Origin of the sequence: Streptomyces sp. NPDC097981, assembly GCF_040302565.1 — a bacterium.
Taxonomy (GTDB): Bacteria; Actinomycetota; Actinomycetes; order Streptomycetales; family Streptomycetaceae; genus Streptomyces.
This window is the reverse complement of record NZ_JBEORW010000016.1, coordinates 115344-158181: the sequence shown is the minus strand read 5'-3', so window position 1 is coordinate 158181 and position 42838 is coordinate 115344. Positions and strand designations below refer to the sequence as shown.

Genomic DNA, 42838 nt, shown 5'->3' with positions numbered 1-42838 from the left:
ACGCCCGGTTACATTCCGAACCCGGAAGCTAAGCCTTTCAGCGCCGATGGTACTGCAGGGGGGACCCTGTGGGAGAGTAGGACGCCGCCGAACAACCCGCCCTTTTAGCTCAGTCGGTAGAGCGTCTCCATGGTAAGGAGAAGGTCAACGGTTCGATTCCGTTAAAGGGCTCCAAAGAAAAGGCCCCCGCCTCATGGCGGGGGCCTTTTTTGTTTTCCGTCCCAAGGCCGGCACGGCCCGCCAGGGGCAGTACCGGCCCGGCCGGGCCGCAGGCTCAGTCGCCCTCGCGCTGGTGGGGGACGCGGAAGGCCAGGATGGCCATGTCGTCCGAGGCGGGTTCGGCCGCGAAGCGCTCCACCGCGCGCAGGACGCGCGAGGCAACGGCGCCGGCGGTGAGGCCCGTGCACGTGGTGAGGACCTCCGCCAGACCGTCGTCCCCCAGCATCCGGGAGCCCTCGCGGCGTTCCGTCACGCCGTCCGTCACACAGAGGAGCACGTCGCCCGGGTCCAGGGTGAGGGTCTGCTCGTACAGGTCGAGGTCGTCGATCACGCCGAGCAGCGGCTGCGGGTCCGCGGCCGGGGTGACCTGGCCGTCCGGGCGCAGGCGCAGCGGCAGCGGATGGCCGGCGCAGACGACCTTCATCAGGGCGCCGCCGTCCGGCTGCGGGCGCAGTTCGCCGTACAGGAGGGTGAGGAAGCGGCTGCGGGCGCCCTCGTCGAGGATGGCCGCATTGAGCCGTTCCAGAACCGCCGGCCCGCCGAGGCCCTCGCGGGCCAGGAGGCGCAGGGCGTGCCGGGCGAGGCCGGTGACGGCAGCCGCCTCGGGGCCCGTACCGCAGACGTCGCCGATGGCGAAGCCGTACGCGCCGTCGCGGATCGGGAAGACGTCGTAGAAATCGCCGCCCACCTCGTTGCCCTCGCCTGCCGCGCGGTAGATGACCTCGACCTCCATGCCGGGGATGGCGGGCGAGCCGGGCGGGAGCAGGCTGCGCTGGAGGGAGCGGCTGATGGCGGTGCGCTCGGAGTAGAGGCGGGCGTTGTCCAGGGCGAGGGCGGCCCGGCGGGAGAGGTCCTCGGCGAGTTCGAGGATCTCCTGGCGGAAGTGCTCCTCGGACGGCCTGCCCAGGGTGAGCATGCCGATCACCCGGTTGCGGGCCAGGAGCGGGAGGACGACGGTCTCCCCGCCGACCGCAGCGGCCGTCGCCGGCCAGGGGCGGGCGCCGGCCTCGCGGACCGGTTCGGGTGGGCTGACGCGGGAGAGCAGGGCCTTGAGGCCGTCGATGCGCTCCTCGTCCTCGTGCAGGACGTACGAGAGGTACGGATCGGAGGACTGGTCGGCGATCGTGTAGACGGCGCACCAGGTCGCCAGGGTCGGTACGGTCATCTGGGCCATGAGGGCCAGGGTCTGGTCCCGGTCGAGGGTGCCCGCTAGCAGGTCGGAGGCCTCGACGAGGAAGGACAGGGAGCCGCGGCGCAGGCGTTCCAGCTCGCCGAGGCGGGCGGACTCGACGGCGAGGGCGATGCGGTCGGCGGCGAACTGGAGGCGCAGGGCCTCGGCGTTGGAATAGCGGCCGGGGCTCTCGGCGGCGACGCCGAGCGAACCGGTGAGCCGGCCCTCCACCTTCAGGGGGACGGTGATCACCGAGCGCATGCCGGTGGCCTCCAGGAGGGGGACGGCTCCGGGGACGGCCGCGAGGTCGTCGTGGACGGCGGGCATGCGGGCCGAGCCGTACCGGTTGGTGCCGGCCTCGACGGGGACGCGGGCGAAGCGCTGGCGGGTGGACGGCAGCCCGGTCGTGGCGCGGACCTCCAGCTCCGTCTCGTCATCGGTGGCCAGCAGCAGGAAGGCGGAGTCGGCGTCGAGCATGTCGCGGGCGCGTTCGACGGTGCGCTGGAGGAGTCCGTCGAGGTCGTCGGGGGCGGGGGAGCCGATGAAGACCTCGAAGGGGTCCGCGGGGCGGGGCTCGGTGAGCTGGAGGCTGTCGGAGGAGGCCGCCCGTACAGGGGTCTGGAGCAGGGCCCGCTCGTCGTCGTGGACCAGCAGGCACACGATCGAGGGCTCCCCGTGGGCGTCGCGGACCCGCAGATGAGAGGCGTACACGGGGATCACGCGGCCGTCGGCGCCGCGGATGCCGTAGCTGCCCTCCCAGCGGGACAGGCGCAGGGCCTCGGCGATGCCGGTGCCGGTGCCGGGGGTCTGGGGCCAGGCGGCGAGTTCGGCGAGGGGGCGGCCGACGGCCTTCTCGGCGGAGTAGCCGAAGACGTGCTCGGCGTCCTCGTTCCAGGCGGAGACGGAGTCCGAGGCGTCGATCTGGAGGACGGCGACGCGGACCCGGCTGTCGGCGAGGGGCAGGAGCCGGTCCGGGACGACGGGGCCCGCGGAGCGGGTACCGACCGGACGGTCCGGAAGGTCGAGCCGGAACCACACGTGCTTGTGCGTGGCGGTGTACTCGACTCCCCAGCGCGTGGCGAGTGCGGCGCAGAGCATCAGCCCGCGGCCGCTCTCACGGTCGGGGTCGGCGTACGGGCGCTCGCCGGGGTGCTGGAGCGGGAGCTCGCGCTCGGGATACCGGTCGGCGATCTCGACCCGTACCCCGTCCCCGGAACGCAGGCACAAGACCTCGGCCTTGGTGCCGGCGTGGACCACGGCGTTGGTGACGAGCTCGCTGGTGAGCACCACGGCGTCGTCGACGATGTCCGCGAATCCCCAGCCCTGGAGGGTGTCGCGGACGAACGCGCGGGCAGCTGCGACCGAGCGCCCGAGGGGGTCGAAGCTGGCAGCCGCCCGAGCCGTGATCACAAGTCTCCTTCGACGCGGTTGGACATCGGATGCCAGGTTACTTACCTTCGCGGTCGGCTTGGTGCCGTCGTCAGGGATTCCACCCGCAGGGTGCGGCCGGTGTGCGATGGTGCCGAAGTGTTATGGCCGGGTTCGGCCGGGGTGAAACACTGGGCAGGATCGGACAGCCGGGCGTGCGACTCGCCGGGTGTCGGTGGAACAGCGGTCGACCCTTTCGGGAGGGACACGGTGGAGTCTGGCGCAGCGGTGCGGCGTACGGGAACGCGCCCGAAGGGCGGGAGGTCCCGCCGGAACGGCACGACGGAAGTCGATACCGCCGCCCTGAACCGGCTGCTCACGGCCCTGGTGTCGATGCGGGACGGGAATTTCCGCAAGCGGCTGACGGTGTCCGGCGAGGGCGTGATGGCGGAGATCGCCGCCGTCTACAACGAGGTCGCCGACCGCAACCTTCATCTGACGGGAGAACTGTCCCGGGTGCGGCGGATGGTGGGCCGCGAGGGCAAGCTGAGCGAACGGCTGGAAACAGGCGCTTGCGAGGGCTCCTGGGCGGCTGCGATCGATGCCTCGAACCAGCTGGTCGACGATCTCGCCCGGCCGGTGTCCGAGGTGGGCCGGGTGCTGTCGGCGGTCGCCGAGGGCGACCTGGACCAGCGGATGGACCTGCGGACGCAGGCCCCGGACGGGGTCGGGCATCCGCTGCGCGGCGAGTTCCTGAAGGTCGGGCGTACGGTCAACAACCTGGTCGACCAGCTGTCCGCGTTCACCGACGAGGTGACGCGCGTGGCGCTGGAGGTGGGTACCGAGGGCAAGCTCGGCGGTCAGGCCCAAGTGCGCGGAATGTCGGGTTCTTGGAAGGATCTGACCGACTCCGTCAACACGATGGCGTACCGGCTCACCGCTCAGGTGCGTGATATCGCTCTCGTCACGACGGCGGTGGCGAAGGGCGACCTGTCGCGCAAGGTCACGGTGCACGTGGCCGGCGAGATGCTCCAGCTGAAGAACACCGTCAACACGATGGTGGACCAGCTGTCGTCGTTCTCCTCCGAGGTGACGCGGGTCGCCCGTGAGGTGGGTACGGAGGGCGAGCTCGGCGGCCAGGCGAAGGTGCCCGGGGTCGCGGGCGTGTGGAAGGACCTGACCGACTCCGTCAACACGATGGCGGGCAACCTGACCGCGCAGGTGCGCGGGATCGCGCAGGTCACGACGGCTGTCGCCAACGGTGATCTGTCGCAGAAGGTACGGGTCAGCGCGCGGGGCGAGGTGGCGCAGCTGGCCGAAACGATCAATCAGATGACCGAGACGCTGCGGACGTTCGCGGACGAGGTCACCCGGGTGGCCAGCGAGGTCGGGGCGAAGGGCCTGCTGGGCGGTCAGGCGCAGGTGCCGGGTGCGGCGGGTACGTGGAAGGACCTCACCGACTCGGTGAACACGGTCTTCCGCAACCTCACCACGCAGGTGCGGGACATCGCGCAGGTGACGACGGCGGTGGCCAACGGTGACCTGTCGCAGAAGGTCACGGTCGACGTGGCCGGCGAGATGCTGGAGTTGAAGAACACCGTCAACACGATGGTGGACCAGCTCCAGTCCTTCGGCGCGGAAGTGACGCGCGTGGCCCGTGAGGTGGGCGTCGAGGGTGAGCTGGGCGGTCAGGCGCAGGTGCCGGGTGCGGCGGGTACGTGGAAGGACCTCACCGACTCGGTGAACACCGCCTTCCGCAACCTCACAGGCCAGGTCCGCAACATCGCGCAGGTAACGACGGCGGTGGCCAACGGCGACCTGTCGCAGAAGGTCACCGTGGACGTCTCGGGCGAGATGCTCCAGCTGAAGAACACCGTGAACACGATGGTGGACCAGCTCTCCAGCTTCGCCGACCAGGTCACGCGGATGGCGCGGGACGTGGGTACGGAGGGCCGGCTCGGCGGCCAGGCCCGGGTGGAGGGGGTGTCCGGGACGTGGAAGGAGCTCACCGACTCCGTCAACTTCATGGCCGGCAACCTGACCTCCCAGGTGCGGCAGATCGCCCAGGTGACCACCGCGGTGGCCCGTGGTGACCTGTCGCAGAAGATCGACGTGGATGCGCGCGGCGAGATCCTGGAGCTGAAGAACACCATCAACACGATGGTCGACCAGCTCTCGGCCTTCGCCGAGCAGGTGACGCGGGTCGCGCGGGACGTGGGTACCGAGGGCCGCCTCGGCGGCCAGGCGCAGGTGCCCGGGGTGGCCGGCGTGTGGCGCGACCTCACGGACTCGGTGAACGGCATGGCCGGGAACCTGACCTCCCAGGTCCGCAACATCGCGCAGGTCGCGACGGCGGTGGCCCGTGGTGACCTGTCGCAGAAGATCGACGTGGATGCGCGCGGGGAGATCCTGGAGCTGAAGAACACCCTCAACACGATGGTGGACCAGCTCTCGAACTTCGCGGAGCAGGTGACCCGGGTGGCCCGCGAGGTGGGTACGGAGGGCATCCTGGGCGGCCAGGCGGAGGTGAAGGGGGTCTCCGGCACCTGGAAGGACCTCACGCAGTCCGTCAACTTCATGGCGAACAACCTGACGTCGCAGGTGCGCAACATTGCCGAGGTGACGACGGCGGTCGCCATGGGCGATCTCTCCAAGAAGATCACCGTCGACGCCAAGGGCGAGATCCTCGAACTGGTCACGACCGTCAACACGATGGTGGACCAGCTGTCCTCGTTCGCGGAGCAGGTGACGCGGGTGGCCCGCGAGGTGGGTTCCGAGGGCATCCTCGGCGGCCAGGCCCGGGTGCGCGGGGTCACGGGCATCTGGAAGGACCTGACCGACAACGTCAACCTGATGGCCAACAACCTGACCTCGCAGGTGCGCAACATCTCGCAGGTCTCGGCGGCGGTCGCCAACGGTGATCTGACGAAGAAGGTCACGGTCGAGGCGCGCGGCGAGGTCGCGCAGCTCGCCGACACGGTCAACACGATGGTGAAGACCCTGTCCTCGTTCGCGGACGAGGTCACGCGCGTGGCGCGTGAGGTGGGTACGGAGGGCCGGCTCGGCGGCCAGGCGCACGTGCCGGGGGTCTCCGGAACGTGGAAGGACCTCACCGATTCGGTGAACTTCATGGCCTCCAACCTCACCGGTCAGGTGCGGCAGATCGCCATGGTCACGACCGCCATCGCCAAGGGCGACATGACCAAGAAGATCGACATCGACGCGCGCGGCGAGATCCTGGAGCTCAAGACCACCATCAACACGATGGTCGACCAGCTGTCCTCGTTCGCCGACCAGGTGACCCGGGTGGCTCGCGAGGTGGGCACGGAGGGCATCCTGGGCGGGCAGGCCCGGGTCCGGGACGTGGACGGCACCTGGCGCGACCTCACGGAGTCCGTGAACGAGATGGCCGGGAACCTGACCCGGCAGGTGCGCGCGATCGCGGCCGTGGCCACCGCGGTGACCCGCGGCGACCTCAACCTGAAGATCGACGTGGACGCGGCGGGCGAGATCCAGGTCCTCCAGGACAACATCAACACGATGATCGCGAACCTGCGCGACACCACCTTGGCCAACAAGGAGCAGGACTGGCTGAAGGGCAACCTCGCCCGGATCTCGGCCCTGATGCAGGGCCGCCGCGAGCTGGACGACGTGGCCTCGCTGATCATGAGCGAGCTGACCCCGGTGGTCTCGGCGCAGCACGGGGCGTTCTTCCTGGCGCTACCGTCGGGCGGCACCACCGAGATCGGGACCGAGGGTGGTCCCGACGGTGCGTACGAGCTGCGGATGCGCGGGAGTTACGCGTACGCGGGCGGCCAGGTGCCGACCTCTTTCCGGCCGGGGGAGGGGCTGATCGGGGCCGTTGCCGAGGAGAAGCGGACGATCCTCGTCGAGAACACCCCGCCCGGCTACCTGAAGATCTCCTCGGGACTCGGGGAGGCGCCGCCGGCGCATGTGATCGTGCTGCCGGTGCTGTTCGAGGGGAAGGTGCTCGGCGTCATCGAGCTGGCGTCCTTCCAGCCGTTCACGCAGATCCAGAAGGACTTCCTGAGCCAGATCGCCGAGATGATCGGTACGAGCGTCAACACGATCAGCGTCAACTCCAAGACGGAGATGCTGCTCAAGCAGTCGCAGGAGATGACCGAGCAACTGCGCGAGCGCTCCGACGAGCTGGAGAACCGGCAGAAGGCGCTCCAGGCCGCGAACGCGGAACTGGAGGAGAAGGCGGAGCTGCTGGCCCAGCAGAACCGGGACATCGAGGTGAAGAACACCGAGATCGAGGAGGCCCGGCAGGTCCTGGAGGAGCGCGCCGAGCAGCTCGCGGTCTCGATGCGCTACAAGTCCGAGTTCCTGGCGAACATGTCGCACGAGCTGCGCACCCCGCTCAACTCGCTGCTGATCCTGGCCAAGCTGCTCGCCGACAACGCGGACGAGAACCTGTCGCCGAAGCAGGTGGAGTTCGCGGAGACCATCCACGGTGCGGGCTCGGACCTGCTCCAGCTGATCAACGACATCCTCGACCTGTCGAAGGTCGAGGCCGGGAAGATGGACGTCTCGCCGACCCGGATCGCGCTGGTGCAGCTCGTGGACTACGTGGAGGCCACCTTCCGGCCGCTGACCGCGGAGAAGGGCCTGGACTTCTCGGTGCGGGTCTCCCCGGAGCTGCCCGCGACGCTGCACACGGACGAGCAGCGGCTGCTCCAGGTGCTGCGCAACCTGCTGTCGAACGCGGTGAAGTTCACCGACACGGGGGCCGTGGAGCTGGTGATCCGGCCCGCTGGGTCGGACGTGCCGGCGGCGATCCGGGAGCAGCTGCTGGAGGCGGGTTCGCTGCGGGAGGCGGATGCGGACCTGATCGCCTTCTCGGTGACGGACACCGGGATCGGGATCGCGGCGAGCAAGATGCTGGTGATCTTCGAGGCGTTCAAGCAGGCCGACGGGACCACCAGCAGGAAGTACGGGGGCACGGGCCTGGGGCTGTCCATCAGCCGGGAGATCGCCCGGCTGCTGGGCGGGGAGATCCACGCGGCGAGCGAGCCCGGCCGCGGGTCCACGTTCACGCTGTACCTGCCGCTGCACCCGAGCGAACTGCCGCCGCAGGGGTACGCGCCGCCCACGCCCGGCGGCGGCCGCGGCGAGGTGTACCGCAGGCAGGCCGACGGGGCGCGGTCCGCGCTGCCGGCGCCCCCGGCGGCTGCCGCCGCAGCGCCCGCGCAGCCGCAGTACGCGCGGCCCGCGCTGCCGGCCGCGGGGCCGGTCGGGCAGGGGCAGGGCGGCGCCGCGCTGTTCCGGCGCAGGCGCAAGGCGCTGAGCGACCTGGAGCCGCGTACGGCGGTGCCGGGGCAGCCGAACGTGCAGGGGCCCGAGGGCGCCTGGGTCAACCCGGAGGAGGAGCTTCCGGTCCTGCCCCGGACGTACGACTTCCACGGCGAGAAGGTGCTCATCGTGGACGACGACGTCCGAAACGTGTTCGCGCTGACCAGCGTGCTGGAGCAGCACGGGCTCGCGGTGCTGTACGCGGAGAACGGCCGGGAGGGCATCGAAGTCCTGGAGCAGCACGACGATGTGACGGTCGTGCTGATGGACATCATGATGCCCGAGATGGACGGCTATGCGACGACCTCGGCGATCCGGCGGATGCCGCAGTTCGCCGGGCTGCCGATCATCGCGCTGACGGCGAAGGCGATGAAGGGGGACCGGGAGAAGGCGATCGATTCCGGTGCTTCCGACTATGTCACCAAGCCGGTCGACCCTGACTACCTGCTGACGGTGATGGAGCAGTGGATGCGCGGCAAGTGACCGGCCGGCGCGCACTCTGATACGAATTGCTGACTGACTGTGGCGAAAACGGTGTGGAAGGGCGGAAGGCGGGGAACCTTCTGCTCTCCCACACCGTTTCTGCTTCGTGCACAGTGACATCTTGGTGACAGGGTGTGGCGATCTCGGGACTGGGGCTACGATGACCGGCACAAGGACGGGCGGCGCAAGGATGCCGTCCTCTGGGGCGGGGCCCGGCGTACAGGCCGGCGCCCGGAGCCGGGGAGGCCCCATGCCGGGGCGAGGAGGACAGGGCATGGTGCAGAAGGCCAAGATCCTCCTGGTCGACGACCGGCCGGAGAATCTGCTGGCGCTGGAGGCCATCCTCTCCGCGCTCGATCAGACACTGGTCCGGGCGTCGTCGGGGGAGGAAGCGCTCAAGGCGCTGTTGACGGACGATTTCGCGGTCATCCTGCTGGATGTGCAGATGCCCGGGATGGATGGATTCGAGACGGCCGCGCACATCAAGCGGCGCGAGCGGACCCGGGACATCCCGATCATCTTCCTCACCGCGATCAACCACGGTCCGCACCACACGTTCCGCGGCTACGCCGCCGGCGCGGTGGACTACATCTCCAAGCCCTTCGACCCGTGGGTGCTGCGGGCCAAGGTCTCGGTGTTCGTGGAGCTGTACACGAAGAACTGCCAGCTGAGGGAGCAGGCGGCGCTGCTGCGGCTGCAGCTGGAGGGCGGTTCCAACGGCGACGGCAGCAAGGAGACGGCCGGCCTGCTGGCCGAGCTCTCCGCGCGGCTCGCGGCGGTCGAGGAGCAGGCCGAGGCGCTGAGCAAGCAGCTCGGCGAGGAATCGGCCGATGCGGCGGTCGTGGCGACCGCGGCCCACCTGGAGCGCAAGCTCACCGGACTGCGGCGGGCGCTCGACGCGCTGGAGCCCGGGGCCGGCGGGGGAGCGCCGGTGCTGCCCGCGCAGAGCTGAGTGCTCCGCGGGCAGGTGCACGGGACCCGGAACCGCCCTCCCGCAGGCCCGTTCGGACGCCGGCCCCATCTGGCGGTGTGTCAAAACGCTGATGCGGCGCGCGACACGAACGGGTGAAGCAGTGGGCACGCGTGTCCACCGCCGCGCGCACCGGTAACCTCGGGCCCATGGCCTCACGTACGTCCGGCAAGGGTTCCCAGAGCACAGCGGGCACCGCAAAGGGCCGCACCGGCCGGACGGCGGCGCCGGCGAAGAAGACGGCTCCCGCGCGGGGGAACGCCGCGAAGAAGGCCGCGGCGGGTCGGCGCGCCCCCGTCAAGAAGGCGGCGCCCAAGCCCGCGCCGTCCCCGACCGGGGGCGTGGTGCGGCTGGTGCGCGCCGTGTGGCTGGGCTGCGCGCACGCGGTCGGCGCGGTCTTCCGCGGGGTCGGCCAGGGGGCCAAGAACCTCGACCCCGCCCACCGCAAGGACGGCATCGCGCTGCTGCTGCTCGCCCTCGCGCTGATCGTCGCCGCCGGTACCTGGTCGAACCTGAGCGGTCCCGTCGGGGATCTGGTCACCATGCTGGTCACCGGTGCCTTCGGGCGACTGGATCTGCTCGTGCCGATCCTGCTCGCCGTCATGGCGGTGCGTTTCATCCGCCACCCCGAGCAGCCCGACGCCAACGGCCGGATCGGCGTCGGCCTCTCCGCGCTCGCCATCGGGGTCCTCGGCCTCGTGCACATCGCCTGCGGGGCGCCGGGCCGCGACGAGGGCACCACCGCGATGCAGAACGCGGGCGGACTGATCGGCTGGGGCGCATCCAAGCCGCTGATCTTCACCATGGGTGCGCCGCTGGCCGTGCCGATGCTGGTGCTGCTCACGATCTTCGGGCTGCTCGTGGTCACCGCGACGCCGGTGAACGCGATCCCGCAGCGGCTGCGACGGCTCGGCATCCGGCTCGGGATCATCGCCCCGAACGAATACGACGAGGGCTTCGGGGACGGCGCCGCCGGCCGGCACGACCCCGAGCAGTGGCGGGCCCGCTCGGGCTCCGCCGCTGCCGGCGATGCCGCCGGAACCGCCGACGCCGCCGAGGAGCAGGCCCTCGCCCGCCGGCGCCCGCGGCGGACCCCGGTCCGCCCCGCCCACGAGCGGGAGATGGACGCCGTCGACGTGGCCGCGGCGGCCGCCGCCGCGCTGGACGGCGTGGTGCTGGGCGGGATGCCGCCCTCCCCGCTGGTCGCCGGTCTCACGCAGGGCATCTCCGCCGAGCGCGAGGTCGCGGAGATCACCGCTCCCGTGCCGCCCGCTCGTGCGGAGCGGCCCAGGGCCGCCGCCCCGGACCCGGCCGAGCCGCCGCACGACACCACCGCCGCCGCTTCCGGGACCTTGTCGGTGCCGGACCTCACCAAGACGCCCCCGCCGTCCCAGCCGCTGCCGCCCCGCGCCGAGCAGCTCCAGCTGCGGGGGGACATCACGTACGCACTGCCCTCGCTCGACCTGCTGGAGAAGGGCGGGCCGGGCAAGACCCGCAGCGCCGCCAACGACGCGGTCGTCGCCTCGCTGACGAACGTGTTCACCGAGTTCAAGGTCGACGCGCAGGTCACCGGCTTCACCCGGGGGCCGACGGTCACCCGCTACGAGGTCACCCTCGGCGCGGCCGTCAAGGTCGAGCGGATCACGGCACTCGCGAAGAACATCGCATACGCCGTGGCCTCGCCGGACGTCCGGATCATCAGCCCGATCCCGGGCAAGTCGGCGGTCGGCATCGAGATCCCGAACACGGACCGCGAGATGGTCAACCTGGGCGACGTGCTGCGCCTGGCCGATGCGGCCGAGGACGACCATCCGATGCTGGTGGCCCTCGGCAAGGACGTCGAGGGCGGCTACGTCATGGCCAATCTCGCGAAGATGCCGCACGTGCTGGTGGCCGGCGCCACCGGTTCCGGAAAGTCCTCCTGCATCAACTGCCTGATCACCTCGATCATGGTCCGGGCCACCCCCGAAGACGTCCGGATGGTGCTCGTGGACCCCAAGCGGGTGGAGCTGACGGCGTACGAGGGCATCCCGCACCTGATCACGCCGATCATCACCAACCCCAAGCGGGCCGCCGAGGCGCTCCAGTGGGTCGTGCGCGAGATGGACCTGCGCTATGACGACCTGGCCGCCTTCGGCTACCGGCACATCGACGACTTCAACCAGGCCATCCGGGACGGCAAGATCAAGCTGCCGCCGGGCAGCGAGCGGGAGCTCAGCCCGTACCCGTACCTGCTGGTGATCGTCGACGAGCTCGCCGACCTGATGATGGTGGCCCCGCGCGACGTCGAGGACTCGATCGTCCGGATCACGCAGCTGGCCCGTGCGGCCGGCATCCACCTGGTGCTCGCCACTCAGCGGCCCTCGGTGGACGTGGTCACCGGCCTGATCAAGGCGAACGTGCCCTCGCGGCTGGCCTTCGCCACCTCCTCGCTCGCCGACAGCCGGGTCATCCTCGACCAGCCGGGTGCCGAGAAGCTGATCGGCAAGGGCGACGGGCTGTTCCTGCCGATGGGCGCGAACAAACCCGTCCGCCTCCAGGGCGCCTTCGTCACCGAGGACGAGATCGCCGGGATCGTGCAGCACTGCAAGGACCAGATGGCGCCCGTCTTCCGGGACGACGTCACCGTCGGGCAGAAGCAGAAGAAGGAGATCGACGAGGAGATCGGCGACGACCTGGACTTGCTGTGCCAGGCGGCCGAGCTGGTGGTGTCCACCCAGTTCGGGTCGACCTCGATGCTCCAGCGCAAGCTCCGGGTGGGCTTCGCCAAGGCCGGCCGGCTCATGGACCTGATGGAATCGCGGGGGGTCGTCGGCCCGAGCGAGGGTTCGAAGGCGCGCGACGTCCTGGTGAAGGCGGACGAGCTGGACGGGGTCCTCGCCGTCATCCGCGGGGAGGAGCAACCCTAAGGAGCCGGCGGGCAAACCAACGGCAAATCGGCGGGCAACCGTTTCCCATGGGCGCGCGTCTAGTTGAGGGAGACGGCGGCTCGCGTGCTGCGCCGGGCCGCTGCACCGCCCGGACGACCGGTCGCCATTCGGATGGCGTAGGAAGTCCACCCTCCGGTTGCTCCACCCTTTCGTCACCCCCCTAGACTGGACATCCAGCAGGTGGCTACACGCTCGAAAGGCGCCCTCGTGTCCATCGGCAACTCCAACTCCCCCGAAGATGAGCGGCCTTCGACCGGCGACCGGTCCGAGGACCACGTCATCGAACGCACAGACGAAGGGTCGTCCATCGGGACGGCTCTGAAGACGGCCCGGATCGCCGCCGGGCTCACTGTCGACGAGGTCAGTTCCACCACCCGCGTGCGCATCCCGATCGTGCACGCGATCGAAGCTGACGATTTCACGCGGTGCGGCGGCGACGTCTACGCCCGCGGTCACATCCGTACGCTCGCCCGCGCCGTCCACCTCGATCCGGAACCCCTGGTCGACGCGTACGACGCGGCCCACGGCGGCCGGCCGGCCCCCACGCCCGCCGCGCCGATGTTCGATGCCGAGCGGATCCGTCCCGAGCGGCAGCGGCCCAACTGGACCGCGGCCATGGTCGCCGCGATCGTCGCCGTGATCGGCTTCGTGGGCTTCACCGCCTTCGGCGGGGGCGACGCAAAGGACAAGCGGCCGGTGGCGGAAGGTTCCGCCTCCCCGCAGGCCGCGCCCAAGCAGTCGGCCGGGAAGCCGGCCGCCCAGCCCCAGGCAACCCCGAAGGCGCCCAAGCCGGAACCCTCGGACAGTGCCATCGCCGCCGCGCCCAAGGACCTCGTCACGGTCGTCCTGACGGCCAACGAGGGCGAGAGCTGGATCTCCGCGAAGGACCACAGCGGCCGGCTGCTGTTCGACGGGACGCTGGCCCCGGGCGAGTCCAAGACCTTCACGGACAAGGAATCCATCGACCTCATTCTCGGCGACGCCGGGGTCGTGAAGCTCTTCGTGAACGGCAAGGAGATCAAGGACGATTTCCAGCCGGGTCAGGTGGAACGCCTCACATACACGAAGGACGACCCCCGCCAGGGAGCGGCACAGGCGGGCTGATATGGCGCTGAATCCGTGATTCCGGGTCCCCGGGGTGCTGCGCCGCACCCTGGGGATCTTGGTTTACCGGGACTTGGGGCGGGGGTCGGCCTTTGGACAAAGTAGTCTTGAGTCCATGCCCGAACGCCGTACCGTCGCCCTTGTCACTCTTGGCTGCGCCCGTAACGAGGTGGACTCGGAGGAGCTCGCAGGCCGCTTGGCGGCGGATGGCTGGGAGCTCGTCGAGGACGCCGCCGATGCGGACGTAGCCGTCGTCAACACCTGCGGCTTCGTCGAAGCCGCCAAAAAGGACTCCGTAGACGCCCTGCTCGAAGCCAACGATCTCAAGGATCACGGCAAGACCCAGGCCGTCGTCGCCGTCGGCTGCATGGCCGAGCGCTACGGCAAGGAGCTCGCCGAGGCGCTCCCCGAGGCCGACGGCGTGCTCGGCTTCGACGACTACGCCGACATCTCAGACCGCCTCCAGACCATCCTCAACGGCGGCATCCACGCCTCCCACACCCCACGGGACCGGCGCAAGCTGCTGCCGATCAGCCCCGCGGCCCGCCAGGACGCCGAGGTGGCGCTTCCCGGCCACGCACAGTCGACGCCCGTCGAGGAGCCGGCCGAGGCCCCCGCAGACCTGCCGGACGGGCTCGCGCCCGCCTCCGGGCCGCGCGCGCCGCTGCGCCGCCGCCTGGACAAGAGCCCGGTCGCCTCGGTCAAGCTCGCCTCCGGCTGCGACCGCCGCTGCTCCTTCTGCGCCATCCCGTCCTTCCGCGGCTCCTTCATCTCCCGTCGCCCCAGCGACGTGCTGGGCGAGACGCGCTGGCTCGCCGAGCAGGGCGTCAAGGAGGTCATGCTGGTCTCCGAGAACAACACCTCGTACGGCAAGGACCTCGGCGACATCCGCCTGCTGGAGACCCTGCTGCCCGAGCTGGCCGAGGTGGACGGCATCGAGCGCGTCCGCGTCAGCTACCTCCAGCCCGCCGAGATGCGCCCCGGCCTGATCGACGTGCTGACCTCGACCCCCAAGGTCGTGCCGTACTTCGACCTGTCCTTCCAGCACTCGGCCCCCGACGTGCTCCGCGCCATGCGCCGCTTCGGTGACACCGACCGGTTCCTGGAGCTGCTGGACACCATCCGCACCAAGGCTCCGCTGGCCGGCGTCCGGTCCAACTTCATCGTCGGCTTCCCCGGCGAGAGTGAGTCGGACTTCAAGGAGCTGGAGCGTTTCCTCACCCACGCGCGGCTCGATGCGATCGGCGTCTTCGGCTACTCGGACGAGGACGGCACCGAGGCCGTCACGTACGAGAACAAGCTGGACGAGGACACGATCGCCGAGCGGCTCGCGCACATGCAGCGGCTCGCCGAGGAGCTGACCTCGCAGCGCGCGGAGGAGCGGATCGGAGAGACCCTGGAGGTGCTCGTCGAGACCGTGGAGACGTTCGGCGGAGCTGAAGACGAGGCGGACGGCGAGGGCGCCTTCGGGCGTGCCGCGCACCAAGCGCCCGAGACCGACGGCCAGGTCGTCTTCACGGACAGCACGGGCCTGGTCCCCGGCCGTATGGTGACCGCGAAGGTGGTCGGCACGCTGGGCGTGGACCTGGTGGCCGAGCCCCTGCACCTTGAGGAGGCGGCCGGATGACCGGAGTCCCGGCATCTGCGGCGGGCGGGACCGGCCGCAGGCCTGCGCCCGGCGCGAAGCTGGGGGCTGCGGCGGTCAATCAGGCCAGCCTGTGGAACATCGCCAACATCCTGACGATGATCCGGCTCGTCCTGGTGCCGGGATTCGTGCTCCTCCTCCTCGCCGATGGCGGGTACGACCCGGTGTGGCGGGCGCTGGCCTGGGCCGCGTTCGCCGTCGCCATGATCACGGACATCTTCGACGGGCACCTGGCCCGTACGTACAACCTGGTCACGGACTTCGGCAAGATCGCCGACCCCATCGCCGACAAGGCGATCATGGGGTCGGCGTTGGTCTGTCTCTCCTGGCTGGGCGACCTGCCCTGGTGGGTGACCGGGGTGATCCTCGGGCGGGAACTCGGGATCACGCTCATGCGTTTCTGGGTCATCAGGTACGGAGTGATTCCCGCCAGCCGAGGCGGCAAGCTGAAGACCCTGGCCCAGGGCACGGCGGTGGGCATGTACGTGCTCGCACTGACGGGGCCGCTGGCGACCCTGCGCTTCTGGGTGATGGCGGTCGCCGTCGTGCTGACCGTGGTCACCGGTTTGGACTACATCCGCCAGGCCGTGGTGCTGCGGCGCAAGGGCCTGGCCGCGGAGCGGGCCGCAAGGTGACAGACGCGGTGGGGGAATCTCCGGTGGCCGGTGGGGCGTCTTCGGACGCTCCGGAGGCGGCCGCGGAGACCGGGGACACCGCAACGATCGCCGCGGAGGTGCTGCGCCTCCTTGCGGAGAGTGACCAGACGCTCGCGGTGGCCGAGTCGCTGACGGGCGGGATGGTCGCGGCGGAGCTCACGGGTATCGCCGGGGCGTCCCGGTCCTTCCGCGGTTCGGTCACGGCGTACGCCACGGAGGTGAAGCACCGGCTCCTGGGAGTGGACGCCGGACTGCTTGCCGCCGAAGGGGCGGTGAACGCGCAGGTCGCGGCCGAGATGGCGGCCGGAGTGCGGCGCGTGCTGGGGGCTTCGTGGGGGATCGCGACCACCGGGGTGGCCGGTCCGGACCCGCAGGACGGGCAGCCGGTGGGCACCGTTTTCATCGCCGTGGCGGGTCCGGCGGGCAGGAAAACCGTCCCGCTGAGGTTGAACGGCTCCCGCGCGGAAATCCGTAGGGAGAGTGCACGGACAGTGCTCGAACTGCTCTCGAGCGAACTCCGCGAGAATGCGCGGGGGCAGGATACGGAACAGAACGGGGGGATTTGATGTTTGCAGCCCTGAGTGAACACGACATAGCTCCCCGCACGGCCGCGGCGCGAGGCGGTACGGTGGGGCGTGAAGGATGCGGCTACACGGTCAGAGGAGGGAGCCACCGATGATTTTGCTCCGTCGCCTGCTGGGTGACGTGCTGCGTCGGCAGCGCCAGCGCCAGGGCCGTACTCTGCGCGAAGTCTCCTCGTCCGCCCGAGTTTCTCTCGGCTATCTTTCCGAGGTGGAGCGGGGGCAGAAGGAGGCATCCTCCGAGCTGCTCTCCGCGATCTGCGACGCGTTGGACGTACGGATGTCCGAGCTGATGCGCGAGGTGAGCGACGAACTGTCGCTGGCCGAGCTCGCGCAGTCGGCCGCGGCAAGCGAACCGGTGACGGTACCGGTACGCCCGATGCTCAATTCGGTCTCCGTGGCTTCGGTCGCGGGTGGGCCCGAGCGGGTGACCATCAAGTCGCCTGCGGAAGCGGTGAATGTCGTAGCCGCGTGAGCTCGGGTCGTGAGCTGTGAAGAAATGAGCGTGGCCGGAGCCCCGGCCGGTGCGTGATGCACCGGCCGGGGCTCCGCGCCGTTCTGGGTGCGCGGCCGAGGGGCGTACGGGAGGATGGGACGAGTCCGGATCGCGGCCCTGACCCCCGGGAGGCAGCCGTGCGGCGGTTACTGCACATACCTCCGGTCGTCGCCCTCGCGCTGGCGGTGGGCCTGCTGTGGTGGTGGGCGGTGCTGCGGCTGGCGCTGGCGCCGGCCGAGTCGGGGCCCATCGAGGGCGCGGTCGCCGTGGGCGGCTGGGGGCTGGGTCTGCTCCCGGTGCACTGCGCGCCGGGGCCCGTGCGCAGGGCCCGGCGGGCTGCGACCGACGGGGCCGCTACCAGGGCATCGACACTCCGCCGTTCGGGCGCAGGATCTGGCCCGTCATGAAGGACGAGGCGTCCGAGGCGAGGTAGAGCACGGCCTGGGCGATGTCCTCGGGCTCGCCGACCCGGCGCAATGGGGACCTCCGGACCATCGCGGCCTCGGTCTGCTCCCGGACCTCGGGTCCGTGCCGGCCGGTCATCGGCGTGCGGATCCAGCCCGGGGCGATGGCATTGACGCGGATGCCGTGGGGGCCGGCCTCGGTGGCGAGGGTCTTGGTGAGCTGGACGACGGCGGCCTTGGCGGCGCTGTAGCAGAGCAGACCCGGCTGGGCGGCGTCCACGGCGCCCGATGCCATCGTGATGATCGAACCGGGGCGGCCGGCCGCGATCATGGCGTGCGCGGCCTCCTGGCAGGTGCGCAGGATTCCCTTGAAGTTGATGTCCAGGACCCGGTCGAGGTCCTCGTCGGTCGTCTCCAGGACGCTGCTGGTGTGCATGATCCCGGCGATGGCGGCGGTGATGTCGAGCGGCCCGGCGGCGGCGACGGCGGCGCGCAGGGCGGCGCGGTCGGTGACGTCCAGGGGGTGGAGGGTGGCGGTTGCGCCGGCCTTGGCGACGAGGTCCGCCGTCTCGGCGAGGCCCGGCTCGTCGCGGTCCGCACAGTGCACGGCGGCACCCGCCCCGGCGAGGAGGACGGCGGTGGCGCGGCCTATGCCGCTCGCGGCGCCGGTGATCAGGGCGGTCCGGCCGGTGAGGTCGTACGGGGCTCTGGGTGTGGGCATGCCGGGACCGTACGACCAGATCTGACGGAGCGTCAACTAGGGTGTGGGGCCGGATTGGCAGCGGGGGCACCAGTACGTGGGGCGGTCGTCCTGCGGTGCCTGGCGGACGGGGGTGCCGCAGCGCAGGCAGGGGCGGCGGGTGCGGCCGTAGACGAACAGCTCCCGGCCGGGGCGGTGGCTGCCGGTGGTGCTGCGGATCCCGCGGTCGCCGATGTTGGCGCGCAGGAGGCGGTGGGCGGCGCCGGCCAGGCGGACGGCGGTGGCCTCGGCGTCGGGCAGGTCGCCGACCGGGGTCCAGGGCGTGACCCGGGCCATGAAGCACAGCTCGGCCTTGTAGATGTTGCCGATGCCGGCCAGGTTGCGCTGATCGAGCAGGGCCTCGCCGAGGGGGCGGGCGGGGTCGGTGAGGAGGTTGGCGGCGGCCCGGGCCGGGTCCCAGTCGGTGCCGAGGAGGTCTGGGCCGAGGTGGCCGACAGCCTGGTGCTCGTCGGCGGTGCGCAGCAGTTCGAGCACCGGGAGCCGGTAGCCGACGGCGGTGGCGTCGGCGGTGGCCAGGACGGCCCGGATCTCGTGGGCGGGGCCGCCGCGCCACTTCTCGGTGGGGGCGAAGAGGCGCCAGGCGCCGTCCATGCCGAGGTGGCTGTGGAGGGTGAGGCCGCCTTCGAGGCGGGCGAGGAGGTGCTTGCCGCGCGGGGTGACGTCGAGGACGGTGCGGCCGGTGAGGTCGGCAGTGGCGAAGCGGGGGACGCGGAGGTCGGCGCGGGTGAGCGGCCGGCCCGCGAGCGCGGCGTGCAGGCGGGCGGCGACGCGGTGGACGGTGTCTCCTTCGGGCATGGGGCCATTGTCGCGCCGGGACCGGGACCGGGACCGGGAACGGGCGAACCCCCTGGGCGGGGTCACCGCCGCAGGGGGTTCGGGGATCAGGAGGCGTGAGGGCCCGATCGGCCGCTCATCACTTCCAGGTGAGGCCCTTCTGGGCAGGGGTGTTCAGGTTGTTGTACGGGTCGCCCCAGTACTCGGCGCCGGTGACCTTGGTCCCGGTCGGCGCGAGGGCGATGGCGCAGCCGGTCTGGGTCTGGCCGTTGGTGAAGCCCTTCGGCAGCGTGTCGCTCTGGCACTTGTCGAACTTGCCGCCGGTCAGCAGGACGCCGGACTCGCTGCCGCCGTCGAGCAGCCCCTTCATGTGGCTGACGGAGCCGAAGGACAGGTCCGTCGTACCGGTGTTCTTGATCGTGTAGCGGATGTAGAAGGGGGTCTGGCCCTTCACCTTGTCGCCGACGTTCAGCGTCGACAGGTCGGCCGGGCTGCCCGCCTCGATGCCGGTGACCGTGAGGGCGATCTGGCCGCCCTTGTTGCTGCCGACGCTGAACGGGACCGTCGCGGCCTCGCCGATCTTGAAGGCCTGGCCGGACTTGGCCACCGCGCCGCCCGCGGCACCGCCGGCGGCGCCGTCGTAGCCGCCCGCCGAGGCGCCCGGGGCTGCCGAGGAGGCGCCGCCCGCCGGGGGCGTGGCGTAGCCGCCGGCCGGGGCGGACGCGGCGCCGGAGGGAGCGTCCGAAGCCGCCGGGGCCTCTTCGTTGCCGCTCTTACAGCCGGTCAGGGTCAGGGTGCCGGCAACCGCCAGACCGATGACGCCCGTTGCTGCTCGTCGCATACTGTTGCTGCTCACTTTTCTGCTCCCCCATGACTGTGCACTTTTGACGTGGCATCGTCACTGTCGATGCCTGCGTGGATCTTGATAGTCGAGAACGGGCCCGGTCTGCCAGTCGAGCGGTGCTTCGTGACATGCTCAATACATAAGCGGGACATAAGCGCAATGCTCGCCACCTGAATGCGGCATTCAGGACCGCAGGCGCAGACCTCGTGGAGTGGCGTGGAATCCGGCCGCCTCCAGGGCCGGGCCCAGCGGTGAGGTCAACGCCGGGGCGGCGTTGATGCGTTCCACCGTGAGCGTCGGCAGGGTGCCGGTCCGGGAAGCCGCCGACAGGGCCGCGGTGGCCGCCTCAAGACGGGGGTCCTGCGCCGGGGGCCAGGCCAGCAGCGTCTTGCCGCCCCGCTCCAGGTACAGGGTGAGTTCGCCGTCGACCAGGACCACCAGTGAGCCCGCCTTGCGGCCCGGCTTGTGGGTGGCCCCGGCCGGGGGCTCCGGCCAGGGCAGGGCGGCCCCGTACGCGTTCGCCGGGTCGGCCGCCGCCAGGACCACGGCCGCCAGCGGGGGCGGGGTCCGCTCGGCCGACCGCAGCCGGTCCACCGCGCCGTCCATCGCGAACTGGGCCGCGCCCAGTCCCTCCACGACGTAACCCCGGCGGGCCTGGCCGCTGTCCTCGAAGGCCGACAGCACGCGGTACACCGCGCTGAAGCCGCCCTCCACGCCCTCGGCGGCCACCGCCCCCCGCGTGACCACGCCGTGCCGGTCCAGCAGCGTGCGGGCCAGGGCGTGGGCCCGGTGGGTGGGGTCGGGGGCCTGGGAGGGCAGCAGTGACCAGCGGCCGGAGACCGTGGGCGGGCCCGGGCGGGAGACCTGCGCGCCGAGCGTCCCGTACCGGCCGCGCGGGACGGTGCGCCTGGCCCGGTGGGCGGTGGCGCCCGCCGTACGGCCCGACCCGAGCAGGGAGCGCAGCGGGGACAGCGTGTCGTTCGTCAGCCGGCCCGACCAGGCCAGGTCCCAGACGGCCTCGGACAGTTCGAGGTCCGTGGCCTCCGACCACTTGGCCCGCACCGATTCGGCGAGCTGCCGGAAGAACAGCCCGTACCCGCCGGACAGGGTGTCCAGGATCGACCGGTGAAGGGGCGTCAGCTCCAGCGGGTGCGGCGGGGGCAGCAGCATCGGGGCCGCGTCCGCGAGGTAGAGCGAGATCCAGCCGTCCTTGCCCGGGAGGGCCCCGGCGCCCGCCCAGACCACCTCCCCGGTGGTGGTGAGCTCGTCCAGCAGGGTCGGGGAGTATCCCGCGACCCGTGAGGGGAGGATCAGCCGCTCCAGCGCCGAGGCGGGCACCGGGGCGCCCTGGAGCTGTTCGACGGCCCGGGCCAGGCCGTCGATGCCGCGCAGGCCCCCGCCCAGGTGCTGCCACTGCGGCAGGAAGGTGGCCAGGGAGGTCGGCGGGACGGGCTCCAGCTCCTGGCGCAGCGCGGCCAGGGAGCGGCGGCGCAGCCTGCGCAGCACGGCCGCGTCGCACCACTCCTGACCGATGCCGGCGGGGTGGAACTCGCCCTGCACCACCCGGCCCGCCGCCGCGAGCCGGTGCAGGGCGCCCTCGGTCACCGCCGCGCCCAGGCCGAAGCGGGCGGCGACGGCGGCCGTGGTGAACGGCCCGTGAGTGCGGGCGTACCGGGCCAGGAGGTCGCCGAGCGGGTCCTTGACCGGCTCGGTGAACGCCTCCGGCACCCCGACCGGGAGCGCCGTGCCCAGCGCGTCGCGCAGCCGGCCCGCGTCCTCGATCGCCGCCCAGTGGTCCGCGCCGCCGATGCGCACCACGATGGCCCGGCGGGCGTCGGCCAGCGCCTTCGGCCAGGCCGGACCGGCGCCCCGCTCGGCCAGTTCGGCCGGGGTCAGCGGGCCGAGCAGGCGCAGCAGGTCCGCCACCGACTCGGCGTCCTTGGCCCGCCGCTCCTCGGTGAGCCACTGGAGCTCCCGCTCCAGTTCCTCCAGTACCTCGGCGTCGAGCAGTTCGCGCAACTCGGCCTGGCCGAGCAGCTCGGCGAGCAGGCGGGAGTCCAGCGAGAGCGCGGCCGCCCTGCGCTCGGCGAGCGGCGAGTCCCCCTCGTACAGGAACTGGGCGACGTACCCGAAGAGCAGCGAGCGGGCGAAGGGGGACGGTTCGGGGGTGGTGACCTCGACGAGGCGGACCCGGCGGGCCTCGATGTCCCCCATCAGCTCGGTGAGGCCCGGCACGTCGAACACGTCCTGGAGGCACTCCCGTACGGCTTCCAGCACGATCGGGAACGATCCGAACTCCGATGCGACCTGGAGCAGTTGCGAGGCGCGCTGGCGCTGCTGCCACAGCGGGGTGCGCTTGCCGGGACTGCGCCGCGGCAGCAGCAGGGCGCGCGCCGCGCACTCGCGGAACCGGGAGGCGAACAGCGCGGAGCCGCCCACCTGGTCGGTGACGATCTGGTTGATCTCGCCGTGGTCGAAGGCGACGTCCGCGGCGCCCAGCGGGGCCTGTTCGTCGTCGAACTCGAAGGCGTGCGGGGCTGGGACACCGTCAGTGGACACAGTGTGGTCGAGCAGGTCCATGGACAGCAGGTCCGCGTCGGGCAGGCGCAGCACGATCCCGTCGTCCGCGTGCATGACCTGCGCGTCCATCCCGTACCGCTCGGCGAGGCGGGCGCCGAGGGCCAGCGCCCAGGGGGCGTGCACCTGTGCGCCGAAGGGGGAGTGGACGACGACCCGCCAGTCGCCGAGCTCGTCGCGGAACCGTTCGACCACGATGGTCCGGTCGTCCGGGACATGGCCGCAGGCCTCGCGCTGCTCCGCAAGGTACGCGAGGACGTTCTCCGCGGCCCAGGCGTCGAGGCCGGCCGCCAGCAGCCGCAGCCGGGCGTCCTCCTCGGGCAGCCCGCCGAGCTCGCGCAGGAACGCACCCACCGCGCGGCCCAGTTCGAGGGGCCGCCCCAGCTGGTCGCCCTTCCAGAACGGCAGCCGGCCCGGGACCCCCGGGGCGGGGGAGACCAGGACCCGGTCGCGGGTGATGTCCTCGATCCGCCAGGACGTGGTGCCCAGGGTGAACACGTCGCCCACGCGGGACTCGTAGACCATCTCCTCGTCGAGCTCGCCGACCCGGCCGCCGCCCTTCTTCGGGTCCGCGCCCGCGAGGAACACGCCGAACAGCCCGCGGTCGGGGATCGTGCCGCCGGAGGTGACCGCGAGCCGCTGCGCGCCGGGCCGGCCGGTGACCGTCCCCGCCACCCGGTCCCAGACGACCCGCGGTCTGAGCTCCGCGAACGCGTCGGACGGGTACCGGCCCGCCAGCATGTCCAGGACCGCGGTGAACGCGGACTCCGGCAGCGCCGCGAACGGCGCCGCCCGCCGCACCAGCGCCAGCAGCTCGTCCAGCTGCCACGTGTCCATCGCGGTCATCGCGACCAGCTGCTGCGCGAGGACGTCGAGCGGGTTCGACGGGATGCGGAGCGACTCGATGGACCCGGTGCGCATCCGCTCGGTGACCACGGCAGCCTGGACCAGGTCCCCGCGGTACTTGGGGAACACGACGCCCGTCGATACCGCGCCCACCTGGTGGCCGGCCCGGCCCACGCGCTGGAGCCCGGAAGCCACCGACGGCGGCGACTCCACCTGCACCACCAGGTCCACGGCGCCCATGTCGATGCCCAGTTCCAGACTGGAGGTGGCGACCACGGCGGGCAGCCGGCCCGCCTTCAGATCCTCCTCCACCAGCGCCCGCTGCTCCTTGGACACCGACCCGTGGTGCGCCCGCGCCAGCAGCGGCGGAGCGCCCAGGGCGGCCCCCGACTGGGCCATGACCTCGGCCGGAGGCGAGCCGTCGGGCAGCTTCTCGCCCACCGCCCGCTCGTACGCGATCTCGTTCAGCCGGTTGCACAGCCGCTCGGCGAGGCGGCGGGAGTTGGCGAACACGATCGTGGAGCGGTGGGCCTGGACCAGGTCCGCGATCCGCTCCTCCACGTGCGGCCAGATCGAGGGCTTGTCCCCGCCCTCCTTCCCCTCGGTCGCCGGCGAGCCGCCCAACTCGCCCATGTCCTGCACCGGGACGACCACCGACAGGTCGAACTCCTTCGCCGAGGGCGGCTGGACGATCTCGGCCTTGCCGCGCGGCGCGAGGTACCGGGCCACTTCGTCCACCGGCCGGACCGTCGCCGACAGCCCGATCCGGCGCGCCGGGCGGGGCAGCAGCTCGTCCAGCCGCTCCAGGGACAGGGCCAGGTGCGCCCCGCGCTTGGTCCCCGCGACCGCGTGCACCTCGTCCAGGATCACCGTCTCGATCCCGGCCAGAGCGTCGCGCGTCGCCGAAGTCAGCATCAGGAACAGCGACTCGGGCGTCGTGATCAGGATGTCCGGCGGCCGGGTGGCCAGCGCCCGCCGCTCGGCCGGCGGGGTGTCCCCGGAACGGATGCCGACCCGGATCTCCGGCTCGGGCAGGCCCAGACGGACCGACTCCTGGCGGATACCGGTCAGCGGGCTGCGCAGGTTCCGCTCCACGTCGACCGCGAGGGCCTTCAGCGGGGACACGTACAGCACCCGGCAGCGCTTCTTCGGCTCGGCGGGCGGCGGGGCGGAGGCGAGCTGGTCGAGGGCGGCGAGGAAGGCGGCCAGCGTCTTGCCGGACCCGGTCGGCGCCACGACGAGTACGTCGGAGCCCTCCCGGATGGCCCGCCACGCCCCCTCCTGCGCGGAGGTGGGCTGGACGAAGGCCCCCGTGAACCAGGAGCGGGTCGCGGGGGAGAACGAATCGAGCGCAGAGCCGGCCATGCCCCCATCCTGCACCCGGGCACCGACAAGGGCCCGGACCTGGGGAAACACCCGGACCGGGCAGGGCGCAGAATGGGGAGATGGCGGACAAGAGGGAGTGGGCCCGGCACTGGCACTACGCGGAACTGCCCGGCCTGGACCTGCTGCGCGCCCACTACGTACGCCACACCTTCCCGCGCCACACCCACGACGGGTACGTGATGGCGGCCGTCACCGGCGGCATCGAGGAGGTGGGCCTGCCCGGCGGCACCGTGCGGGCCGGGCCCGGGAGCGTGGTCCTGATCAACCCCGAGGTACCGCACACCGCGCGGGCCGGAGCCCCGGAGGGCTGGGCGTACGCCACCCTGTACCCGTCCCGGGAGCTGATCGCCGAGGTGGCCGCGGAGATCGGCAGCCTGCGCGGAACGCCCGGTTTCACCGCCGACTCGGTCGCCGACCCGCACACCTCGCACCTGATCACCGAGGTGCACCGCGCCGCCGAGGAAGGGAACGCGCTGGCCGCCGACACGCTGCTGCGCGGGGTGGTCGCGCGGATGCTGACCCGGTACGCCGGGCCGCTGCCCGCCCGTACGGCCCGCAGCGCCGGCGCCGCCGACGCCGCGGCGGCCCGGGCGGTGCTCCAGGAGCGGATGACGGAGCCACCGTCGCTGGAGCAGCTGGCCGCGGAACTGGGCACCAGCCCGTTCGCCCTGCTGCGGGCCTTCCGGGAGCGGTACGGGATGCCTCCGCACACCTGGCTGACCGACGCACGGGTCCGGCGGGCCCGCCGGCTGCTGGAGGCGGGTACCCCGCCCGCCGAGGCGGCCGTCGCCGTCGGCTTCACCGACCAGCCGCACCTGAACCGCCACTTCACCCGGATCGTGGGCGTCCCGCCGGGCGCGTACCGCCGGGAACGGGCCGGCTAGGCCGCCCGGCCGTCAGCGGGGGCCGATCCCGCTCCGGGCTCCGCGTGCAAGAACGTACAAGACCCGATCACTCGGCCCTGCGTACGGTCACCGGGTGGGAGAACATCGGATGGTGATACAGGAGATCCCCGAGGGGGTCGCCGAAAAGCCGCGCGGCGCGGTCGTACGGGATGCGCTCGGGGTCGGGGTGGCCGTCGGGCTGTCCGGATTCGCGTTCGGGGTGACCGCCGCGGGGTCCGGGATCAGCGTGCTCCAGGCGTGCGTGCTGAGCCTGCTCGTGTTCACCGGAGCCTCGCAGTTCGCGCTGGTCGGTGCGCTGGCCGCGGGCGGGAACCCGTTCACCGCGGCCGCAGGTGCCTTCTTCCTCGGAACGCGGAACGCCTTCTACGGGCTGCGGCTGTCGCAGCTGCTCGCCCTGCCCAGGGCCGTGCGGCCCCTCGCCGCCCACTGGGTGATCGACGAGACCGCCGCCGTGTCACTGGCCCAGCCCGACCGCAGGTCGGCGCGGCTCGGGTTCACCGTGACCGGGCTGAGCCTCTACGTCCTGTGGAACCTCACCACCCTGCTCGGGGTCCTCGGCGCAGAGGCCCTCGGGGACACCTCCGCATGGGGGCTGGACGCCGCAGGACCGGCCGTCTTCCTGGCCCTGCTCGCGCCGATGCTGCAGACCGCCACCGAGCGGGCCGTCGCCGCGCTCGCCCTCGTCCTCGGTCTGGGGCTGCTCCCCGTACTGCCCGCCGGGCTTCCGGTGCTCATCGCCGCCCTCGCCGCCCCCGCGATCCTCTGGCTGAAGGGACGCCGCTCGTGAACGTCTGGATCGCCATCGCGCTCACCGTCGCCGGCTGCTACGCCGTCAAGCTCGCCGGGCTGCTCGTGCCCGCCGGGGCACTGGAGCGGCCGACCGTGCGCCGGCTCGCCGCACTCCTGCCGGTGGCGCTGCTCGCCGCGCTCACCGCCCAGCAGACCTTCAGCACCGGGCACGCGCTCGTGCTCGACGCCCGCGCGGCGGGGCTGGCCGCCGCCGGGCTCGCGCTGCTGCTCCGGGCCCCGTTCCTGATCGTGGTCGGAGCCGCCGTGGTGGTCACCGCGGGAGTGCGGGCCCTGGGCTGGTAACACCCGGTGCAGGACCGTCGGACAGGGGACGCCCGTACGCCCGCAGGGTCAGCAGGGCCTCCAGGGTGGCGATCGGGCGCCGCTCCAGCGAGCTGCCCGGGGCCCATGCGAGGCGCCGCACCGGCCAGCCGCCGTCCGGCTGTTGTCCGGCGGCCAGGAAGTCCAGCGAACGCCTCAGCTCCTCGTCGGTGAACCAGCCGCGCGCCAGCGACTCCGGGCGCCGGGCCAGATCGTGCGGGAACAGCTGCTCGCCCGGCGCACAGCCGGGGTACGGCGGGTACTCCCGGCGGCGGCGCGGGTCGAGCACGACGAGCCGCTGCTCGCGCACGAGCCGCCCCAGCCGGTCCGCGGCCGCCACCGCGCGGGCCCGGTCGGGGGCACCGTCGAGGAAGGCCACCGCGCTCTGGACCTCGTACGGGTGCGCGCGGCGCATGGTCTCGACCCGCTCCCAGCAGAAGTCCGTGGCCCGGAACAGCCAGGCGTGCCAGATCCGGTTGCGGTGCAGTACGCCGACGACCGGGCCCGTGGTCAGCAGCTCGCCCGGCGGATCGTCGTGCACCGGGTGGTACGGGGCCGCGGGATAGCCGCGCGGGGCCGGGCAGACCACCGGAAGCGCGCCCTCCGCCGTGGAGACCCTGGTCAGGTGGCGGCACAGCCGCTCGATCCGCTGCCCGGCGCAGCGGCCCAGGCTGTCCAGGACCCGGAGGGCGTGCGCGGTGTGGAGCGGCTGGCTGAGCGGACCCCGCAGATCCGGGTCGAGTGCGTGGCCGTAGCCTCCGTCGGCGTTGAGGTACGAGCCGAGGGCGGTGTCCACCGCGTCGGCGTCCCCGCCGAGGAAGTGGAACGCGAACCGCCGCTGCTCCAGCACACGGGCCGTGAGCCAGATGAACTGCTCGGCGCGGGCCAGCGTGGTCGGTGGGACCGGCGAGGAAGCTTCGTCTCCGGGCATGCGTGAAACCGTAGGGCGCGGTGCCGCGGGGGCGGAGGGCGAACAGCTCCGGTGCACTCTCCCGGGGCGGGATACTGGGGGCATGCGGTTGACGATTTTCTGGGAGCGGATGGCCGAGCACTTCGGTGCGGCCTACGCGGACTCCTTCGCACGGGACCATGTCATGACGGAGCTGGGCGGACGCACCGTCCACCAGGCGCTGGAGGCGGGCTGGGAGGCCAAGGACGTGTGGCGGGCCGTGTGTTCGGCGATGGACGTGCCGGCCTCCCTGCGCTGACGCCCGCGGCCGTTTCCCCGCCCGAGCGGCGGGTGGGACAGACTGGGCCGTGTGGCAGCCACCGATGAGACGACCGTGACGACGACCGACACCACAGACACCACCGTGGCGACCGATGCGGCCGGGCCGCTCACCGCCGATCCCGCAGGGCCCCCCGCCGGCGCCACCGCACCGGCTCCGGCGGCCGGAGCCCGGATGCCGCGCTGGCTGCCGCGCGCCGTCGTGCTCGTCCTGGCCCTCATCGCCTGCTTCCAGCTCGGCAGCTGGGCCTTCCACCAGCTGACCGGGCTGCTCGTCAACATCCTGATCGCGTTCTTCCTCGCGCTCGCGATCGAACCCGCCGTGGCCCGGATGTCGGCCCGCGGCATGCGCCGCGGGCTCGCCACCTTCCTGGTGTTCCTCGGAGTGTCCGTCGGGGCCGCCGGGTTCGTCGTGCTGCTGGGCTCGATGCTCGCCGGGCAGATCGTCGACATGGTGGAGGGCTTCCCGCGCTACCTCGACTCGGTCATCAACTCGACCAACACGACCTTCCACACCAAGCTGTCCCGGCTCGCGATCCAGGACAGCCTGCTGCACTCCGACTGGCTCCAGAAGTACGTACAGAACAGCGCGACCGGCGTGCTCGACGTGTCCGCCACCGTGCTCGGAGGACTCTTCAGGCTGCTGACCATCGGGCTGTTCTCCTTCTACTTCGCCGCCGATGGTCCGCGGCTGCGCCGCGCGCTGTGCTCCGTACTGCCCCCGGCCAAGCAGTCGGAGGTGCTGCGCGCCTGGGAGATCGCCGTCGCCAAGACGGGCGGCTACCTCTACTCGCGCGGACTGATGGCGCTGGTCTCCGGCATCGCGCACTACGTCGTCTTCGCCGTCCTCGACGTGCCGTACGCGCCCGCGCTCGCGGTGTGGGTGGGGCTGGTCTCCCAGTTCATCCCCACCATCGGCACCTACCTGGCGGGCGCGCTGCCGATGCTGATCGCCTTCACCGTCGACCCCTGGTACGCGCTGTACGTACTCGGGTTCGTGGTGGTCTACCAGCAGTTCGAGAACTACGTCCTCCAGCCGAAGCTGACCGCGCGGACCGTGGACATCCACCCGGCGGTGGCCTTCGGCTCGGTCATCGCCGGCACCGCCCTGCTGGGCGCGGTCGGGGCGCTCATCGCGATCCCGGCCGTCGCCACGCTCCAGGCCTTCCTCGGCGCGTACGTGAAGCGGTACGCGCTGACGGAAGGGGCGGACGGAGAAGCCGCTACTTCTCCCCGGGCTCGCCGAGTACGGCTGCCACGGCTTCGGTGACGGTCGCCTCGGCGGCGGCCTTGTCCACGCCGAGACCGCTCAGGATGCCCTCGCCGTCCTCCAGTTCGAGGAGGCCGAGCAGGATGTGCTCGGTGCCCACGTAGGCGTGGCCGAGTCGCAGGGCCTCGCGGAACGTGAGCTCCAGGGCCTTCTTGGCGCCCGCGTCGAAGGGGACGAGGGCGGGGAGGGCCGCGGCGGCCGGCGGCAGGGCGGCGGTCGCCGCGGTGCGCACCTCGTCCAGGCCGACGCCCTGTGCGCGCAGCGCGAGGGCGGCGAACGCCTCGGGCTCGGCGAGCAGGCCGAGGACGAGGTGCTCGGTGCGGATCTCGGTGTTGCTGGCGGCGCGGGCCTCGTTCTGGGCGGTCACCACGACGTTGCGGGCACGGTCGGTGAAGCGGGCGAAGCCCTGTGCGGCGTCGAGGTCGTTGCCGTCGCCGTCGCCCTTGTCGGCCTTGGGGACGAAGCGCTTCTGGGCGGCCTGGCGGGTGACGCCCATACTGCGGCCGATGTCGGTCCAGGATGCTCCGGAACGGCGGGCCTGGTCGACGAAGTGCCCGATGAGGTGGTCGGCCACGTCGCCGAGGTGCTCGGCGGCGACGACGGCTCCGCTGAGCTGCTCCAGGGTGTCGTTGTGGACCTTCTTGATGGCCTCGATCAGGTCGTCGAGGCGTACCGGATTGGTCATGCGAACGGGTTCCACTGAAGGGTTCGTCATAGGTGCAACCGTAGGTTGACAGTCGAAAGGGTGTCAACCTCGGGTTGTCAGTCGGTGGGTGTTCGCGCAGGCCGCCGGCTGGGCGGGAGCGGCTCGCTTGACAGGGAAATCGAACATCCATTCTGATGAGTTATCCACAGCCGAAACGGGCGTGGGAGCGCATTGTCAGTGGCAGGCGTTAGCGTCAATGGCGTGAAGCGATCGACTCAAGCAAACCGGGTGGAACCCATGGCAGGCACCGACCGCGAGAAGGCACTCGACGCCGCTCTCGCACAGATTGAACGGCAATTCGGCAAGGGTGCGGTCATGCGCCTCGGCGACAAGCCGAACGACCCCATCGAGGTCATCCCCACCGGGTCGACCGCGCTGGACATCGCCCTCGGTGTCGGCGGGCTGCCCCGCGGCCGTGTGATCGAGGTGTACGGCCCGGAGTCCTCCGGTAAGACGACCCTGACCCTGCACGCCGTTGCCAACGCACAGAAGGCCGGCGGCACCGTCGCCTTCGTGGACGCCGAGCACGCGCTCGACCCCGAGTACGCGAAGGCCCTCGGCGTCGACACCGACAACCTCATCCTGTCGCAGCCGGACACCGGCGAGCAGGCGCTGGAGATCGTGGACATGCTGGTCCGCTCCGGTGCCCTCGACCTGATCGTCATCGACTCCGTCGCCGCGCTCGTGCCGCGCGCGGAGATCGAGGGCGAGATGGGCGACTCGCACGTCGGCCTCCAGGCCCGGCTGATGAGCCAGGCGCTCCGGAAGATCACCGGTGCGCTCAACCAGTCCAAGACCACCGCGATCTTCATCAACCAGCTCCGCGAGAAGATCGGTGTGATGTTCGGCTCGCCGGAGACCACCACCGGTGGCCGCGCGCTGAAGTTCTACGCCTCCGTGCGCATCGACATCCGCCGCATCGAGACCCTCAAGGACGGCACGGAAGCGGTCGGCAACCGCACCCGCTGCAAGGTGGTCAAGAACAAGGTCGCGCCGCCCTTCAAGCAGGCCGAGTTCGACATCCTCTACGGCCAGGGCATCAGCCGCGAGGGCGGCCTGATCGACATGGGTGTGGAGCACGGCTTCATCCGCAAGGCCGGCGCCTGGTACACGTACGAGGGCGATCAGCTCGGCCAGGGCAAGGAGAACGCCCGCAACTTCCTGAAGGACAACCCCGACCTCGCCAACGAGATCGAGCGGAAGATCAAGGAGAAGCTGGGCGTGGGCGTGCGCAAGGACGCCGGCGACGAGGCGGCCGCCGGTGCGCCGGCCGAGGCCGCGGCCGTGCCCGCCCCCGCGTCGAAGGCCAAGACGACGGCCAAGGCCGCCGCGGCCAAGAGCTGACCCGTGCGGGAGCAGGAAAGGGGCGGCGGGAACGGCGGCCGGGAGGGCCGTCGCGAAAGCGGTCGGGAAGGCCGCCAGGAACTGCCGCCCCAGAGTCCCGAGGAGCAGGCGCGGGCGATCTGCCTGCGCCTGCTCACCGGGATGCCGCGCACCCGGCGGCAGCTCGCGGACGCCCTGGACAAGCGGGGCATCCCCGAGGAGGTGTCTCAGGAGGTCCTCTCCCGGTTCGAGGAGGTCGGCCTGATCGACGACGCCGCCTTCGCCGGGGCCTGGGTCGAGTCCCGGCACCGCGGCCGGGGCCTGGCCCGCCGGGCCCTCGCACAGGAGCTGCGGACCAAGGGGGTGCACGCCACCCTCGTCCAGGAGGCCCTGGAACAGCTGGACTCCGACCAGGAGGAGCAGACCGCCCGGGAGCTCGTGGACCGAAAGCTCCGCGCCACCCGGGGCCTGGAGCGGGACAAGCGGATCCGGCGCCTCGCCGGCATGCTCGCCCGCAAGGGGTACCCGGAAGGCATGGCCCTGCGGGTGGTCCGCCGCGCGCTGGAAGATGAGGGCGGCGACGGCACGGATGCGGACGACCTGGGGTACCCGGGCTTCTGACCCCGGCCCACCGGGGCCCGGGGTGGGGATAGCCCCCGCTCCGAGACACCGGAGTGCGTCACTGCCAAGAAGCGGGCCGGCCAGCAGAGTTGACCGCATGATGCTGCGTTACGCCCTCCAGACCGTCAGGGACCGCAAGGCCGGATTCCTCGGCGCCTTCGTCGCACTGCTGTGCGCGGCCGCCCTCATCACCGCCTGCGGCACGCTCCTGGAAACCGGACTCCGCGGAAAGATCGGCACCGAGCGCTACGCGGCCACGCCGGTCGTCGTCTCCGCGGACCAGAGCGTGCACCAGACCACGGTCACGGAGAAGAAGGGCAAGACCAAGACCAAGCACAAGGCCAAGCCCGTCGCCGAGCGGGCCTGGCTCCCCGCCTCCACCGTGGACACGGTCCGGTCCGTGCCGGGCGTCGAGCGGGCCGTACCGGAGCTCAGCTTCCAGGCCGTCCCGCTGGTCAAGGCCCCCGGCGCCGCGAAGCCCTCGTACGGGCACGCCTGGTCCTCCGCCGCGCTCACCCCCTTCACCATGACCGACGGCCGGGCCCCGCAAGGCGGCGGAGAGGTCGTCGTCGACCGCGAGCTGGCCGCCCGCGCGGGGCTGAAGCCCGGCGCCCGGCTCACCGTTCAGGCCACCGGCGAGCCGAAGACGTACACCGTGAGCGGGATCGCGCAAGCCCCCCTCGGCGGCCTCGCGCGGCAGAGCGTCCTGTTCTTCGGCGACGCAGAGGCGCAGCGGATGGCCGCCCGCGACGGACAGGTCACCGCCATCGGGGTCGTTCCGGCGCCCGGCGTCGGTCCCGGCGAGCTGGCCGGGCGCGTCCGGCAGGCACTCACGGGCACCGGGGCGCAGATCTCCCTGGGTGACGAACGCGGCCCCGTCGAGTTCCTCGACGCCGTCGGCGCACGCATCAAGCTGGTCTCCATGGGCGGGGCCATGGGCGGCACCTCGCTGCTCGTCGCGATCCTCGTGGTCGTCGGCACCTTCGCCCTCTCCGTCCAGCAGCGCTACCGTGAGCTCGCCCTGCTGCGGGCCATCGCCGCCACACCCCGGCAGCTGCGCAGCATGATCGGCCGCGAGGCCCTGGTCGTGGGCCTGGCCGCAGGTGTCGCGGGGGCGCTGGCCGGACTCCCGCTCGCCGCCTGGCTGCACGGCCGGTTCGTCGAGAGCGGGGTCGTCCCCGCCAACCTGGAGCGCACCGCCGGAATCTTCCCGATGTTCGCCGCCGTCGGCGCGAGCCTGCTCGGAGCCTGGACCGCAGCCCGGATCACCGGGCGGCGGATCGCCCGGATCCGCCCGGCCGAGGCGCTCGCCGAAGCCGCCGTCGAGCGGGGCCGGCCCGCCTGGATCCGGATCGCGACCGGGGTGCTGCTGCTGGCCGGCGGTGCGGTACTGGTCGCCGTGCTGAGTGCGCTGCGCACCGAGCCGGCGTCGACCCCGGTGACCTTCCTGGCGGTCGTGGTCCTCGCCGGGGCGGTCTCGCTGCTCGGCCCGCTGCTGGTCCGGGGCGCGACCGCGCTGCTCGCCGGGCCGCTGCGGCTGGTCGGCCCGGGCGGGCACCTGGCCACCGCGAACCTGCGCGGCAACGCCACCCGGATGGCCTCCGCAGTCACCCCGCTCGCCCTGCTGATCGGCATGACGTGCACCGTCCTGTTCATCACCCCGACGCTGGGCAACGCAGCGCGGGCACAGGCCCGCGACGGGGTCCGGGCCGGCTGGGTGCTGGCCGCGCAGGGTCCGGGGGTCAGCGGCGGCGCCGCGGAGAGGATCCGCCGGACCCCCGGGGTCACCGCCGCCACCGAGATCGTGCACACCTCCGTACGGGTGGGGCTGACGAAGTACGGCGCGCAGGGGGTCAACCCGGCCGGGCTGACCCGGACCTGGAACCCCGGTGTCACGAGCGGGAGCCTGGAGGGCTTCGGCGAGAAGAACGTGGCGGTGAGCGAACTGGCCGCCGATCAGCTGGGGCTGAAGCCGGGGAGCCCGCTGAAGCTGGCGCTGGGCGACGGGACCCCCGTCACCCTGACCGTCTCGGCCGTGTACGCGCGGGGGCTGGGCTTCGGCGACCTGACGCTGCCGCACCACCTGGTCGCGGCGCACGTGGACAACCCGCTGGCGAGCAGTGTGCTGGTGGCGGCCGAGCCGGGGACCGGGCGCGAGCAGCTGGCCGCGGCGGTCCGGGAGTTCCCGGGGGTAGGGGTGCTGTCGGCGCGGGACGCGGACGAGGCGCGGGCGGAGCACCAGCAGGACGGCGCCGAGATCAACCTGCTGGCGATGGGGCTGGTACTGGCCTTCACCGCGATCGCGGTGGTCAACACCCTGGCGATGTCCACGGCGGAGCGGTTCCGGGAGTTCGCGATGCTGCGGCTGGCCGGGGCCAAGCGGCGCCAGGTGCTGCGGATGCTGCGGACCGAGGCGCTGGCGGTGCTGCTGATCGGGGCGGTGCTCGGATCGGGGATCTCGCTGGCCGTACTGACCGCCTTCAGCGTGGGCATGACGGGAGCGGCCGCGCCGGCGGTGCTTCCGGTGGTGTACGTGGCGGTGCTGGGCGTGGCGGGGCTGCTGGCCCTCGCGGCCACCGCCCTGCCGGGGCGGGTGGCACTGCGGGTGCGTCCGGTGGAGGTGGCGACGTCGAGGTAGCGGGTCGCCGCCGCCCTTGCAGGCCCGGGGCCGCACCGCCGCCGAAGCGGTGCGGCCCCGGGCCCGCGGTGCGCGGCCTGCGGCGCCGGTCCCCTGCCCGCCCTTCCACCGGTCCCCGGGACTCCGCCCCGGACCCCGGTCCTCAAACGCCGGACGGGCTGGAGGGCCCGGGCTCCGCCCGGACCCGGCCCAGGCCACGCCGGACGGAGTTTCCCCCAGCTACCGCTGCGAGGTGCCCCCAGCGCAGTGGCCCGAAGCCGGGGAGGCCCGCCAGGGCCGAGACGTGTGAGGGGCACGTCAGGAGGCGACCGGAAGGCCCGCCGATTTCCAGGCCTGGAAACCGCCTGTCAGGTCGGTGGCGCGGTGCAGGCCCAGGGTGTGGAGGGAGGCCGCCGCGAGGGAGGAGGCGTACCCCTCGTTGCAGATGACCACGACGCGGAGGTCGTGGGAGGTGGCCTCCGGGGCCCGGTGCGAGCCCTGGGGGTCGAGCCGCCACTCCAGTTCGTTGCGCTCGATCACCAGCGCACCCGGGATCAGGCCGTCGCGGTCGCGCAGCGCCTGGTAGCGGATGTCCACCAGGAGGGCGTCGCCCGCCCGGAACGCGGCGTACGCCTGCGCCGGGTCGATCCGGGTGTACGCCGAGCGAACACGCTCCAGCAGGGCGTCGATGCCGACCGGGGCGCTCACTGCCAGTCCGCCGGGCGCTCGACCTGCTCCAGCGTGAGCACCTGGCCGGTGCGGCTGTAGCGGCGGATCAGGGGCAGCGGCGGGTAGTACGCGTGCACCGAGACCGCGTGCTCCGACGCCGACTCGTTGAGCACTTCGTGGACGTGGTGCTCGCCGAAGGCCCGGCCCGTCCCCGGGCCCAGGCTGCGGCTGCGGTCCAGGTCAGGGGCGAGTTTCAGGCTCCGCCAGCCCTCCGAGGGGAGCCGGACCGCCAGGGAGTGCTCCCGCAGCCGGCCCCGGGCGGTGGCGAACGCGCCCCGCGACTCGGCGTGGTCGTGCCAGCCGGTCCCGGTGCCCGGCGGCCAGCCGATCACCCAGGCCTCGCTGCCGCCCGGCCCGTCCAGGCGGATCCAGGTCCGGCCCTCAGGGTCGAGGGGGAGGGAGTCGATGACCGCCGGATCGGCGGCGGTGCGCAGGGCGAAGCCGAGGAGCTCCGCGGCCGTCACCGCAGAGGCGCGTGAGGGGGCGTGCGGAGGTGCGAGGGGCGCAGTGGGTGCACTGGGTGCAAGGGGCGCAGACATGGGGGCGTGACCGTCCTGGGGGTTCGCGAAAGTGCGCGCGGAGCGCGGGAGGGAAGGCGAATCAGCAGGAAGGGCGACACACGCAGCCCGCGTAGCGGAGCAGGTCCATGTGGACCCTCCGCCACAGGCGTACGTCGTTGCCGGTCATGTCCGCGAGTGAAGCACGACGACCGGAGACCGGTCAATCGATCACGGCTGGATGCGTGGCGGACGACTCGTCGAGCGGGGCGGGTGCCCCCAGCCGGACGGTGTCCGCCGCCGCGTACAGCTCCGCGGGCCGCACGCCGGCGAAGGTCGCTGCCAGGTGCCCGTCCGGCCTGACCAGGAGCACGGTGTGTGCCGCAGCCCCCGGGTAGCCGTCCGCGACCAGCAGTTCGGTGCGGACCGGGAGGGCGCTCACCGCCGCCGCGAGCCGGGGCATCAGCCCGGCGCCCAGCCAGTGCCGCCGGTCCCAGACCCCGGTGCCCGGGGCGACGAGGACCACCAGCAGGCGGCCCCGTCCCAGCAAGTCGCGCAGCGGCACCGTCGCCCCGTCGGGCGCGGTGACGGGGATGTTGGCCACCTGACCGCCCGGATCCGTGTCGGTGGGCACCTCGCGCACGGCCACCGGCGGGGCGTACGTCGGTGCCGCTCCGAGCGGTCCCCGCCCCAAGTGGCCGTCGGTCAGGAGCAGTTCCCCGGAACGGGTGGCACCGGGCAGGTACGTCCGCAGCCCTCCGCCGCCGCGCAGTACGGGCATCGCCTGGTCAGCGGCGCGCAGCCGGGCCGCGACGGCGGTGCGGCGCTCGTCCTCGTAGCTGTCGAGCAGGGCCTCGGAGGCGCCCTGGTGCCAGGCCAGGGACAGTTTCCAGGCGAGGTTCTCGGCGTCCCGGAGCCCCTCGTCGACCCCCTGCGTGCCGAGCGCGCCCAGGAGGTGGGCGGCGTCCCCGGCGAGGAAGGCGCGGCGGTCGCGCCAGCGCCGGGCGAGCCGGTGGTGCAGGGTGTGCACCCCGGTGTCGAGGAGGTCGTATGGGGGAGTGGTGCCCCCGCACCATGCGGCCAGGGTGTCCCGGATGAGGGTCACCAGTGCGTCGGGGGTGACGAGCTCCCCGCGGGCCGGGAGCAGCCAGTCCAGCCGCCACACCCCGTCGGGCAGCGGCCGGGCGCTGACCTCGGGCACGCCGGGCGCCGGGTCGCGGTGCAGCAGGGCCTCACCGGGCCAGGGCAGTTCGGTGCGCAGCGCGGCCACGGCGTACCGCTCGACGGCGGTGCGGCCCGGGAAGCGGATGCCGAGCAGCTTGCGTACGGTGGAGCGGGCGCCGTCGCACCCGACCAGGTAACTCCCGCGCCACCACGTGGTCTCGGCACCTCGCGTGTGCGCGGTGACCCCGCGCCCGTCCTGTTCGAGCGTGTCCAGTTTGCTGTCGGTGACCAGCTGGACCAGCGGATGTGCGGCCGCGGCGTCGCGCAGCCCGCGGGTGAGGGCGTGCTGCGGCAGGTGCAGGGGGGGCTGGCGGTCCTCGAAGGTGATGCGCCGGGCGTCGTCTGCGTGGCTGCGCCGCCGCATGGTGCGCCAGGCGGCGAAGAGCGCGCCCTCGTCGCGCAGCGTCGTACAGCCCAGCCGGTGGACCATGGCCGAGGTGTCCTCGTGCAGGACGACCGTACGGGCCGGCCGGGGCAGGTCCTTGCCCGGTCCCTCGTCGAGCACGACGCTGGGCACGCCCGAGCCGGCCAGGGCCAGGCACAGGGACAGTCCGACGGGCCCCGCGCCGACGACGATCACCGGGTCCATGATGCGGCTCCCGATGTCCGGTATGTGATCACAGAACGTATGCAACCCACTGGAGGTGCCCGCGTCAAGTGACACCCGGCCCCGCCAACGCCGTGTGGTGCGGCGGATGAGTTCCGCCGCACCACAGGTGTCACGCAAGTGTACTGACCGGGTGTCAGGCCCCCGCCGTCGGGGAACCGTGTCCGCCGGGGATCGGACCGGGGATCAGGGAGCCTCGCCCACGCCGGCCGCGCCGCCCGCGTCGACCTCGGCCACGTCCCCGGCGACGACCGCGCCGGTGCCCTTCTTCGACTGCCGCAGCCGGCCTTCGATCCAGGAGGCGAAGGTGGTGAGGGCGAAGTTCACCGCGATGTACAGCAGGGCGATCACGACCATGGTCGCGATGGTGTTGCTGTAGTTGGCGGAGATCTGCCGGTTCATCGACATCAGGTCGCCGAAGCCGAGGACGGCGCCACCGAGGGCCGTGTCCTTGAGGATCACCACGAGCTGGCTGACCAGTGCGGGCAGCATTGCCGTGACGGCCTGGGGGACCAGGACGTACGTCATGATCTGGCCCTTGCGCATGCCGATCGCCTTGGCCGCGTCGGTCTGGCCGCGGGGCAGCGTCAGGATGCCGGCCCGGACGATCTCGGCGATGACCGCGGAGTTGTAAATGACCAGGGCGGTGACCACCGCGTACAGCGGGCGCAGGTCAGAGCTGACCGTGCCGAGCATGACGTACAGCGCAGAGGCGAAGAACATCAGGACCAGGACCGGAATGGCGCGGAAGAACTCCACGACCGCACCGACCGGTATGCGCACCCATGCATGGTCGGAGAGCCGGGCGATGCCGAGGAGCGCGCCGAGCGGCAGCGCGATCACCATGGCGATCAGGCCGGCCTTGAGCGTCTCGCCGAGTCCGGGCAGCAGGAACGTGGTCCAGATCTGGCTGTCGGTGACGAACGGGGTCCACTTGTCGGCGTCGAGCTGGTTCTTCTCGGCCATGCGGCCGAGGATCCACCACAGGGCCAGTCCGACGAGGACCAGGAAGACACCGGTGTAGATCCAGTTGCGGACCTTGGCCTTGGGGCCGGGGGTGTCGTACAGGACGGAGCTCATCGCTTCACCGCCACTCGCTTGGCCACCCAGCCCAGCAGCAGGCCGGTGGGCAGGGTCAGCAGGACGAAGCCGAGGGCGATGACGGCGAAGACCGCGAAGATCGCGTCCGCCTCGTTCTCCAGCATTTCCTTCATCAGCAGGGCCGCCTCGGCCACGCCGATGGTCGCCGCCACCGTGGTGTTCTTGGTGAGTGCGATCAGTACGTTGGTGAGCGGTGCGATGACCGCCCGGAAGGCCTGGGGGAGCACGATCAGGGTGAGCACCTGGAAGAAGCTCAGCCCCAGCGCGCGGGCGGCCTCGGCCTGCCCCACGGGCACGGTGTTGATGCCGGAACGCAGCGCCTCACAGACGAACGTGCCCGTGTAGGCGATCAGACCCAGGATCGCGAGGCGGAAGCCGATCTCCTTGGAGGTCCCGCCGCCGAGCGTGATGCCCAGGGTCTGGGACAGGCCCAGCGAGCAGCCGAGGACCAGCAGGGTCAGCGGCGTGTTGCGCACGATGTTGACGTACGCGGTGCCGAAGGACCGCATGATCGGTACCGGGCTGACCCGCATCCCGGCCAGGATCGTGCCCCAGATCAGGGACCCGACCGCCGAGTAGAGGGTGAGCTGAACCGTCACCCAGAAGGCTCCGAGCACGTCGTACTGCCCGGAAGTAAGAAAGTCGAACACGTTGCCCTGCGCTCTCCCCAGGATGGCCGGTGAGGCGCGCCGCCGCCCGTGACAGGCGGGCGGCGGCGCGCCTCACCGATGAATCAGCTGCCTTCGGTGACCTGCGGGGCCGGCTCGGCCTTGTAGCCTGCGGGGCCGAGGTTCGCGTCCACCGCCTTCTGCCACGAGCCGTCCTCGACCATCTTCTTGAGCGCGGCGTTGACCTTGGTCTGCAGGTCCTTGTCGCCCTTCTTCAGGCCGATGCCGTAGGGCTCGTCGCTGAGCTTCAGGCCGGCCAGCTTGAACTTGCCCTTGTTCTTCTCCTGCGAGGCGTAGCCGGCGAGGATCGAGTTGTCCGTGGTCAGCGCGTCCACGGCCTTGTTCTCCAGGCCGGTGAGGCACTCGGAGTAGCCCGGGAACTCCTGCAGGTCGGCCTCGGGGGCCAGCTTGGTCTTGACGTTCTGCGCCGACGTGGAGCCGGTGACCGAGCAGAGCTTCTTCTTGTTGAGGTCCTCGGCCTTGGTGATCGAGGTGTCGTCGGCGCGGACCAGCAGGTCCTGGTGGGCCAGGAAGTACGGGCCGGCGAAGTCGACCTTCGCCTTGCGCTTGTCGTTGATCGTGTAGGTGGCGACGACCAGCTTCACGTCGCCGTTGGAGATCAGGTTCTCGCGCTCGGCGCTGACGGCCTGCTTGAACTCGATCTGGTCGGGCTGGTAGCCGAGCTCCTTGGCCACGTACGTCGCCACGTCGACGTCGAAGCCCGTGAACTTGCCGTCGGGGGTCTTGAGGCCCATACCCGGCTGGTCGAACTTGATGCCGATGACGATCTTGTCCTTGCCGCCGCCGGCGGAGGCGCCGGTGTCACCGGCCTTGTTGCCGCCGCCGCACGCGGTCGCGGTCAGAGCGAGGACCGCGGCGACGGCCGCGGCCGCACCGGCCTTGAAAACCTTCATGGTGAACTTCCCTCGGATGAGACGTTGTTGGACGACGAGCGACACGTGTGCTCTGAGCCGCCAGGGGATCACTACCAGACAAGACCGTCAGTGGTGCAGGATCTTCGAAAGGAAGTCCTTCGCGCGGTCACTGCGCGGGTTGCTGAAGAACTGCTCGGGCGCGGCCTCTTCGACGATTTTTCCGTCGGCCATGAAGACGACCCGATTGGCCGCAGACCGGGCGAAGCCCATCTCGTGCGTGACGACCACCATCGTCATGCCCTCCCGGGCGAGCTGCTGCATGACCTCCAGCACCTCGTTGATCATTTCCGGGTCGAGCGCCGAGGTCGGCTCGTCGAACAGCATCACCTTCGGGTCCATCGCCAGCGCGCGGGCGATCGCCACACGCTGCTGCTGGCCGCCGGAGAGCTGCGCCGGGTACTTGTCGGCCTGCGAGCCGACGCCCACCCGGTCCAGCAGGGACTGCGCCTTTGCGAGCGCCGTTGCCTGGTCGGTCTTGCGGACCTTGAGCTGCCCCAGCATCACGTTCTGCAGCACCGTCTTGTGCGCGAACAGGTTGAAGGACTGGAAGACCATGCCCACATCGGCACGCAGCCGGGCCAGTTCCCGCCCCTCCGAGGGCAGTTCCTTGCCGTCGACCGTGATGGTGCCCGAGTCGATCGTCTCCAGGCGGTTGATGGTCCGGCACAGAGTGGACTTGCCCGATCCCGAGGGACCGATCACCACGACGACCTCACCGCGGGCAATGCTCAGATCGATGTCCTGAAGCACGTGCAGCGCGCCGAAGTGCTTGTTGACGTTGCTCAGTACGACCAGGTCGTCCGCGGCTCCGGCCGCATCCTGCACGTCCTTGGTCACTGATACTCCGCTCATCGGCTTCTAGCTCCGTCCTCCTCGGTTGGGAGGACAGTAGTGACGTGGCGCGCACACCGTCATCACATCTGAGGGAGAATTGAGCATAACGATACGGCCTCGCCCCGATACGCTCCGTACGCACCGCGGCGGCCCGGGGCCGACTGCTCGTACCGGGTGCATAACGGAAGACGCGCCGGACCGGAACCGCCTTGACGCGGGCGTCTCCATCGGCGTGGATGCATGGTGGCCCCTGACCACGGGCCGCGATCGATCAGGAAAGCAGGAAAGGGGGACGCATATGAGACTGCTGCTCGTCGAGGACGACGACCATGTCGCCGCCGCCCTGTCCGCGATCCTCGCACGACACGGCTTCCAGGTGACCCACGCCCGCAACGGCGAGGAGGCCCTCCAGGCCCTGCTGCCCGCGGGAGCGCCGCCCTTCGGCGTCGTCCTGCTGGACCTCGGCCTGCCCGACCAGGACGGCTACGAGGTGTGCGGCAAGATCCGCAAGCGCACCTCCACGCCCGTCATCATGGTGACCGCGCGCGCCGACGTGCGCTCCCGCATCCACGGCCTCAACATGGGCGCCGACGACTACGTCGTCAAGCCCTACGACACCGGTGAGCTCCTCGCACGCATTCACGCCGTCGCCCGGCGCACCGGCGTCTCCGACGAGGCCGCCGCCACCGGGGCGGCCGCCCCCGACGTGGTCCGGCTCGGCCCGGTCAGCATCGAACTGCCCACCCGCCGGGTCAGCGTCGACGGCGCCGACGTACCGCTGACCCGCAAGGAGTTCGACCTGCTGGCCCTGCTCGCGCAGCGCCCCGGGGTCGTCTTCCGCCGCGAGCAGATCATCAGCGAGGTGTGGCGGACCAGCTGGGAGGGGACCGGGCGGACCCTGGAGGTCCACGTCGCCTCGCTGCGCTCCAAGCTGCGCATGCCCGCCCTCATCGAGACCGTCCGCGGTGTGGGCTACCGGCTCGTCACCCCGGCCGCCCCCTAGCGGGCCCCGCCGTGCGCGCCCGCCTGCTCCCGCTCCTCGTCGTCCTGATGGCGGGCGTGCTGCTCGCCCTCGGCCTCCCGCTCGCCGTGAGCCTGGCCGCCGGGCAGCAGCAGCGCGTGGTGGTCGACCGGATCGACGACAGCGCCCGCTTCGCCGCCCTCGCCCAGTTCGTCATCGACGCCGAGGGCTCCGGATCCACCGGCGCCGCCGACCGCCGCGACACCCTGCAGCTCGAACTCGCCCGCTACCAGGAGCTGTACGGCATCCGGGTGGGCATCTTCTACCGCGACGACAACGCCATGGTCCGCGCCCCCGGCTGGTGGCAGTTGCCGGAGCAGGGCGAGGGGCGCCGCGCCTTCGAGGAGGCCCTCGCCGGGCGGCGCAGCCATGACCCCGCCCAGGTGTGGCCCTGGCAGACCCACGGCAAACTCCTCGTCGCTTCCCCGGTCGTCCTCGACGGCGACGTCGTCGCGGTGGTCGTCACCGAGTCGCCCACCGACCAGATGCGGGCCCGGATCCTCTACGGCTGGCTGATCATCCTCGCCGGGCTCGCCGCCGCGATGCTCGTCGCCTTCGGCGCCGCCCTCGTGCTCACCAGCTGGGTGCTCAAGCCCGTCCGGACCCTCGACGCGGCAGCCCACGGCATCGCCACGGGGCGGATGAACTCCCGCGTCGCGGCCTCCGGCGGGCCGCCGGAACTCAGACGCCTGGCCCGCTCGTTCAACGAGATGGCCGACAACGTGGAAGAGGTCCTGGAGCAGCAGCGGGCGTTCGTCGCCGACGCCTCCCACCAGCTGCGCAACCCACTCGCGGCGCTGCTCCTGCGGATCGAGCTGCTCGCCCTCGAACTGCCCGAGGGGAACGAGGAGATCGCCTCCGTGCGGACCGAGGGCAAGCGGCTGGCCCAGGTCCTGGACGACCTGCTGGACT

At 71.9% G+C, this 42838-nt stretch carries 34 protein-coding genes, 1 tRNA gene and 1 rRNA gene (1 of these 36 running past the window's edge); 21 read left to right on the top strand and 15 right to left on the bottom strand.

Annotated elements, in window-relative coordinates; translation table 11 throughout:
- Both rrf and ABTY04_RS18080 read left to right on the top strand, forming a co-directional pair.
- Nucleotides 1-93 (top strand): 5S ribosomal RNA (gene rrf / locus ABTY04_RS18085); the annotation flags it as partial.
- A 5-nt stretch (nucleotides 94-98) separates the two neighbouring features.
- Nucleotides 99-174: transfer RNA gene (locus ABTY04_RS18080), tRNA-Thr, on the top strand.
- Between the two features lie 100 nt (nucleotides 175-274).
- Here the strand turns inward: ABTY04_RS18080 and ABTY04_RS18075 are convergent.
- Nucleotides 275-2836 carry a SpoIIE family protein phosphatase gene (locus ABTY04_RS18075; RefSeq protein ID WP_502996664.1) on the bottom strand — a complete coding sequence of 854 codons (2562 nt, stop codon included), beginning with the start codon at nucleotides 2834-2836 and terminating at the stop codon, nucleotides 275-277.
- 192 nt (nucleotides 2837-3028) lie between these two features.
- On the opposite strand from ABTY04_RS18075, the gene ABTY04_RS18070 reads away from it, so the two are divergent.
- From ABTY04_RS18070 to ABTY04_RS18030, 9 genes are all read left to right on the top strand, one after another.
- On the top strand, nucleotides 3029-8557 hold the full coding sequence (locus tag ABTY04_RS18070) for a HAMP domain-containing hybrid sensor histidine kinase/response regulator (protein ID WP_352214311.1): 5529 nt from the start codon (nucleotides 3029-3031) through the stop codon (nucleotides 8555-8557).
- Nucleotides 8558-8831: 274 nt separating this feature from the next.
- Complete coding sequence (locus ABTY04_RS18065) at nucleotides 8832-9509, top strand: response regulator (RefSeq protein ID WP_352214310.1); 678 nt, start codon at nucleotides 8832-8834, stop codon at nucleotides 9507-9509.
- A 167-nt stretch (nucleotides 9510-9676) separates the two neighbouring features.
- On the top strand, nucleotides 9677-12436 hold the full coding sequence (locus ABTY04_RS18060; RefSeq protein WP_352214309.1) for a DNA translocase FtsK: 2760 nt from the start codon (nucleotides 9677-9679) through the stop codon (nucleotides 12434-12436).
- A gap of 228 nt (nucleotides 12437-12664) precedes the next feature.
- Nucleotides 12665-13561, top strand: a complete 897-nt coding sequence (locus ABTY04_RS18055) for a helix-turn-helix domain-containing protein (protein ID WP_352214324.1) — start codon at nucleotides 12665-12667, stop codon at nucleotides 13559-13561.
- Nucleotides 13562-13676: 115 nt separating this feature from the next.
- On the top strand, nucleotides 13677-15188 hold the full coding sequence (gene rimO / locus ABTY04_RS18050) for a 30S ribosomal protein S12 methylthiotransferase RimO (RefSeq protein WP_352214308.1): 1512 nt from the start codon (nucleotides 13677-13679) through the stop codon (nucleotides 15186-15188).
- Nucleotides 15185-15841 (top strand): CDP-diacylglycerol--glycerol-3-phosphate 3-phosphatidyltransferase, encoded by a 657-nt coding sequence (gene pgsA, locus ABTY04_RS18045; RefSeq protein WP_352214307.1) that lies wholly within the window; start codon nucleotides 15185-15187, stop codon nucleotides 15839-15841. The genes rimO and pgsA overlap by 4 nt, the downstream gene beginning before the upstream one ends.
- Before the next feature lie 23 nt (nucleotides 15842-15864).
- Nucleotides 15865-16428 carry a CinA family protein gene (locus ABTY04_RS18040; RefSeq protein ID WP_502996663.1) on the top strand — a complete coding sequence of 188 codons (564 nt, stop codon included), beginning with the start codon at nucleotides 15865-15867 and terminating at the stop codon, nucleotides 16426-16428.
- A 109-nt stretch (nucleotides 16429-16537) separates the two neighbouring features.
- A complete protein-coding gene (locus ABTY04_RS18035; protein ID WP_352214306.1) occupies nucleotides 16538-16918 on the top strand; it encodes a helix-turn-helix domain-containing protein in 381 nt (126 codons plus the stop codon).
- Between the two features lie 158 nt (nucleotides 16919-17076).
- Nucleotides 17077-17346: a hypothetical protein gene (locus ABTY04_RS18030; protein ID WP_502996660.1), complete on the top strand. Its 270-nt coding sequence runs from the start codon at nucleotides 17077-17079 to the stop codon at nucleotides 17344-17346.
- Here the strand turns inward: ABTY04_RS18030 and ABTY04_RS18025 are convergent.
- From ABTY04_RS18025 to ABTY04_RS18010, 4 genes are all read right to left on the bottom strand, one after another.
- Nucleotides 17294-18064 (bottom strand): SDR family NAD(P)-dependent oxidoreductase, encoded by a 771-nt coding sequence (locus ABTY04_RS18025; RefSeq protein ID WP_352214305.1) that lies wholly within the window; start codon nucleotides 18062-18064, stop codon nucleotides 17294-17296. The genes ABTY04_RS18030 and ABTY04_RS18025 overlap by 53 nt on opposite strands.
- Nucleotides 18065-18100: 36 nt before the next feature.
- The gene (locus tag ABTY04_RS18020) at nucleotides 18101-18898 is read right to left on the bottom strand and encodes an Fpg/Nei family DNA glycosylase (RefSeq protein ID WP_352214304.1); all 798 of its coding nucleotides are present in this window, start codon (nucleotides 18896-18898) and stop codon (nucleotides 18101-18103) included.
- Between the two features lie 118 nt (nucleotides 18899-19016).
- Nucleotides 19017-19733, bottom strand: a complete 717-nt coding sequence (locus ABTY04_RS18015; protein WP_352214303.1) for a hypothetical protein — start codon at nucleotides 19731-19733, stop codon at nucleotides 19017-19019.
- 171 nt (nucleotides 19734-19904) lie between these two features.
- A complete protein-coding gene (locus ABTY04_RS18010) occupies nucleotides 19905-24509 on the bottom strand; it encodes an ATP-dependent helicase (RefSeq protein WP_352214302.1) in 4605 nt (1534 codons plus the stop codon).
- Between the two features lie 80 nt (nucleotides 24510-24589).
- Between ABTY04_RS18010 and ABTY04_RS18005 the strand changes: the two genes are divergently transcribed.
- The 3 genes from ABTY04_RS18005 to ABTY04_RS17995 all read left to right on the top strand — a co-directional run bounded on the left by ABTY04_RS18005 (nucleotide 24590) and on the right by ABTY04_RS17995 (nucleotide 26527).
- Nucleotides 24590-25414, top strand: a complete 825-nt coding sequence (locus ABTY04_RS18005; protein ID WP_352214301.1) for an AraC family transcriptional regulator — start codon at nucleotides 24590-24592, stop codon at nucleotides 25412-25414.
- 109 nt (nucleotides 25415-25523) lie between these two features.
- Nucleotides 25524-26222: an AzlC family ABC transporter permease gene (locus ABTY04_RS18000; RefSeq protein WP_352214300.1), complete on the top strand. Its 699-nt coding sequence runs from the start codon at nucleotides 25524-25526 to the stop codon at nucleotides 26220-26222.
- Nucleotides 26219-26527: an AzlD domain-containing protein gene (locus tag ABTY04_RS17995; RefSeq protein WP_352214299.1), complete on the top strand. Its 309-nt coding sequence runs from the start codon at nucleotides 26219-26221 to the stop codon at nucleotides 26525-26527. The genes ABTY04_RS18000 and ABTY04_RS17995 overlap by 4 nt, the downstream gene beginning before the upstream one ends.
- On the opposite strand, the gene ABTY04_RS17990 is transcribed toward ABTY04_RS17995, so the two are convergent.
- Complete coding sequence (locus ABTY04_RS17990) at nucleotides 26496-27476, bottom strand: hypothetical protein (protein WP_352214298.1); 981 nt, start codon at nucleotides 27474-27476, stop codon at nucleotides 26496-26498. The two genes, ABTY04_RS17995 and ABTY04_RS17990, sit on opposite strands and share 32 nt — an antisense overlap.
- Before the next feature lie 82 nt (nucleotides 27477-27558).
- Between ABTY04_RS17990 and ABTY04_RS17985 the strand changes: the two genes are divergently transcribed.
- Both ABTY04_RS17985 and ABTY04_RS17980 read left to right on the top strand, forming a co-directional pair.
- Nucleotides 27559-27753 (top strand): DUF3046 domain-containing protein, encoded by a 195-nt coding sequence (locus ABTY04_RS17985; RefSeq protein WP_352214297.1) that lies wholly within the window; start codon nucleotides 27559-27561, stop codon nucleotides 27751-27753.
- 195 nt (nucleotides 27754-27948) lie between these two features.
- A complete protein-coding gene (locus ABTY04_RS17980; protein WP_352214321.1) occupies nucleotides 27949-29043 on the top strand; it encodes an AI-2E family transporter in 1095 nt (364 codons plus the stop codon).
- On the opposite strand, the gene ABTY04_RS17975 is transcribed toward ABTY04_RS17980, so the two are convergent.
- A complete protein-coding gene (locus ABTY04_RS17975) occupies nucleotides 28997-29758 on the bottom strand; it encodes a Clp protease N-terminal domain-containing protein (protein WP_352214296.1) in 762 nt (253 codons plus the stop codon). The two genes, ABTY04_RS17980 and ABTY04_RS17975, sit on opposite strands and share 47 nt — an antisense overlap.
- Before the next feature lie 228 nt (nucleotides 29759-29986).
- Here ABTY04_RS17975 and recA point away from each other — a divergent pair, with 228 nt between their 5' ends.
- The 3 genes from recA (at nucleotide 29987) to ABTY04_RS17960 (ending at nucleotide 34331) form a co-directional block, all read left to right on the top strand.
- Nucleotides 29987-31093, top strand: coding sequence for a recombinase RecA (gene recA / locus ABTY04_RS17970; protein ID WP_352214295.1), 1107 nt, complete (start codon nucleotides 29987-29989; stop codon nucleotides 31091-31093).
- A 3-nt stretch (nucleotides 31094-31096) separates the two neighbouring features.
- Entirely contained in the window at nucleotides 31097-31693 is a 597-nt protein-coding gene (gene recX / locus ABTY04_RS17965; protein ID WP_502996659.1) for a recombination regulator RecX, read from the top strand.
- A gap of 97 nt (nucleotides 31694-31790) precedes the next feature.
- Nucleotides 31791-34331: an FtsX-like permease family protein gene (locus tag ABTY04_RS17960; protein WP_352214294.1), complete on the top strand. Its 2541-nt coding sequence runs from the start codon at nucleotides 31791-31793 to the stop codon at nucleotides 34329-34331.
- 297 nt (nucleotides 34332-34628) lie between these two features.
- On the opposite strand, the gene ABTY04_RS17955 is transcribed toward ABTY04_RS17960, so the two are convergent.
- The 8 genes from ABTY04_RS17955 to ABTY04_RS17920 all read right to left on the bottom strand — a co-directional run bounded on the left by ABTY04_RS17955 (nucleotide 34629) and on the right by ABTY04_RS17920 (nucleotide 40923).
- Nucleotides 34629-35024 (bottom strand): rhodanese-like domain-containing protein, encoded by a 396-nt coding sequence (locus tag ABTY04_RS17955; RefSeq protein WP_352214319.1) that lies wholly within the window; start codon nucleotides 35022-35024, stop codon nucleotides 34629-34631.
- Complete coding sequence (locus tag ABTY04_RS17950) at nucleotides 35015-35578, bottom strand: cupin domain-containing protein (protein ID WP_352214293.1); 564 nt, start codon at nucleotides 35576-35578, stop codon at nucleotides 35015-35017. The genes ABTY04_RS17955 and ABTY04_RS17950 overlap by 10 nt, the downstream gene beginning before the upstream one ends.
- A gap of 61 nt (nucleotides 35579-35639) precedes the next feature.
- The gene (locus ABTY04_RS41170) at nucleotides 35640-35726 is read right to left on the bottom strand and encodes a putative leader peptide (protein WP_311318651.1); all 87 of its coding nucleotides are present in this window, start codon (nucleotides 35724-35726) and stop codon (nucleotides 35640-35642) included.
- 33 nt (nucleotides 35727-35759) lie between these two features.
- Nucleotides 35760-37349 carry an FAD-dependent monooxygenase gene (locus ABTY04_RS17940; protein WP_352214292.1) on the bottom strand — a complete coding sequence of 530 codons (1590 nt, stop codon included), beginning with the start codon at nucleotides 37347-37349 and terminating at the stop codon, nucleotides 35760-35762.
- A 204-nt stretch (nucleotides 37350-37553) separates the two neighbouring features.
- Nucleotides 37554-38447 carry an amino acid ABC transporter permease gene (locus ABTY04_RS17935; RefSeq protein WP_352214291.1) on the bottom strand — a complete coding sequence of 298 codons (894 nt, stop codon included), beginning with the start codon at nucleotides 38445-38447 and terminating at the stop codon, nucleotides 37554-37556.
- A complete protein-coding gene (locus tag ABTY04_RS17930) occupies nucleotides 38444-39118 on the bottom strand; it encodes an amino acid ABC transporter permease (protein WP_352214290.1) in 675 nt (224 codons plus the stop codon). Before ABTY04_RS17930 ends, ABTY04_RS17935 begins: the two co-directional genes overlap by 4 nt.
- A gap of 83 nt (nucleotides 39119-39201) precedes the next feature.
- Nucleotides 39202-40050 carry a glutamate ABC transporter substrate-binding protein gene (locus tag ABTY04_RS17925; protein WP_352214289.1) on the bottom strand — a complete coding sequence of 283 codons (849 nt, stop codon included), beginning with the start codon at nucleotides 40048-40050 and terminating at the stop codon, nucleotides 39202-39204.
- An 87-nt stretch (nucleotides 40051-40137) separates the two neighbouring features.
- The gene (locus tag ABTY04_RS17920; RefSeq protein ID WP_352214288.1) at nucleotides 40138-40923 is read right to left on the bottom strand and encodes an amino acid ABC transporter ATP-binding protein; all 786 of its coding nucleotides are present in this window, start codon (nucleotides 40921-40923) and stop codon (nucleotides 40138-40140) included.
- 280 nt (nucleotides 40924-41203) lie between these two features.
- Between ABTY04_RS17920 and ABTY04_RS17915 the strand changes: the two genes are divergently transcribed.
- Nucleotides 41204-41908, top strand: coding sequence for a response regulator transcription factor (locus tag ABTY04_RS17915; RefSeq protein ID WP_352214287.1), 705 nt, complete (start codon nucleotides 41204-41206; stop codon nucleotides 41906-41908).
- Between the two features lie 11 nt (nucleotides 41909-41919).
- Nucleotides 41920-42838, top strand: partial view of a sensor histidine kinase gene (locus ABTY04_RS17910; RefSeq protein WP_352214286.1) — the 5' portion only. It continues 494 nt past the right edge of the window; 919 of the gene's 1413 nt are visible here — the first part of the coding sequence; its start codon is at nucleotides 41920-41922; its stop codon lies off the right edge, out of view.

Excerpts from the sequence above, each read along its gene's own strand:
- ABTY04_RS17920 (WP_352214288.1), bottom strand. The coding sequence starts at position 40,923 with ATGAGCGGAGTATCAGTGACCAAGGACGTGCAGGATGCGGCCGGAGCC.
- ABTY04_RS18065 (WP_352214310.1), top strand. The coding sequence starts at position 8,832 with ATGGTGCAGAAGGCCAAGATCCTCCTGGTCGACGACCGGCCGGAGAAT.
- ABTY04_RS17985 (WP_352214297.1), top strand. The coding sequence starts at position 27,559 with ATGCGGTTGACGATTTTCTGGGAGCGGATGGCCGAGCACTTCGGTGCG.
- ABTY04_RS17915 (WP_352214287.1), top strand. The coding sequence starts at position 41,204 with ATGAGACTGCTGCTCGTCGAGGACGACGACCATGTCGCCGCCGCCCTG.
- ABTY04_RS17935 (WP_352214291.1), bottom strand. The coding sequence starts at position 38,447 with ATGAGCTCCGTCCTGTACGACACCCCCGGCCCCAAGGCCAAGGTCCGC.
- ABTY04_RS17975 (WP_352214296.1), bottom strand. The coding sequence starts at position 29,758 with ATGACGAACCCTTCAGTGGAACCCGTTCGCATGACCAATCCGGTACGC.
- recA (WP_352214295.1), top strand. The coding sequence starts at position 29,987 with ATGGCAGGCACCGACCGCGAGAAGGCACTCGACGCCGCTCTCGCACAG.
- ABTY04_RS18005 (WP_352214301.1), top strand. The coding sequence starts at position 24,590 with ATGGCGGACAAGAGGGAGTGGGCCCGGCACTGGCACTACGCGGAACTG.
- ABTY04_RS18010 (WP_352214302.1), bottom strand. The coding sequence starts at position 24,509 with ATGGCCGGCTCTGCGCTCGATTCGTTCTCCCCCGCGACCCGCTCCTGG.
- ABTY04_RS18035 (WP_352214306.1), top strand. The coding sequence starts at position 16,538 with ATGATTTTGCTCCGTCGCCTGCTGGGTGACGTGCTGCGTCGGCAGCGC.
- ABTY04_RS41170 (WP_311318651.1), bottom strand. The coding sequence starts at position 35,726 with ATGACCGGCAACGACGTACGCCTGTGGCGGAGGGTCCACATGGACCTG.
- ABTY04_RS18060 (WP_352214309.1), top strand. The coding sequence starts at position 9,677 with ATGGCCTCACGTACGTCCGGCAAGGGTTCCCAGAGCACAGCGGGCACC.
- ABTY04_RS17940 (WP_352214292.1), bottom strand. The coding sequence starts at position 37,349 with ATGGACCCGGTGATCGTCGTCGGCGCGGGGCCCGTCGGACTGTCCCTG.
- ABTY04_RS17980 (WP_352214321.1), top strand. The coding sequence starts at position 27,949 with ATGCCGCGCTGGCTGCCGCGCGCCGTCGTGCTCGTCCTGGCCCTCATC.
- rimO (WP_352214308.1), top strand. The coding sequence starts at position 13,677 with ATGCCCGAACGCCGTACCGTCGCCCTTGTCACTCTTGGCTGCGCCCGT.
- ABTY04_RS18020 (WP_352214304.1), bottom strand. The coding sequence starts at position 18,898 with ATGCCCGAAGGAGACACCGTCCACCGCGTCGCCGCCCGCCTGCACGCC.
- ABTY04_RS17950 (WP_352214293.1), bottom strand. The coding sequence starts at position 35,578 with ATGTCTGCGCCCCTTGCACCCAGTGCACCCACTGCGCCCCTCGCACCT.
- ABTY04_RS17990 (WP_352214298.1), bottom strand. The coding sequence starts at position 27,476 with ATGCCCGGAGACGAAGCTTCCTCGCCGGTCCCACCGACCACGCTGGCC.
- ABTY04_RS17960 (WP_352214294.1), top strand. The coding sequence starts at position 31,791 with ATGATGCTGCGTTACGCCCTCCAGACCGTCAGGGACCGCAAGGCCGGA.
- ABTY04_RS18000 (WP_352214300.1), top strand. The coding sequence starts at position 25,524 with ATGGTGATACAGGAGATCCCCGAGGGGGTCGCCGAAAAGCCGCGCGGC.
- ABTY04_RS17925 (WP_352214289.1), bottom strand. The coding sequence starts at position 40,050 with ATGAAGGTTTTCAAGGCCGGTGCGGCCGCGGCCGTCGCCGCGGTCCTC.
- ABTY04_RS18025 (WP_352214305.1), bottom strand. The coding sequence starts at position 18,064 with ATGCCCACACCCAGAGCCCCGTACGACCTCACCGGCCGGACCGCCCTG.
- pgsA (WP_352214307.1), top strand. The coding sequence starts at position 15,185 with ATGACCGGAGTCCCGGCATCTGCGGCGGGCGGGACCGGCCGCAGGCCT.